Genomic DNA, 54,416 nt, shown 5'->3' on the forward strand with positions numbered 1-54,416 from the left:
AAACGCGTGCAGCGTGCGCTCTCGATATCGAGCAGCGAAAACACATCGGACAAAGGATCGATCATGGGACTTGGACGATCTCGACGAAATCATGGAGCTCACAGCATAGATTCTCCAGGCGGCACCTGCAATCCTCAGCGGCACAAAGGAGAACGAACATGTCAGATATCAAGGACAAGGTTATTGCCATCACGGGCGCAAGCAGCGGCATCGGCGAAGCCACGGCACTGATCCTGGCGGAGCGCGGCGCAAGGATCGTGCTCGGCGCCCGCCGCGCCGATCGCCTGAAAGCGCTGGCGCAACGCATCACCGACAAGGGCGGCGAGGCCGTCTGCCTCGCCATGGACGTCGAGAAGCGCGAGGATCTCACAGCCCTCGTCGCCCTTGCCTGCAACACCTATGGCAGGATCGACGTCCTCATCAACAATGCCGGCATCGGTCCGATCTCGCCTCTCGATGAGTTGCGGGTCGAGGATTGGGAGGAGATGATCGACGTCAACATCAAAGGTCCGCTCTATGGCATTGCCGCGGCCTTGCCGGTGTTCCGCCGGCAGGGTTTCGGCCACTTCGTCAACACGCTCTCGACCGCCGGCCTCATCATCAAGCCGACCATGGCCGTCTATGCCGGCACGAAGAACGCCATGCGCACCATCGCCGAAGGCTTGCGGCTGGAGGCCGGCGAAAATCTGCGCGTCACCAACATTTCCCCGGGAATGATCAGGACTGATTTCGCCGACTCCATGACAAACCAAGGGATCAAAGCCGCGATGGCAAAACGCATGGACGAGATGGCAATTTCACCCGATGCCATTGCCCGCGCCATCGCCTTTGCCATCGAGCAACCCGCCGATGTGGATATCAGCGACGTCGTGGTGCGGCCGACCGCGCAGGCGTGACGATGGCGAGCGGCAGCAGTCGGAAGCATCTCAAGCGCGTTCCGCGGGTGGCCATCGGCCACCCGCGTCTCGAATTGCCCCCGGAGACGTCAGAGCCGAGCCTCCAGCACCATGTTGAACGGGGTCTCCGTCGCGCGCCGAACCTTCGAAAAGCCACCCGCCTTGAGCACCTCGGTCAGCTTTGCCTGGCCGGCCTGCGCGCCGAGCGCGGCGCCCACCTCCTGGCCGAGCGAGGCCGGGACGCAGGTGTTGGCAGAGGCGGCATAGAAGACGCGGCCGACGGGGTTGAGGTTTTCGGCCAGGCTGTCGGCCGCCATCGGTTCGACCAGCATCAGCGTGCCCTCCGGCTTCAAGGCCCTGGCGATATGTCTGACGGCGCCGACCGGGTCGCCCATGTCGTGCAGCGCGTCGAAGATGGTGACGAGGTCGAAGCTGGAACCTTCGAAACTCTGCGCGCGGGCAGTTTCGAACCGGACATTGCTCATGCCCTTTGCGTGCCCGCTCGCATGCTCGATCGACGCGGCATGGAAGTCGATGCCGGTGAATTCCGACTTCGGGAAGGCCTTGGCCATCAGCAGGGTCGACGAGCCGAAGCCGCAGCCGATATCGGCAATCCGGGCGCCGCGCTCGAGCTTCTCGACGACACCTTCCAGCGACGGAAGCCAGCTCTCGACGAGATTGGCCTTGTAGCCCGGCCGGAAGAAGCGGTCGGTGCCGCAGAACATGCAGTTGCACCGGTCCGTCCACGAAACGCCGCCGCCGTGGCGGAAGGCATGGGTGAGCTTGGCGCGATCGGCATAGATGGCGTCGAGGGCGACAAAGCCGCCGATCATGTTGACCGGGCTGTCCTCGACGGCAAAGACCGCCGCCTGTTCCGGCGAAAGCGTAAACCTGCCGGTCGCCGCGTCATAGTCGACAAATCCCGACGCTGCCTGGGCGGCGAGCCATTCTCTGACGTAACGCTCTTTTGTATCGGTCGCTTCAGCGAGCTCGATCGACGAGATCGCTCCCCTCTCCGCCATCTTGCGATAAAGACCCAGCTCCTCGCCGATGATGACAAGGGCGGAATTCTGCGCCGCTCCGAGCTCATTCACCATGACGCCGAGCAGCGTCTGTAATTTCTCGATATTCAGTTCCATTGATGCGATACCCTCTCCATCAGGCAGCGGCATGCCACCCGTTTCGAAGCGCCTTTTACGTGTTGCTAATGGTTCGCAGCAGAGGCAGGATGGCCGCTATGAAGCCGATAGAGCCACATTCCGCCAATGTGAAGCGCCCTTTGCGGGTCAGCATCGTCGCATTTCCGGAGTGCGACCCCTCGATCATGTACGGCATCTTCGACACGCTGTGGATCGCCGGCGCCAACTGGAAGAGCAGCTCGAACGTGCCGACGAGCGAGGTGATGTTCGCGCCGCGCCTGGTCGCCGCCGAGCCCGGCCCGCTGAGGCTGATAACCGGCGTGACGATCATGCCGCAGGAAACGATCGACGACATCGAAGAGACTGACTATGTCCTCGTTCCGAACGTGCTTGTCGACACGCCAGAAACCATCAGGGCGCTCGACCGCCGGCTCTTGAACTGGATTGTCGAGATGCACCGGCGCGGCGCGCGCCTGCTGGCCGCCTGCGGCGGCTCGATCGTGCTTGCCGAGGCGGGGCTGCTGGAAGGGCAGTCGGCAACGACGCACTGGATGTATGCGCCGCTGTTTCGCAGCCAGTTTCCGAATGTGGAGCTTAAGGAAGAGCGCATCCTGGTCCAGGCTGGCGCTGGTCATTCCATCGTCTGCGCCGGCGGCGCATCATCCTGGCAGGACCTGACGCTCTTTCTCATCGCCCGGCATGCAGGAACGGCGGAAGCCATCCGCATATCGAAGATCTTCCTCTATCAATGGCATCGCGATGGCCAGCTTCCCTACGCTTCGATGATCGCCAATGCCGATCATGGCGACGCCGTGGTGAAGAAATGCCAGGAATATGCTCCCCTGCATTACCAGTCGGCGGATATCGTCGCCGAGCTGCTCAGGCTTTCCGGGCTGCCGAAGCGGTCCTTCGACCGCCGCTTCCGGAAAGCGACGGGTTATTCGCCGCTCGAATATGTCCAGTGGCTCCGCGTCGAGGAAGCCAAGCAGATGCTCGAGATGGAGGATGGGCCGATCGAGGAGATCGCGCTCGAAGTCGGCTATTCCGACCTCGCCTCCTTTCGACGCCTGTTCCGCAAGCTGGCGGGCCTGACGCCCGGCGAATACCGCCGCCGCTTCCGGCTGCCCGCCAATGTCGAGGCGGCGCTACAGGCAGTGGCGCCGGCAGCGCGGGCCTGAGCACGATGCCTCGCTCGACAAGATCGGGAAACGGACTCGACCGGCCTGCCTCCAGCAGGATGTCACCACTCGATGACGTCCTGCTGCGACTTAACCGGCCGTCTTATCGAGCACACTCCAGTTGAAGCCCTTCGCCCAGTCGGCATAGCTGTGCCAGCCGACATCGGGAAAATCGCGGCGTAGGGCTATGATATCGGCATCGTAGCCGGTGCGGTCGAACCATTCGAACATCAGCGCCGTATCCTCGCTCTGCTGCCGTATCGCCGCGATCGGCAATTCCCGGTAAGTGATTGGGCGGCCGAGCGCCTCGGTGAGGATCTTCGCCTGCTGCTCGCCCGACAATTCGTCGCCCGCAATGTCGAAACGCTTGCCGAACACCTGCTCACGCCTCTCGGCCAACGTTGCGACGAAAGCGCCGATGTCATCGATGGTGACCTGTTGCAGCACGCGGGCGGGCGGCAGCGCTGCGGCATAGACGCCCTGACGCAGCCCGTCGATCGCCCAGGGCGCCACGGTGTTCTCCATGAAGGCGACGGGTGCGCTGATCGTGTAAGGGATGCCGAGGCCTGCAATGTGCTTCTCGACGAGATACTTACTGTCGAAATGCGGAATGCCGGTCTTCTTGTCGGCATCGGCGACGGAGGAATAGATCAGGTGGCCGATGCCGGCGGCCTTTGCCGCATCGGCGGCGGCAATGCCCTGACGGGTTTCCGCGTCCGTTCCGGCCTCGTAGCTGTTGCCCATCAGGAACATCGCGTCGACACCCTCTGCCGCCGCCGCCACCGATGCCGCGTCGTCAAGATCGCCGGCGACGACCTGGACTCCTGCCGCGGTCAGCCGCTTTGCGCCGTCGCTCTCGGGCCGGCGGGTGATCGCCTTGACGCGGTGTCCCCGCGTCATCAACGCGCGTACAACCGCGCCGCCTTGCTGGCCGGTGGCGCCTGTGACCAGTACGCTTCGTGTGTTGCTCATCTGCCTGCTCCTTGATGTGACTAATGTAGCAAAGTTAGGGCCTGTCGCATTGAACCATAATGGCATATAATTGGAAAACATCATGCCATCTCAGGATACAATGCTCGATCTCAACGATATCATGATCTTCGCCCGCGTCGTCGAAGCGGGCAGCTTCACCGCCGCCGCGCGCTTGCTCGGCATGCCGAAGACGACGGTCAGCCGCCGCATCGCCGCACTGGAACGCGAACTCGGCGTGCGGCTGCTGCAGCGCACGACCCGCAGCCTCAACCTGACGGCTTCAGGGCGTCTCTACTACGAAGAAAGCAGCCAGGCGCTGCGCACGATCGAGGGAGCCAACCAGCGGCTTGCGGAAGCGCGTGCGGAGCCTGCCGGCACGATCCGCATTTCGGCACCAGTCGGCTTCGGCGGCCACTTCCTCCAGGATGCGATCTTCGAATTTCTTTCGACCTACCCGAAGACGAGGGTCGAACTGCGCCTGACCGACGACAGGCTGAACCTCGTCGAAAGCGGTATAGACCTCGCCTTCCGCACCGGCATCCTCGAAGATTCTACCTTGGTCGCCCGCAAACTCGGCTCGTTGCACCGCCTTCTCTGCGCAAGCCCGGATTATCTCGCCCGTTGCGGCCCGCCCGCTGCGCCTGAAGATCTCGTCCGCCACGACTGCGTCATCGCCGGCCAGGCCGCCCATGCGCAATGGTTGCTGGAAGGTCCGCACGGTCAGGAAACGGTCGCGGTTACGGGCCGCTTCGCCGCCAACGAGATGCAGGCGGTGATGGCCGCCGCGATCGCCGGCCATGGCATCGCCCAATTGCCGCACCGATTCGCCGAAGCCTGCATCAAGGACGGGCGGCTGCGCCGCGTTCTCGACGGCTATACGACCCCGGCCGGCGGCTTGCATGTCGTCTATCCCAGCAGCCGACACCTGCCGCCTTTGGTCAAGGCATTCATTGAACTGGCCGTCAGACGGCTGAACGCCACAGGAATCGGCGGGGGCGATGATTTCGCAATCGTCTCGCGCTAGAACAGGATGTCGTCCGAAAACCGCTCACACTTCGGCATCATGCTCTAGAAAATCCGCCCGCGCTCGCGCCGTCACACCTCTTTCAGCACCACCTTGCTGTCGAGGCTTCCGATCAATGTCGCGCTCGCCTGGTTGAGGCCCGCGACCTCCACGGCAATGCCGTGCGCTCCGAACCGATGCACGACCTTGTCGAGTGCGGCAACGGCGGTGATGTCCCAGAAATGCGCTCCGGACACGTCGATCAACACGGACTTGCCGACCGCGTCCTGAACGTCGAAGGCTTCGACGAAGACGTCGGCGGAGGCAAAGAACACCTGGCCGGACACGCGATAGGTCAGCCGCCCGGCGGCTTGGTCGGGCACCACGTCGACGCGCAGCAGGCGGGCAACCTTGAAGGTGAAGAACACACCACTGAGCAGCACGCCGACCGTCACCCCGAGCGCCAGATTGGCGGTGAAGACGGTGATGAGGACGGTTGCCACCATGACGGCGCTCGACATCCTGGGATGAGTGATGACAGCTCGAAGCGACGACCAGTCGAACGTGTCGATCGATACCATGACCATGATCGCCACCAGGGCGGCGACCGGAACCTCGGAGACCCACGGCTTCAGGAGCACCATCAGGATCAGCAGAAACGCGCCGGCAAACAGCGTCGAGAGCCGGCCGCGGCCGCCATATTTCACGTTGCTCACCGTCTGGCCGATCATGCCGCAGCCGGCGATGCCGCCGAACAGGCTGGCGGCGGCGTTGGCGAGGCCGAGACCGGTGCATTCGCGGTTCTTCGAACTCGGCGTATCCGTGAGATCATCGACGACGCTCGCCGTCATCATCGATTCCAGCAGCCCGACCATGGCGATAGCAAGCGCGGGGGCTGCAATGATCCGAAGCGTTTCCAGCGTCAGCGGCACTGCCGGCCAGCCGAATACCGGTAGCGAATCCGGCAGCTTGCCGAGATCGGCGACGGTCAGAACCGGAAGCCCGAGCGCTATCGAGGCGACGGTCAGGATCAGGATGCAGATCAGCGGCGACGGGATCGCGGTGGTGATCCGCGGCGTGAGGTAAATGATCGCGAGCCCGGTGATCAGCACGGCATATTCCATCCAGCCGGCGCCAATGATGTGCGGCATCTGCGCGGCAAAGATCAGGATGGCAAGCGCATTGACGAAGCCGGTGCGGACGGATTTCGACACGAAGCGCATCAGCACGCCAAGCCGCAGCAGGCCGAACACGATCTGCATCAGCCCCGCCAGCAGCCCGGCCGCGAAGAGATAGGGCAAGCCGTGGGCATGCACCAGCGGCGCCGCAACGAGCGCCACCGATCCGGCCGCCGCCGAAATCATCGCCGGGCGCCCGCCGGTAAAGGCAATGACGATGCTGATGACGAAAGAGGCGAACAGACCAACCTCGGGATCGACCCCCGCCACGAAGGAAAAGGCGATCACCTCGGGGATCAGGGCGAAGGTCGCCACCGCTCCGGCAAGCATTTCGCGCATGGGATTGGCGGACCAATCACGACGGATGGAGGAAAGCAGCATAGAATGGATTCTCGCAAAGCATGGCCGGACCCACTCTGTCGAGCGGTCGCGTAATGGCATGCAGGTTTTGCGTTGTCTGGCGGATCGGCGGCCAGAAGAGCCACCCGGGATCTCACCGGGTCCGTGGTGAATGCCTGCGGTATAGACGAGATCTCTACCGCAGTGCAACATTCAATTGCCAAGGACGAAGGCGAAAGCAGACGAGCACCCATTGGGATAAGTGAACGAGCCGTCAGCCTCTCATTGGACGGCATCTTGAAACTCATTCCTTCTCTTGGGCGCTGAGGAACCCGTACCTCCTCACTGCCAGAGAAAGTCCGGCCCCGTGCTCTGCGACGTCAGCTTGAGCGTCCCGTCCGGCTGGACGACATAGGTCTCGAACACGCGGTAACCGAAATCGCCGAGAAAGGTATTCTTGACCACCGTTCCCGGACGATAGGGCGAATGGAGGACCTTTCCTCCATAGGTGAGGCTGCCCGGAAGCGGCTGTGGATCCCCGGCGCTGGCGCAGGCCGAGAGAGCGAAAAGAACGGCAATGAGCGCGTATTTCATCCGGACTATCTCCTCGGTCAGGCGCAGCGGCCTGCGCGACGTCGATTTCCTTCTTATAACACGCAGCTTGATGCTGTTCAGAACGCAACCTTGCTGCTGTCGAAGTTTTTGCGTCGCTCCTCAGCCCGCGAGAGCGCGCTGGCGATCCTCTCGTCGGTGAAGGGCTTGGAGATCACATCGAGCGCGCCTTCGATACCGTGACCGACATTCTCGGGACTGCCGGTCACGAAGATGACGTCAACCCCATGGCGGTCAATCAGCCGCCGCGCGAGCTGGGCGCCGCTCAGCCCATCGGAGAGACTGAGATCGACGAGCGCGACATCGCTTCTTTTTGCGTGGGCGAGAGCCTGCTCCACCGTCGATACCGGCCCGATAGTCTGGTGTCCTGCCTCTTGCGCAATGCGTTCGAGCTCCAGAGCGATAAAATTCTCATCTTCGACGATCATGACCTTCATGAATAACCCTCCTAGACGGGATGTCAGTCGCACTGCCGGTAGCGGGTAAAACGCAACCGTCCCCGGAATGTTTCCACCTTGAGAAGAATATGTTGGCAACCGGCAAAGTATTAATTTGACTTCGGGATGTCAGGTGCTCCCTGGCCCTTCGGCCATGCGGACAGCCACTTTGCATACTCTTCGACGGACAAGGCCATCGTCCCCAAAGCGAAGGACCGCCTTTCGAAATCACCCGCGTGGAATGGTTGAGGTTCAAGGGCCATCCTGACCAGCGACATTACTCCGCCCGCGCAAACAACTCCCGGTCCCGGGCGCGGATGGGGTCGGTCCAGTCGCGTTCGAACCAGGGCGTGCCGCCGGGCTGAGGCGGGCGTTTGAGCTCCAGCGGCCGGGCCGGGCCGTCGCTCGCTTCGGAGGCGACGCGGAAGATGTAGTGGTCGTACATCCTGAGCGCCTCGATCATGTAGCTGGTCGCAACCGTCCGGTCGCGCACGACGACGAGGTTTTCGCCGTTCTCATCATCGGCGGGGTTCGAGAAATTGTAGGAGCCGAGATAGACCCGCGCCGTCGGTTTGTCGAAATCGAGCACGACGAATTTATGGTGCATGCGCGTGCCGCGCTGGTTGCCGTCGACGCCGGCAAGGCCCGAGGGTTCCGTCAGGAAGGGCGGCGGCACGTTGCCCGTCAAGGCGGCCGCCCGCACCACCCTGCGGCGATTGTCCGGCGTCAGCACATTGAGGCCGAGATTGCCGGCGCGGACCTCGGCATCGGCGATGCCCATGACATGCACCTCGGGGCGTTCGAGCGCGCGGCCGAGCGCCGGACCGATCGCTCCCCTGGTCATCTGGCCGAGGAAAGCGAGCGAGAACAGCACGCTGGACTGGGCGGTATCGATATCGGCGCCGATCTCGTCCAGCCGGCCATTGGCATCGCTGTGTGGCGAGAAAGCGACCTTGGCATCGACGCCATCGAGGCCGAGATCGATCCAGCCCGCGGAACTTGGCGAGTCACGGAAGTTTTCAGCGCGTTTGGCGGTGAAATAGCTCTCGAAGGCGGTGAAATAATCGTCGATCGCCTTGTCGCTGTGGACGGCAAGGCTGTTGTTCGACTGTACATAGAGCCCGCGCCAGCTGAGATTGGTCGAACCGTAGAGCACGGTCGAGATGCCGCCGCCGCGGACCGCGATCGACTTCTGGTGCTGCAGGTTTGCCATATGCTGGCGCTTGACGTTGGCAGCACCCGCCGAGGCGATCAGCCGCTCCGCCGCCCTCGTCTCCGGCGAATTCGGGCGGCCATGGCCCTTGGTGCGGTCGCTGTCGTCGATGATGATCTTGAGCTTCGGCCCCAGCGCCTCCAGCCGGGTGACCACCTCGGGCAGGTTGAGATCATAGGCGATGACGCGCACCTCGGCGCCGGCGTCGCGCGCTTTGTCAAGCAGCGCGAGGGTTTCGGCCCGCGCCTCGAAGCCCATCCAGGTAAGCGCCCGCTCGGCATCGGCATGAGTCGGCACGAAGTCCAGCCCCTCATCGCCGACAGGCGGCACCAACGTGATGATCGTCGGCGCGTCGGGGGCAAAATTGCGCACGAAGGCCTGCGACGAGACGAAGCCGCGGGTGAAGGCGACGTTGAGCTTGCCGGGAATGGTCTCGCGCATCAGCGCCAGCTCCGCCTCCTGCGCCTCGCCCGCCGTCAGCGCGCCCGCGGCATCCATGAACTTCGGCGTGACTCGATAGAGAAACTTGCCGGGCAGATCGGCATTGAAGGGAAAATGCACCCAGCGGAATTTCTGGATCGGCGCCTCTGTCGTGCGGATGCCGTCGTCTGGAACCGGCTGGCCGGGAAAGCCGATACGGTTGCGCACGTTCTTGAAGAAGTCAGTACCCGGCTCGCGATACTGGATGGCGAAACCGACGAAATCGATCGGCGGCCGGCCATTCTTCCAGTCCATGCCGAGCAGCGCCATGCCGTCGCCGCGATGGATGGTCAGCGCAAAAAGCGAAGCAGCATTCCTGCCGGTCACACGAAAATCCGTATCCATGCCCACCTCCCTGGAAATCGGGCGAAATCTAGCATGGTTCCGTGACAGTAAGGAGATATGTCAGCGAAATTTTGCGCGCAGAAGGTGCAGGGAGGCAGCGGCACGGAGCAAGCGCCAGCGGCGCCACGACCTGCCCAGCTGATGCGTCGTCATGAATTGAGATTTGCGGTTCGCCAGACTTTCAGACGGACCGCCGTACCCTCCTGCCGGGACGGGACGGAGGATACGGCCGGTCCGATCCTACGGTTTCTCGTTTGCACTCTCGGCCCTGAACGCCGCCTCGCCGGCGTCGGAGACCTCGACCCATTTCTTGTCGGGCTCGGCGTCCGGCATATAGCTGTCGTGCCAGTTCCACCACTTGTAGGTCGGGGTCTGAGGATAACCCTCGGGCGAATTCTCCCAGACTTCCTGGCGTCCGAGCGGCGTGATGTCGAGGTAGTTCCAGGTGCCGCCCATCTGCTCGTCGCCGCGGTTGTTGATGAAATAGGTGCGGAAGATTCGCTCGCCGTCGCGGTAGAACACATTGGTGCCGTGCCACTCGTCGACGCCGAAGTCCTTGTCGAAGCTGTCGGTGATCGTGACCCACGGCATCGTCCAGCCCATCCGCGCCTTCAGCCGTGCAATGTCGGCCTGCGGCGCGCGCGAGGCGAAGACCAGTGTCGTGTCGCGGGCGTTGAGATGGGCGACGTGGGCAACCTGATCGGCCACCATCGAGCAGCCCCGGCAGGCATGTTCGGGCCAGCCGAACACCCCGGGCTCATAGAAGGCGCGGTAGAGGATGAGCTGGTGTCTGTTGTCGAACAGGTCGAGCAGGCTGACTTCGCCCTGAGGCCCCTCAAACGCATAGGCCTTCTCGACAGCCATCCACGGCATGCGCCGGCGCTCGGCGGCCAGCGCGTCGCGGGCGCGGGTCTCAGCCTTTTCCTTGACGAGCAGTTGCTCGCGGGCCGCCTCCCAGGCCTGCGGCGACACGACCGGTGGTTTGCGCATGGCTTGTCCGCTTTTTCCATTCTCGGCTGAAGCAGTCATGGCTTTCAATCTCCTCATTGGGGCGATTTCTGGGGCTCAGAAGCCCGGTTCATCGCGCATTGGTCTGCGATACTTTCGCATCGGAAATCGAACAGGGGGAGTAACAAGTGTGACCGTATTCCATGAAACCGCCGGTCGCAGCCGTAGCGCGCGAGTGGTGTTGGCCGGGAGCGCGTCCATTAGCGCAATCTTGTTTACGAATTGCACACGTGCTAAAACGCGACAAAACGGCGCATACGAACCCTGATCAAACCGAGATCGTGCCCGTGAATATTTTTATCGCGACTGTTGCTACGCTTGTCATTGGCGTCCTGCCGGCATGGGCAGGTCCTTTGCATCAGGCGGCCAAGGACGGCGATATCGCCCGCGTCACACAGTTGCTGGACCAGGGCTCCGATCTGTCGGAGCTCGATGAAGCGGGCGAGCCGGTGCTGATTATCGCGTCATTGGCGGGCCGTGCCGATGTCGTCGTTCTTTTGCTGGATCGCGGCGCCGACATCGAAATTCGCAACAAGGGTGGGCTGACGGCACTGCATGCAGCAGCCTATGGAGGAAATCTGGAGGTGGTGAAACGGCTTGTCGCCGAGGGAGCTGATGTCAACGACAGGAAGAATTTCTATCAGATGTCGCCGCTGCATGGCGCCGCCGAAGAGGGCCGCACCGACGTGGTCGCTTTTCTGCTGACGAAGAGCGCGGATGTCGAAGCGACGGAAAGAAACGGGTACACGCCTCTCACTCAAGCCGGGTGGCGGGCGCATTGGGATACGGCCAAATTACTCATGGAAGCCGGTGCTGTTTGCCAGAAAGCCGAGCTTGTGGGCGAACCGCTCTACAAGGAATGCACCAAACGGCAATAGCATTTCGCCGGAGTAACAGACCGCGTCCGGGAACGGAGCTTGTTATGTCTTATCACGTGCAAAAATGCGGAACACGAATGGGCGTGGCTGTTGGCGCTGCGGTCATGCTGCTTTCCTTCCTTCAGCCGCCCTTCACTCAGGTTATGGCGGCGGAAGATCTCGTCAATACCGGCTATTTCGGCGATATCGCGATCAAGGGTTATGACCCGGTCGCCTATTTCACTGAAAACCAGGCCGTCGAAGGATCCGAGACATATTCCCACCACTGGCTTGGCGCGACCTGGTATTTCGCCAGCGCTAGAAATCGCGACCTCTTCAAGAGCGATCCATCCAAATATGCGCCGCAATATGGCGGCTATTGCGCTGACGGCGTGTCTTTCGGGACAGTGACCACCAATATCGATCCGAAAGCCTGGCGGATCATCGATGGCAAACTGTACCTGAGCTATGATCCCGGGGCAGCCGAAGGCATGGAGAAAAACCCGACCAAGGTGACCGACTCGAAGAAGCATTGGTCCGAAGTTCAGCAGACGTTGATTTCGGAGAAGATGCACACCGTCTGGCAGCAACCGGATACGAAATGAAGCCGCAACGCCCGACCCGTCAGGGTGTGGGTGAAAAGAACGTCAAGGCGCGCGGCGTGACATGGACGTATGGCCTGTCGCGCTGTTCACCTGACGTGTTGCGGTAGACATATCCGCACACCATCCGGTCCAGGAAATAGCCGTCGAATTTTTCGCAGAGACTGTCGCCTCGCACCTCGACGACACCGGTGATGTTGGTATTCGCGCTGCGATAGGCAGTGTTTCCAGCCCTGTCGAAATACTGGGTGAAATCCGTGCCGTTCTTGTGTTTGCCGGTCCAGCTCTTGCCGTCGACGAGATTGCGCAGGTCTGCCTCGCCCAGCCTGTCGGCTTGACTGCCTGTAAAACCGAAGGGCCATTCGGGAATGCCGGCCTTTCGCAATGCGGCCAGATGGCGCTGCAGATCGCCGTCCCGCCAGTAGTCATAGAGATAGCCGTAATAGGTGAGATTGCTTTCCGGGAAGAGCTCCAGCAGCTTTGCCGTCTCCGCTGCAGCCTTGGTTTCATTGCCCTGGTCGGCATAGGCCGCCGCCAGGTATTCGCGTGCCGGCTCGACCTTCGGCAGGCTGTCGAGCGTCGGCTCTATCAGCGAGATCGCGCGCTGATCATCACCCGCGGTATAAAAGACGATCCCCGCCAGCAGTTGAAAACTCGACGCCGGCGAAGGGTCGAGCCGCAAAGCCTTTTCCATCTCCGTGATCGCCTGCCCGCTGCTTCCGGTATGGACCAGGATGAGAGCGAGGTTGGCAGCGGCCTCCGCATCGTTCGGCTCCATCGCAACCGCCATGTTGGCGGAATTTATGGCCTCCGTCTCGCGTCCATCCACCCATTGCAGCAAAGCAAGCACCGTGTGCGCCCTGGCATTGTTGGGATCGAGCTTGAGGGCTTGCCCGGCGGCGTCATAGGCGATCTTACGGGCGACGGCAGCCGACCAGAGGTAATTATAGTCGTTGCGCCAGACATCGACGGCTACGCGCGCGATTCCCGCATGAGCATTGGCAAAGCCCGGATCGAGATCGATCGCTTTCTGGTAGAAGGACAGCGTCCGGCGATAGGTATCGACATCCCTCAAGATGAAGCCCTCCTGCTCGGCCCGCATGTAAAAATCGTAGGCTTCGAGATTTTCGGTCGGGATCCGGGCCAGTTGGTCGCGCTCGCGGGCGCTGAGCTTGACCGACAGGGCCGAGATGATCTTACCGATCACATCGTCCTGAACGGCAAAGAGGTCGGCATATTGGCGATCGTAGCGCTCGGCCCAAAGCGACAGGCCGGTGACCGCGTCGATCAGTTTGACATTGATCCGCAGCCGCGGTCCGGCGCGCTGCAAGGTTCCTTCGAGCACATATTTCACGCCGAGTTCGGCTGCCACGTCCTGGATCTTGCCGACGGAGCCCTGGATGGCGAAGACCGAGTGGCGGGCGATGACGAAAAGACCCGATACTTTGGACAATTCGGTGATCAGATCGTCCGTCAACCCCTCTGCGAGATGGTCGTGCTCGCTGTCGCCGCTGACATTGATGAAGGGCAGAACCGCGACAGAGGGCCTGTCCGGCAACGGATAGGCGAAACGTTCACCGAGCGCCGGCGGTTTTGCCGGCATCCATGGCTGCCACCAGAGTGCTGCGCCCGCAAGCGCGAGGACTACGGCCGCTACGATGCCGGCAACGAGGCGGCGTCTTGGCAGGCGCCTGCGGGTTTTGAGGGTTTTGCCGGCGGCAGTGGGGTCAAGCAGGATGCGATAGACCCGGATCGGTTCGGTGATGCTCTTCAATCGCTGTTCGCCGAGCGAAGCGAAACCGACCGGGACTTTCGATTTCACCTGGTCGTATGTCGTGCCCGATATGGCGACACCGCCCGGTTCCGCCTGCGCCTGAATTCGATCGGCGATATTGACACCGTCGCCCTGGATGTCTTCGCCCTCGACGATGATATCGCCGAGATTGATGCCGATCCGGAACTCGAGCCGATTCTCCGGCAGCGCCGCGGCACTCTGCGTGGCTTTCAGTTGTTGAACCTCCACCGCGCAGCGCAAGGCATCGACGACACTCTGAAATTCGACCAGCAGACCATCGCCCATGGTTTTGACCAGCCGGCCATGGTGACGCTCGATCGCCGGCTCGAAGACATCGTTCTGGTCCGCCTGAAAACGCGCACGGGTGCCCTCTTCGTCGATCTGGCTCAATCGACTGTAACCGACGACATCAGCGATCAGGATTGCTGCAAGACGGCGCTCCATCCCCGGTCTTTCCTGGAGAGCGAATGTATTACTAACAATATCCTACAGTATGTCCCAGCGCGATGCTATCGTCGGGCCGGGCGATATTCAACTTAGTGGCGACGTGTCCGATAAGGATGGGGCCGGACGAAATATTTCGAGCCATCGTCGCCCTCGACGGTCGGGAGAGTTGCCAAAAGCAGGCGAGTGTCGGAAGCTTGTTTTCAGCTATCAGGCGATGGATTGCGAGATATGACGACAGCCTCTTCCACGGAGCCAACCAGGCACGGCAGCGCCAGAATCTGTCGCGGCTGCTGGGACCAGATGCATATGCCGATCCCGATCGGCGGTCCGCTTGCCCTGCCCTTCCGCGCCCTCGGCATCACCCGCAGCAAGATGAACCCCGATATCTGCACGATCTGCGAACGTTCCTTCCAATATGTCAAGAAGCAGCGCCAGATCACCGTCGACGCCACCATCCTGTTTGCCGATATCAGGGGCTTCACGGATCTTTCGGAGCGCATCGAGGCGGTGCAGCTCAGCGAGATCGTCAGCCTGTTTCAGGATCGATGCGCGCAGGCGATCTGGGCGCATGACGGCATCGTCAACAAGCAGATGGGCGACGGCCTGATGGCGATCTTCAATTTTCCCATCGTCAGAAAGGATCACGCCGGCGCCGCGATCCTGGCCGCGCAGGAGATCCAGCAAAATTGCGCCGCCGCGCTGAACGGTCTGGCGCTCGAAGCATTGCCCGGCCGCACCCTCGGCGTTGGCGTCGGCATCCATTCCGGCGAGGTCCAGATCGGCGAATTCTCAAGCTTCCGCAGCGATTTCACCGCCATCGGCGGCGTCGTCAATCAGGCTGCAAGGCTTGAATCCCAGGCGGCAGCCGGCGAGATCCTGATCTCCTCCGAAACGGCGGCGAAGGCTGACGATCTCGCCGCAGGCGCCGAAACCCGCATGCTTGTGCTCAAGGGCATCGAGCAGCCGGTGCAGGCACGGGTGCTGGCCAAGCCCTGAACTGCCAGCGCGCTGCCAACCTCTTCCAAGCGTCTATACTGTCCTCAACATGGCAGCCGCCGTTTCTCACGCTGTGATTGCCGAACGTGTCAGATTGCAAGCCAATTAATCTTCCGGCAACGAACATTGCTTATCTCTATGCCATTCAAATCGTTGGGGTATCTCATGGGTAGTTTTTCTCTTTTTCACTGGCTGGTCGTCTTGATCCCGCTAACCTTGCCGTTGTTCTTCATTTTCAGAAACCCACCCGCCGGGCCGAACCGCTTCGGCGGCCTGCCGCAGGCAATGGGTTTCGGCCAAGCGATCAGCAGCTACTTCAAGAAATATGTGGATTTCACCGGCAGAGCCAGCCGATCGGAATTCTGGTTTTCGGCGGTCTTTGTCGCTCTCGTCAGCATCGCTTTGTACCTTGTTGATCGAACCGCAACATTGAACTTGATCTGGTCGCTGGCGACGTTTCTTCCCTCAATCGCCATGGCCGCTCGGCGTTTTCACGACATCAACCGAAGCGGATGGCACCAGCTTCTTGGGATTCTGTTTCCCATTGGAACGATTGCCGTCATCGTGTGGTATTGCAGAGCGCCGTCCGTGGATGACTCCAGAGCGTCCGTTTTCTGAGGATGGTGCGCCGGCGAGCGTGGGGATGGTTCTCACGGTTTGAGCAGGACGGCGGCCGGAAGGTGATCGCGAGGCTGCCAAGCGCCTCGCCTCTCTCTCAGTATTTCATGTTACGCAATTCGGGAAAATCATAGTAACGCAGCCGTTTGTCGTGGCAGCGATAGTCGTTCTTTTTCAGGTACAGTATCATGTTGTGTTGCAAGCCCAGGCCGATATAGGACCAGTTTGGGTAGGCACGTTCCGTCGTGCGCGTGCAATAAGCATATATCTGCTTTTCCGGATTAAGCAGAACCACGCTGGAAATCTCGGCCTTTACGAAGTTCCCCGGTTTAATGGTTCCCCGCAGAGCGTCGACGTACTCGCGTCGAACCGCGCTGGAAGGCGGCCGCTGGGAATCTAGAACGGACTGCGGCGCCGGAGTCTGGCAGCCAGCCAGTGCCAGCAGGACTGCGCAAGCAAGGAATTTGATTTTCATTCAGTTGGATCTCCCTCTATCAAAGTTGATGGACCGGGTTTCCCGAAGGCGATGGCTGAAAGCAGCAACCTCGCACCCTGTGCTACGAGGCTCCGCCCTGCGGGCTGCGCACCTCAGCATCAGGAAGGTCGCAGGATGCCGCGCCTCAACCACACCAAATGCCTGTCGCGCACCGCTCAACAAAGCCTTGAGCGGCGACGCGGCCGGCGCCCTCGCCCCTGCGTCAGGTCTTCATGCCGGTCAACTCAGGAAACGGGTAGTAGCGCAGCCGCTTGTCGCGGCAGCGATCATCATTCACCGTCGCGCCTAATATTTTGCCATCTGTGAAGGAGACGCCGAGGTAGGCCCAGTCTCCCCAGCCGCGCTTGGCCACCAAACGCACGCAGTAAGCATAGATCTTTTTCTCGGGCTCAAGCAGAACCACACTGGAAATGCGAGCCCATACGACTTCTCCTGCTTCGTGCCGATAACTTCTCTTGAACACGATATTGATGAAGTTCTGCCGGACGTCATTCGAGGGAGGACGCTGGGAATCCGCAACGGATTGCGACACGGGGGCGTTGCAGCCGGCCAGCATCAGCAGAGCGGCACAAGCAAAGACTTTCATTCTCATTCAGTTGAATCCCCAAAGAATCGGAACGCGGTAACGCTGCGTATTTCCTACAAACACAGCGGGAATAATATTTGCAATACATCAACGGAATATTGTGATGCTGGGGAATACCGGGCCGCGTGAAGACTGAATGTAGCCGGCGTCGCTCCTCCTATACTGGAGGGTTCACAACCGCGGCTTCGGCCCCGTCTTCATCATCGTGGAGCGACACGCCGGCTTCCAGCGCGGCCAGAATGAAAGCCTGCCGCACCGTCTCGGCCGGCATCCGTCCGGCAAGCCAGGCGCGGCAGAAATCGATCGCCCTCTGCTGGTGGACGCCGCCATTGACCGGCCAGTCAGAGACGAGTGCATAAAGCGCATCCTGCGGTGAGCGCAGAACCAGCCGCTCGCCGGTATCAAGGTCGATCGATATGGGGGTTTCCCAGAAGGCAGAATGGTCGCTAATGGCAGTTGCACCTGAAGCTGAAGTCACAGGAAACTAACTGCGGAAGGCCGATTTCGGTTCCGATACGAGGGTGCGGACGATCGCTGCGCTGCATTTCACGAATGTCGTCGGTCTTTGGGCGAAGAAACGACGGGTGGCGAATGGATATTGAAAGCGGGATCGCCGGCCAATGCCTCACTTTTGGCCGGGCCGATCTCGATGGTTGCCGCCCCGGCTGTCAGCTGGGCAGCTTGCAGCCCTTGCTCATTCCAGCGGACTGCATGGCCGAAACCTTGCCTTTGGACGCGGCAATTTCCCCTTCCTTGTCTCCCCCGGCGACGCTGCCGATGGGGACGCCGACGAGGAAGACACCGAAAGCATCGCCATTCGCTGCACTGATCTGCTGCTTGGAAAGGTCGTCGAGCTTGGCCTTCTCTTTCTTATGTTCCACGGCGAGCGCCGCGCAACTGAGGTTCGTATAGGCCGCCATCGGAATATCGACCTGGACGATGGCGTCAGGACGTTTGGCGCAGCCGGCCACTGCCGCGGCCGCCGCGAATGCAATGATTATCTTGTTCATGAATGGTCCCCAATTCCCGCAGCAGCTGTAACATCGGCGCGCGCAATGCGGGAGGCAGCAGAGCCTTCAACCACAGACTTTTATTTATCGACACTTTCCATTTCGGCTTGGCATTGCTGGCGATGCCCCCCATTGATATCCGGAGTTTGCATGATAGCCGGCACGCCTACCGCCCCGTTAGTTTCCGCGCTTGACCTCCGCGCACGGCCTCTACCTAAAAGTCCGACTGCTATGCAAAGGAGGCTCCGGTGTCGGTACCCATTGAGGACTACGCGCTCATCGGCGATTGCGAAACCGCCGCACTCGTCTCGAAGAACGGCTCGATCGACTGGCTCTGTTTTCCGCGCTTCGATTCCCCCGCCTGTTTTGCCGCCCTGCTCGGCGCTGAGGATAACGGCTTCTGGTCGCTGTCACCGTCAGGTGAAAATGTCCGCGTCACGCGCCGCTACCGCAACGACACGCTCATTCTCGAAACCGAGTTTCAGACCGAGACCGGCACCGCCGTTCTCATCGACTTCATGCCGCTTCGCGATGGCACCAGCGATCTGATGCGCATCGTCGAGGGCAAGAGCGGCACTGTCGCCTTCGATATGGAGCTCAACCTTCGCTTCGATTACGGCCGAACCGTTCCCTGGGTCACGCATGGCGAGGATGGCGGCATCACCGCCATTGCCGGCCCGGACAGGCTAACCCTGAATTGCGCCGTCCCGCTTGAAGGCCGCGGCCTGAGCACGGTCGGCTCCTTCCAGCTTGCCGCTGGCGAGAGCCAGATCTTCACCCTGACCTGGTCCCCCTCGCATATGCCGCAGCCGGCTCAGCGGCAGGTGGAATATGCGCTGCCGGACACGGAGGAATTCTGGTTATCCTTTGCCGCGAAATGCCCGAAAGTGGGCCGGTGGACAGAACAGGTCAAACGCTCGCTCATCACGCTCAAGGCACTGACCTACATGCCGACGGGCGGCATCGTCGCCGCGGCGACAACCTCCCTGCCGGAAAAGATCGGCGGGCCGCGCAACTGGGACTACCGCTATTGCTGGCTGCGCGACGCGACGCTGACCTTGCTCGCCCTGATGAAACTCGGCTATTACGAGGAAGCCAGTGCCTGGCGCAACTGGCTGCTGCGCGCGGTCGCCGGCGCCCCAGCGCAGATGCAGATCATGTATGGCGTCGCCGGCGAGCGCAATCTGCTGGAATGGCAGGTTCCCTGGCTGAGTGGCTACGAGGGCTCGACACCCGTACGCATCGGCAATGCCGCTGCCGAACAGGTGCAGCTCGATGTCTATGGCGAGGTGGCCGACGCCCTGCTGCAGGCCCGCAAGGGCGGGCTTCCGCCGCATCACCGCGGACGCGAACTGGCGGCGGCCATTCTGCCCTTTCTCGAAAAAATCTGGATGGAGCCCGATGAAGGCATCTGGGAGGTGCGCGGCCAGCGCCAGCATTTCACCTATTCGAAGGTCATGGCCTGGGTGGCCTTCGACCGCGCCGTCCAGATTGCCGAGGCAGACGGCGAGCCCGAGGCCGCCGCACGTTGGCGCACGCTCGCAGATCACATCCATGCCGAGGTTTGCGAGAAGGCTTTCGATCCCGAACTCGGCTGTTTCGTGCAGGCCTACGGCTCCAAGGCGCTTGATGCCAGCCTGCTGCATCTCGGCATGGTCGGCTTCATCCCGCCTGATGATCCGCGCTATGTCGCGACAGTCGAGGCGATCGAGCGCAAGCTGCTGCGCGATGGCCTGCTGCTGCGCTACGAGACGCAGGAGGTGGACGACGGCCTGCCGCCAGGCGAAGGCGCGTTCCTCGCCTGCAGCTTCTGGCTCGTCGACGCCCTCGGCATGATCGGCCGCCGCGATGATGCGCTGCGCCTGTTCGAGCGGCTGCTTTCTATCTGCAACGATGTCGGGCTTCTGGCGGAAGAATATGATTCCGCCGCCCGCCGCATGCTCGGCAACTTCCCGCAGGCCTTCAGCCATGTCGGGTTGATCAACAGTGCGTTGAACCTCGCGCGGCTCGAGGGGCCGGCGGACCAGCGTTCGGCTTGATGATATGCTCGGCTTGGTTATTGGGAGACCGGCGGGAGAACACCCGCCGCTGCCCAAGGCGAGGTTAGCGCCCTTAAGAGACACCACCCAGAGTTCAGCTCAGAACCGACTTGCGAAACTGGATGTAGCCCGAGCGCTCGGCGACTTTTTCATAAAGCGCGATCGCCGTGGCGTTATCCTCCTGCGTTTGCCAATACACGCGCGACGATCCAGCCGCAGCCGCTTGTTCACACACATGGGCGATCAGCGCCCGGCCATAACCTTTCCCGCGAACCGTCGGCGCGACAAATAAATCCTGTAGATAACAGGAATTGCTGAGACTCCAGGTCGAGGGATGGAAGATATAATGCACGAAGCCCACCGCTTCGCCGCCAGCCAGGGCTAGCGCACAGTGCATCGGTTCCCCTTCTTTCAACAGACGAGTCCAGGTGCGATCATGGACCCCGGCATCGAGTGTACTGCCATCGAAATTCTGATATTCCGTCCACAACGCTCGCCATTGCGCTTGGTCGTCGTCTTGCAACATGCGGATCATTGCGCTCCTCGCTCCCCTCATCATGCACCGATACGTTGCAGCGAGGCATGGCGCAAGCGCACTCTTGGCAGCCCGATCATCGACGGGAGAAGAGGGAGCAAGCCGCGATCTCAGTTATCCCACAGGATAGCGTTTCTCCGGCTTTTCCCGTTTTGGCGATCGTCCAAATTGTTAGCGTTGCGGCGGTATTCCCAATCTGTTTAACAATTTCTGTGTTGAACATTCGAGACAGGGACCAGCCTTCATGACCTATGGTCAGCGTTTAATTTGCAGCGTAGCTTTTGCCTTGACGGCGCTCTCAAGCGGCGCAGCTTGCGCGCAAACGCCGGACGATTTGCACGATTTCAAATTGGGTAGCTCGTTTGCCGATGCCCAGCGGAATGCGAACGAAAAAGGTTGGAAATTGAAGGAGCTTTCTTCCTTCCATCCCGATCTTTCTTCTTTCCTTCCGGGTCAATGGGTTGTGGAAGGGTCGAATCTCGGTCTTTTCGTATGCGACGACAAAATCGCCTCCATCCAACAGCACCGCGATGGCGGAGTTGATGACTTCGCATTGATCGTGCTAGGCTTTCGAACAAAATATGGCGAGCCGGCAACGACCATTGTGACATTCCCGTTTGGGGCGACGTGGATATCGAATATCGATGCCAGATTCGTTTCACCCTCGGGGGAAAGCGTCAACGTCCAGCTCAGCAGTACTGCCGGAAAGCTCGGCATTCATCTCAACTTCTTCAATGCGAATATGAGTTGCTCGACGGAAACCAAGCCTTGAGGGTGCACGACCGCTATTGGCGCAAAGGTGCACTGCCGGTAGGCAGGGGAGCAAGGCGCTGCCACATACCTCTTCTCCCCAGCGGGGAGAAGTGCCGGAGCGATAGCGAGGCGATGAGGGGGTGAGCGGCAGGGCCGCGAATGTCCTGAGCGCAAGCGAAGGGCAATAATGAGTGGCGTGCCGTGCGGCCCCCTCATCCGACCCTTCGGACCACATTCTCCCCGCTGGGGAGAAGAGGGAGCAAGCCGCCACCTCCGTTATCCATAGATAGCGTTTCTCACAGCTTCCTAGTTTGGCGCGCTGCCCGCCCGTGCCCAAAACTATTCACGCTTTCGAACGCACAATTCGTTTCCCTTTTGTACTCTTTCCCTCTTCACTTTCGCGCTGACTCTCTCCATATTCGCGCCATGGCCAAATCTCCGAAGAAATCCCCCGCCCCTGACGGTTTCGAGGAAGCCCCTCAATCGTCTTTTGAGGGAGCCCCCCTCTCAGGCTCGGTTGCCGATTGGGTGAAGCAGCTTGAGGCCGATGCCGAAACCTCGGGCGTCGAGACCCAGCGCCAGATCGCCTCTAAGGCCGGCAAGCACCGCAAGAAGGTGGAAATCGCCGCCAGGACGAAAACCAGCGACGGCGGCGTCAGCGCCTCGAAATCGGCCCGCGGCACCTCGATGGGCGGCTCGACCGATCCGAAGACGCGTGCAGCGGCTGGCCTCAATCCCGTTTCCGGCATGGATACCACACTGGAGGAGGCTTCGTCGCTGCAGGCCGGCACCGCCGTCACAGCGACCGTCGAGGCGCTGTCGGCGCTGATCGAGAGCGGCAATCCGCTTCACAAGAACGGCAAGATCTGGACGCCGCACCGCCCTGCCCGGCCGGACAAATCCGAAGGCGGCATCGCCATTCGCATGCAGTCGGATTACGAGCCGGCTGGCGACCAGCCGACCGCCATCCGCGATCTCGTCGAGGGGCTGGAGAATGGCGACCGCAGCCAGGTGCTGCTCGGGGTCACCGGCTCCGGCAAGACCTTCACCATGGCCAAGGTGATCGAGGCGACGCAGCGCCCGGCCGTCATCCTGGCGCCGAACAAGACGCTGGCCGCCCAGCTCTATTCCGAATTCAAGAACTTCTTCCCCGACAATGCGGTGGAATATTTCGTTTCCTACTACGATTATTACCAACCGGAAGCCTATGTGCCGCGCTCCGACACCTATATCGAGAAGGAAAGCTCGATCAACGAGCAGATCGACCGCATGCGCCACTCGGCGACGCGCTCGCTGCTCGAACGCGACGACTGCATCATCGTCGCCTCAGTCTCCTGCATCTACGGTATCGGCTCGGTCGAGACCTATACGGCGATGACCTTCCAGATGTCGGTCGGCGACCGGCTCGACCAGCGCCAGTTGCTGGCCGACCTCGTCGCCCAGCAATATAAACGCCGCGACATGGATTTCACCCGCGGTTCTTTCCGCGTGCGCGGCGACACGATCGAGCTCTTCCCCGCCCACTTGGAAGATGCCGCCTGGCGCATCTCGATGTTCGGTGACGAGATCGATGCCATCACCGAGTTCGACCCGCTCACCGGCCAGAAGGTCGGCGACCTGAAATCGGTGAAGATCTACGCCAATTCGCACTATGTCACCCCGCGCCCGACGCTGAACGGCGCCATCAAGTCGATCAAGGAGGAGCTCAGGCTCCGCCTCGCCGAGCTGGAAAAGGCCGGCCGCCTGCTGGAAGCCCAGCGCCTGGAGCAGCGCACCCGCTACGATATCGAAATGCTCGAAGCGACCGGCTCCTGCCAGGGCATCGAGAACTATTCGCGCTACCTCACCGGCCGCGACCCCGGCGATCCGCCGCCGACGCTGTTCGAATATATCCCCGACAACGCCCTCGTCTTCATCGACGAAAGCCACGTCACCGTGCCGCAGATCGGCGGCATGTACCGGGGCGACTTCAGGCGCAAGGCGACGCTGGCCGAATACGGCTTCCGCCTGCCCTCCTGCATGGACAACCGGCCGCTACGCTTCGAGGAATGGGACGCCATGCGCCCCGACACCATCGCGGTTTCGGCCACGCCCGGCGGCTGGGAGATGGAACAATCAGGCGGCGTCTTCGCCGAACAGGTGATCCGCCCGACCGGCCTGATCGACCCGCCGGTCGAGGTCCGCTCGGCCCGCAGCCAGGTCGACGACGTGCTCGGCGAGATCCGCGAGACCGCCGCCAAGGGCTATCGCACCCTCTGCACCGTGCTGACCAAGCGCATGGCCGAGGACCTGACCGAATATCTGCATGAGCAGGGCGTGCGCGTCCGCTACATGCACTCCGATATCGACACGCTGGAGCGCATCGAGATCCTCCGCGATCTCCGCCTCGGCGCCTTCGACGTGCTGGTCGGCATCAACCTTCTGCGCGAAGGCCTCGACATTCCCGAATGCGGCTTCGTCGCCATCCTCGACGCCGACAAGGAAGGCTTCCTGCGCTCGGAGACTTCGCTGATCCAGACGATCGGCCGCGCAGCGCGTAACGTCGACGGCAAGGTCATCCTCTATGCCGACCAGGTCACCGGCTCGATGAAGCGGGCGATGGAGGAAACCAGCCGCCGCCGCGAAAAGCAGATGATCTATAACCAGGAACACGGTATCACGCCGGAATCGGTCAAGGCCAGGATCAACGACATCCTCGACAGCGTCTACGAACGCGACCACGTCCGCGCCGATATCTCGGGCGTCTCTGGCAAAGGCTTCGCCGATGGCGGCAACCTCGTCGGCAACAACCTGCAGACCCATCTCAACGCCCTCGAAAAGAGCATGCGCGACGCCGCCGCCGACCTCGACTTCGAAAAAGCCGCCCGCCTCCGCGACGAAATCAAACGCCTCAAAGCCGTGGAACTCGCCGCCATGGACGACCCGATGGCCCGCGAGGAAGCGAAGGCGATGGAAGGCGTCAGACGGAACGCCAAAGCGACCCGCGAGTCCCTTCTCCCAGCCGGCGAGAAGGTGCCCGGCAGGGCGGATGAGGGGCCCACCCCCTCCTACTTCGCCAAACCCTCGATCGACGACATGGGCCCAGGCACCGACACCACCACCCCCCTCTTCCGCAAACCCGCTCTGGATGAGATGGGCCGCGACATTGCCGAGCCCACAAAGAAGACCCTCTTCCGCAAGAACGACCTCGATGAAATGACGGTCGGCCGAACCGAAAAGCCGGTCACCGGCGCACTGCCGGAAAAGCCGGATGCCGCCAAAAGCACGAAGCGGTTTTCACCGCTGCTCGAAGGCCAGCCGGAGCGTGATGACGTGCGGCCGGTCGTGCGTGGGAAGACGGGCGTGGGGAGCTATGAGGACCCGGGCGAGCAGAAGCGCAAGGGGCGGACGAAGGGGAAGACTGGGCGGCCGGGGCGGTAACGACAAACCGGCCAACCAGGCGGCCTGGTTTAAGATGGTTTGTGTGTCGCTGGGTCAGCCGCGCCTTTCGTAATCGGCGCGGTTGACGAATCTCGGATGCTAACACCATGGGTGCGTGTCTAGGCAATCGCTTTGGAGACACCATGGGCGATTTTATGGATCAGCCTTTCTGGCTTGCAGCGTGTCCACAGACGGAATTCCCCATGCCAGAAATTTGCATCGACCCCTTCCCCTCCGCCGCCGAACTGAACGCGCTCTTTTCCGCCGCCTGGGGCAGCCCGCACAACCGCGATTTCACCCCCATCCTCTCCCGCAGCCTCGCCCATATCGGCGCCTATCAGGACGACCGGCTCGTCGGCTTCGTCAATGTCGCCTGGGATGGCGGCATCCATGCCTTCATCCTCGACACCTCGGTTCACCCTGACATGCGCCGGCAGGGGATCGCGACGCGGCTGGTCAGGGAAGCGACGCGGGTTGCGGGGGAGCGCGGCGCCGAGTGGCTGCATGTCGATTTCGAACCGCATCTGACCAGCTTCTACCGCGCCTGTGGATTCAGGCCGACGAAGGCAGGACTCATCAAGCTCGTGTAGTTCTTCCGCGCGGGAAGTCTGAACAAGTCGAAGCCAAACACCAACCTGCGATAGTGACGCGAATGGTCGCGCGGCGCAGCGCTACCGACAAACCCGCTGAAAACACAATTTTCGCGAGAGCATCCCGCCCGAAAATGAAAGATAATACTATTTACGAAACCAAACCATGACTTTGAGTTCTCAAATTAAAATTCGTTTCCCCAGTATTTCATCCTTAGTTTTTCATTAAAAAAGCAATGAAAAGACACAATTTTGCATTGAAAACTTAATCAGGGATTGGCATAGATCCCCGAGGGGTTGTCGTCCGCCGAGCAATAAAACAGTTTTTTCGGGGATGTCTCATATTGCCGAGTACAACGCATCTTTTGGGGAAAGATATATATGGCCTTGAATATTCTGGACACGAACGGCGCCACAGCTACCAAGACCGGCGCTGAGTTCGAAGCTTACGATGTTATCCGCGACTCTGAAACCAGCCCTTCCGCACCTGTCTCTCTCACTGTTTCCGATTCCTCGGCGGCAGATCTGGCCGACGAGTTGGGCTTGGTATCGGCGAACGTGACGGTATCGAGCGGCGGCAGCACGGTCACGACGGGCGCCGGCAACGACAACATCTCAGGCGGCGAAGGCGCGGACACGCTGAGCGGCGGCGGCGGCGACGATACGATCTACGGCAACGCCGGCAACGACAAACTGATCGGCGGTGACGGCAACGACAGGATCACTGATGGTGGTTTTGGCTTTGTGCTCGGACCTGATGGCAGCCTCCAGTCAGAAATCGTCGACATTGACGGCGGCGACGGCGACGATTTGATAACCATTGAGAGATTCGCTCCACTGATATCGGGAACGATCGATGGCGGTGCCGGGATCGATACGTTGCGTGCCTCGGCGCTCCGGGGCCTGACGATCAAGAACGTCGAAGTGCTTGAATTGGCAGATTTTCGGGTTAGCGGTTCGAGTGCACAGTTCGAAAGCTTTGATAAGATCGCCAGATCGACCGATCCAGTCTTCAATTTTGACCCCTCACTGGTAGTGACGGATAGCGCCCACCTCGATCTTTCCGACGAACTGGGAGATCTCGGGACCCTTGTCCGCGGCTTCTCCGGCATTGACGTCAAAACCGGCGACGGCAATGATGAGTTTGCGGGCAGCGACGTCAACGACATTTTCGACGGCAGCGGCGGCAGCGACCTCATCAATGGCAACGACGGCAATGACAAATTGACCGGCGGCGACGGCAACGACACCATCAATGGCGGCGCCGGCATCGACACGGCGGCATTCGCCGGCAATTTTGCCGAATATTCCTTCGAGATCGACAATGGCAGCCGTGTCGTGACGAGCGCGCTGGAAGGCACGGATAGGCTGACAGACGTCGAATTCGCGCGCTTTGCCGATGGCGTTTACGACTTCGCGACGGAAACCTTCACGCTCAACAGCACCGAGCCGGGTACTCCGCTGAATATCCTGGACACAAACGGCGCCACAATTACCAAGACCGGCGCTGAGTTCGAAGCTTACGACGTCATCCGCGACTCCGAAATCAATCCTCTCGTCGCGGTCAATCTGGTCGTCTCGGATTCCGGGGCGGTGGACCTTGCCGACGAACTGGGCTCCGGCTCCGCAAATGTGACGGGCTCAAGTGGCGATAATGCGATCACGACAGGCGCAGGCAACGATAACATCAATGGCGGTGACGGCGCAGACACGCTGAACGGCGGCGCCGGAAACGATCTGATCCAGGGCGGAAATGGCAATGACACGCTGAATGGCGGTGACGGCAACGACCACATATCCGGCGACCTTGGAAACGACGTTATCAGAGGCGGCGCGGGTAACGATACGATCTCCGATGGTGAGCTTTTTGGCCTTGCCTCTGAAGTGGTTGATATCGATGCAGGCGACGGTAACGATGCCATAACTCTTGAGACATTCGCCCCAATGAATTCCGGAACGATCGATGGCGGCGCCGGGATCGATACGCTGCAGATAAGCTCGCTCCAGGGCCTGACGATCAAGAACGTCGAGATTCTTGAAACGGCCGGATGGTCGGTTGCCGGATCGAGCGCGCAGCTCGAAAGCTTCGACAAGATCGTTTGGTCGACCGATCCCTTCGGCGATTTTCGCGCCTCAGTGGCACTGACGGACAGCGCCCACCTCGATCTCTCCGACGAGCTGGGAGATCTCGGATCATTCATCGACGGCCACGCCTTCGGCATTGACGTCAAGACCGGCAGCGGCGACGACGAGTTCACAGGCACCGACGGCAACGATATTTTCGACGGCAACGGCGGCAACGATATCCTCAATGGCAATGCCGGCAATGACAAATTGACCGGTGGCGCCGGCGACGACACCATCAATGGCGGCGACGGCATCGATACGGCAATATTCTCCGGCAATTTCGCCAATTATTCCTTCGCATTGAATAATGGCGATCACATCCTGACGAGCGCCGGGGAAGGGACGGATACGCTGACAGACGTCGAATTGGCGCGCTTTGCCGACGGCGTCTACGATTTCGCCACGGAAACTTTTACGCCTAAGGGCAATGCCGCGCCGACCAATATCCAGCTTTCGAAGACCGCCCTCTCAGAGGACACGCCGATCTGGACCACGGTTGGCCTGCTCAGCGCCAAGGACGCCGATGGCGACGCGCTCACCTATACGCTGATCGACGGAGCGAACGATCACTTCCGGATAAAGGGCGACCGCATCGTCACTTCGAAGGCGCTGGACTACGAGACGGACAAGTCGCACACGATCAAGGTGGCCGTCTCCGATGGCACGGTCACGGTCGAAAAGGAAATCACGATCAATGTCCTCGACGTCAACGAAGCCCCCGTCAACAAGGCGCCGACCAATCTCGCCTTCTCGCGCAGCTCGGTCTCCGAGAATATCGTGATCGGGACCTCGGTCGGCCTTCTCTTGGCGCGCGATCCGGAAGGCGGCACGGTAAAATGGCGGCTGACGGACGATGCTGACGGCATCTTCAAGCTCGTAGGCAACAAGATCCAGACGAAGGCGGCGATCGACTACGAAAGCACCCACAGCCTGACCTTCACCGCCGAAGCCTACGACGCGGCCGGAAACGTCACCAGCCACGATTTCACGCTCGCCGTGAAGGACGTCTTCGAGCCGTCGTTTGCGCTGTCGCATGAGGCATTGATCTAGCCGCGACAGAATTGCCGGGCACCGAGGTGGGACTTGCAGTCGTGCAAGCCCCAGCGATGGGTGGCCGCGCGAAATCAGGCACGCATCAGTCAAATCGCTCGTCGATATGCTCCACCTGAGCGGAAATCACATTGTCGATAACGACATGCGACAGCAGCGTCGGGCCGACGGCCCATAACTCGCGCATGTGGTCCGTATCCTCGTGCCGGCGATGCGCTTCCTCGCTGGTGAAGGCCTCGGCCAACAGGATCTTGTCGGGCTGCTCGGGCATCGGTACCAGCTCGATATAGAGACAATCCGGGTCGAGCCGGCTCTGTTCGAGATGGTTCTGAGCCGCGGCCAGATAGGCATGGCGCTTTCCAGGCTTGGTCATGAAGAATCCGACGATGCATTTCATCTCACCCTCCCCAGCTTGCTTTGGAAGTCTCGCCCGGGCGCCTGTCACAAGCAAGTGCGGAGCACTGTCATTGGAATACGGCCGATGGCCGCGCCAAACCTGATAACCCTTCCAAAAATGCCGCTCCACCTCCGCACCTGATTCCGCTATGGTTCACCGCTCATCCGAGGAGAGCCCGCATGCGCCTGCCCACATTCATCCTCGCCCTCGCCGTGTCGGCAGTCGCAGCCTTGCCGGCATTGGCGCAGACCTACAAGACGCCGCAGGCGCTGCTCAAGGCGCTCTATAGCTACGACACCGACAACAGCGACGCCGAGGCGCCCTCGCCCTATTCGACTTTCTTCTCCGACCACCTGAATGAGCTCCTTCAGACCGATCTTGACAACACACCGGAGGGCGATGTCGGCGCGATCGACTTCGATCCCGTCATCGCGGGTCAGGACGGCGCCGCCAGCGACGTCAGGATCGGCCAACCGATCCTGCTGGATGACAAAGCCGAGGTGGAAGTGGAATTCGAAAACGGCGAAGAGGTGACACTCTTCTACACCCTGGTGCGCGAACACGGCGGCTGGAAGGTCGACGACATCGCGAACCAGAAGGGGGATAATCCGTGGAGCTTGAGCGCGTTGCTGGGTGATGCGCGTTAGGTAGGCGGCCCAACCACCCGCCGTCGCGGTTCCCTGCGTTTGCCACCGATTTCACTGGATCAATTGCTCCGTTCCTCCCCCACCATGAAGACTGATCGGTGTGCCCTGCCGCCCGACCGGCCCCGAACAAATCCCTGCCCGACTATCGAATCCGCCTGTCATCCCGTTTCGGCACGGAATCCCGATATGGCACAGCCGTGCAAGAATCCGTTAACCCACCGTCAAGTATCTGAATCTTCGGCATTTCCCGGTATCGATGCGGGCGTGCCACAATAATCCCGCTTGCTTTTTGCCCGAAATGCTGGCACGAATTGACTTACTCGGGCATTTGCATGCCGGTGACTGGACTGATGTGGTAATCCCTTCCGTTTGGAAGGCGGCGCGGGACTACCCGCCTACGTAGACGTTCTTTCCCCGTACGTGACTTCTCCGACTGACCCTTCGTCCCAATCGATCGGGGCGAAAGCTAAAGCCGTCCGCTTCCTCTCGGGGGCGCGGATACTACACAGACTAAGGGAAAAGGACGATCCCAATGGCCACCAAGGGCACCGTAAAATTCTTCAACCAGGACAAGGGTTTTGGTTTCATCACGCCGGACGGCGGCGCAAAGGACGTTTTCGTCCATATCTCTGCGCTGCAGGCTTCTGGCATCCAGTCGCTGCGCGAAGGCCAGCAGGTTACCTTCGACACCGAGCCGGACCGCATGGGCAAGGGCCCGAAGGCCGTCAACATCTCGGCTTCGTAAGTCAGACATCGCTTCGGCGGCATGAACGGCGCTCCGCAAGGGGCGCCGTTTCTGTTTGTGGTGATCGGCGGTCATTTGTCGATCGCATTGGCAAGTGTTATATGCGCGCTTTATGGATGCCCGCCCGATGCGGCGGTGACGGCGCCCGCGCTGCGGCCCCGGTAACAAGGAACAATGGAACGTCGATGACGCAGAAGAGGCCGATTTTTGCGGTCGCCCCGATGATCGATTGGACGGATCGGCATTGCCGCTATTTCCACCGGCAGATCAGCCGCGAGGCGCTGCTCTATACCGAGATGGTGGTGGCCGATGCGATCATCCACGGCCCGCGCGACCGGCTGCTCGGTCATGACGCCGCCGAGCATCCGCTGGCGCTGCAACTCGGCGGATCGGACCCGGCAAAGCTTGCCGAGGCGGTGAAAATCGCCGAACCCTACGGTTATGACGAGATCAACCTCAACGTCGGCTGCCCCTCCGACCGTGTGCAGTCGGGCACCTTCGGCGCCTGCCTGATGTTGACGCCGGAAACGGTGGGCGAATGCATCGCGGCAATGAAGAGGGTTGCGACCGCGCCGGTAACGGTGAAATGCCGGATCGGCGTCGACGAGCAGGAGCCGGAACAGGCGCTGCCCGAGCTGATCAGCCGCGTTCTCGATGCCGGCGCCGACGCGATCTGGATCCATGCCCGCAAGGCATGGCTGAAGGGTCTGAGCCCCAAAGAAAACCGCGAGATCCCGCCGCTCGACTACGAGATCGTCTATCGGATGAAGCAGCGCTGGCCCGATGTCTTCATCGGCATCAACGGCGGTATCCGCACGCTCGACGAAGCCGCCGTCCATCTCGAACATGTCGACGGCGTCATGCTTGGCCGCGCCGCCTACCAGAATGCCGCGATCCTTGCCGACATCGACCAGCGCTTCTTTGGTGCGCCTGCGGCCGAACCGGATTGGGCGGCGCTCTGTAACCGGATGATGGCCTATGCCGAGCGCCACATCGCCGGCGGCGGCCGGCTACAGCACGTGGCCCGCCACATGGTCGGTCTCTTCACCGGCTTGCCCGGCGCCCGCCGCTACCGTCAGATCCTCTCAACCGATGCGGCAAAAACCGGCGCCGGGCCGGAAGTGTTGGCGGCGGCCTTTGCGGCAGTGGATTTCTCGGGGACGGATCAGGAAGCAGTCAGCGCCTGACGTGAGGTGATGCCTAGTCATGGCGCTGAGGTGAAGCGTCAGGACCGGGCCATCGGCAGCAAGATCTTCTTCTCGACCCGGCCCGCCACTGAGAACACCAGGATCTCCGTATCCCTGCCGATCCTGCTGCCATCCATCAATCGGGCGATATCATCGACGCCGCCAACCGGGCTGCCGTCGATGGCGAGAATATAATCGCCCTCCTGCAGCCCTCCCTTCGCCGCCGGCCCATCGGCTTCGACGCGGCGGATGCGCACGGAGGTCGTCTGCACCGTGCCGGCCGCAAGTGCCACCCGGCGGGGCAGCACGATCGTGTCGCCTGCTATGCCGATGAAAGCGCGCCGGACCTGGCCGTAGCGCAGAATCTCCGAAACCACGAAATTGGCCGTATTCGACGCCACGGCAAAGGCGATGCTCTGCGCGCCCTGGATGACGGCGGTGTTGACGCCAATGACCTCCCCGCCCGAAGACACCAGCGGCCCGCCGGAGTTGCCGGGATTGAGCGCCGCATCGGTCTGGATGACATCTTCCATCGGCCGGCCGCTGGCCGCCCGCATCGACCGGCCGAGCGCCGAGACGATACCGGCGGTAACAGTCCATTCGAAGCCGAGCGGGTTTCCGATCGCGATTGCGATATGCCCCCTGCGCAAGTGTTGAGAGTCTCCGAGCTTCGCCCAGGCGCCGGTGCTTGTATTGGCGCGAATGAGGGCGATATCCGTATCGACATCGCGACCCAACACCCGGCCCTCAGTGACGAAGCCGTCAGGCGTGGTGATGCGAACGACCTTGGCGTCATCGACGACATGGTTGTTGGTGATGATCAGGCCATCAGGCGAGACGGCGAAGCCGGACCCGTGCCCCTGCCGGCCTCCCACCCTCTCGATCCGGCTGACCGCCGGCCCGACGATGTCGACTGCTGCTGCGATCGATTGCGAATAGGCATCGATCAGCGCGCCATCATTCTGAGGCGCTATGTCCTTATCCATGTAACCCATTATTTGATCCCCAGGCGGCAATAACGGCCGTCCCGCCGCCGGCGAAGCCGTCGCGGTTGCGACGGTCCGCCATGGCGCTGTTGTATGAGGATTAGATGGTTGGGCGATGAACCGCGTTCAAGTGAGCGCCGACAGCGGCATGCACGCGGCGGCAGAACGGGAACACACCTACCCCGGACAGATATATTGAACTACCCGGACGGATATATTGAACGAATATTAAAAAAATGGCTCATTACAGACGTTCGTCTCGCCCATGACGAACTAGCCTGAGGTGGCCGACAGCCGAGATACAGTGGATTAAAAGAATGTTCGCAGCGCGAAGCAGCCAGGTGAGGATCACCCAGCCCCCTCGCGTCATGCGAAATAGGCGGGTGCTACACCCATCTCGCGGAGACGTACAAACTTCTGTCATATCAACAGAATAGAAAGAGGCATTCAATAAGCACTTCAACATATACCGAGCCGGTTGATCAAGTGCGACCTTCTTGCCCCCAGCCTCCGGGGCAACGGCGCTCGTGGTCTCGCCAATTCTGCCGGCAACGGCGCAAACTTCTGACCGCATTAATCCAACCAACCCCAACCAACGGAGCCAAAACATGAGCACGGTTACCACCAAGGACGGCGTCGAGATCTTCTACAAGGATTGGGGGTCGAAGAGCGCCCAGCCGATCATGTTCCATCACGGCTGGCCGCTCTCCTCCGACGACTGGGATGCCCAGATGCTGTTCTTCCTTGAGAAGGGCTACCGGGTCGTCGCCCATGACCGGCGTGGCCATGGCCGCTCGACCCAGGTGGGCGACGGTCACGACATGGATCACTACGCCGCCGATGCCGCAGCCGTCGTCGAGCATCTCGATCTCAGGAACACCGTCCATGTCGGCCACTCCACCGGCGGCGGCGAAGCGACCCACTATGTCGCCCGCCATGGCCAGCCGCAGGGCCGCGTCGCCAAGCTCGTGATCATCGGCGCCGTGCCGCCGATCATGGTGAAAACCGAAGCCAATCCCGGTGGCCTGCCGATCGAAGTCTTCGACGACCTGCGCAAGCAGCTCGCCGCCAACCGCTCGCAATTCTATCGCGATCTGCCGGCCGGCCCGTTCTACAGCTTCAACCGGCCGGGCGCGAAAGTGTCGGAGCCGATCATCAACAATTGGTGGCGCCAGGGCATGATCGGCGGCGCCAAAGCGCATTACGACGGCATCAAGGCCTTTTCGGAAACCGACTTTACAGAAGATCTGAAGATCATCACCGTGCCGACCTTCGTCATGCACGGCGATGACGACCAGATCGTGCCGATCGCCGACTCGGCCCTGCTCTCGTCCAAGCTGCTGCAGAACGCCACGCTGAAGGTCTACGAGAAATTCCCGCATGGCATGTGCACCACCCACGCCGACATCATTAACCCCGACATCCTCGCCTTCATCAAAGGCTGATCCGTGATGTTGCCGGGCGCCGATCAGGCGCCCGGTTGCCACGATGGCTTGCCATCCTGCACGCCGGCATTCTGGCCACGTCGATCGATTGACGGCCAGTGACTCATTTTCCCATGAAACCGTTTTCGCCGATTTGCGTTTAGCGGCCATGAAAAGAGAACGTGAACCCTCATCAAAGGCTTACCGGCAGGATCGTTTCGAAAACACCGAGCGCGCCGCCAAGGAAACCATCGAGGCGGAGCAGCGGGCCCGCCGGGAAAAAACCAAGCGGCTGAAAGAGCTGCGCCTGTCCCAGCAAGACGCCAAAGGCCCCGCAACCAAGTAGATCTCACGCCCACACTATCCGGTCGACCAGCCTATCGGTCTCATATCCATGCCCTGCCGCCCTCACTCGCATCTTCCCGTGCGTGCCCCGAATTGTTTTTGAATTTCGGACCTTCGCCCATCTTGCAGAGCAAAGATCGCGAAATTATCTTTTTTTCACGAAAGCGATTCACGGCATCCAAAAAGGGCAGATTGCGATGTCAGACAAGCTGTTCAGCACGCGTGACGAACCGCTCGCCTCCGAGGACCTCGATGTGTGCAGGCGTGTCCACGAAGCTCTCTGTAGCGGGCTAAAGATCGACAGATCAGGCAAGGAGGCCGACCGTCTGGGCGCCCTCATCATCGAGCTTTACCGCCAGGGTGTGCACGACGAAAGCCAGCTCCGATTGCTGGCCGGCGGAAGGCGAGCCTGATAGCGCGAGACGTGGAGCTAGCTGCGAGTCCGACACCGCCTTTTCCCGGGCGCGGACCGAGGTCGCCTGCACGTCGGGACCAGTGCGCGGTGATCTAGGAGCGGAACCCATTTGCCGATATCTCCGGCCGTCTTGGTGCATCTGCGTGTCGGTATTGGCCGTCCGTCACCAGCATCGCCTCATTCCACCAGGACATCACCCATGAGGGCCGATTTGCCGATGCCTTGGCCGGATGCGACCGCAATCTGCAGCGGCTGAAACCGCGTTGCGGGATCGCTCAGATGATCGCGAATGACCGTAAAAATATCCCGCTGCCACACCCGCGGCCCCGAATGCGCCTCCAGCGCGCCCACGCCCCAGTCCCAGGCGCTCAGGTCCAGCCCAGCGGATCGAACTGGCAATCGCTCGCCAGCTCGATCATCCCCTCATTCGGATCGGCAGCCCCGCGCCAGCCTCTCGCTCAGCGCCTCCAGCCCCTTGATCTCCAACCTGTCGTTATAGAGCGAGTGATGCCGCGCCAGCATATCCAGCGCCCGCAACCGGTCCGCCCGCTCGATCCTCGCCACATGCGCCACCTCCCCCTTGCCCTTGGCTGAGGTGCCGATCTCCAGCCCCACAACGCTTGCCGCCGTCCGCTCATTCCACTCCGAAGGCGCCTTCAGCGCCCCCTCGTCATCGAACACGTCACGGACATCACCAAACGCGATGTCGGCAATGGCGACAAGCACCCACTCGGCGGAAGTCTCCATCTCGGCAAGACGTGGCGCTAAGGCTCTCTCAATCTCCGCCCGCATCTCCGCCCGCGCAGCCTCATTCGCCATCAAGCGGTTGCCATTGGCACGCGACTTTCCGCTATACCCCGTCCGCACCGCCGCGTGCTTCGCATTCAAATCCTTCAGATATTCCGCCACGAACAGGCGCTGCCTCGGCGTCAGTTCTGCCATTGGTGATCGTGCCCTCGATGAGAGGGCGATGGTAGCGGGAGATGGTGGCAGGGTGAAAACGCAGCGGGGAAGGCCCTACGAAGCCAGACCTCTGTCCCTGTTGTAAATCTCCCCCGGAGTCGGCTCTCTGGTCACAATCGTGCCGTCGGAAAGCCGGCGACGCATGACATCGCCGTGCCAATGCCATTCTCCGGATACGCCAGCGAAAAACAGCGCACGAAGCGCCTCGACCACGCGGCTCCACCCCGATGGCTTTGGACGTCGGAAACTGATCGTTGTCATTTTGTCTTTGCTCTCCTTCAAAATTATTCTCTGCCGATCGCGCACGTCACGTTTCTCTCTTCCCGGAGGGTGCCCGATCATCATGGATTGGAATGATCCAGCCGCGCCAATATGCGCAATGCCTCAATTCGATCCGGCTCCCAGAAGGTCAGCCTGAGCCGGCCTGCATCCGAATCCAGGGAAAACGCCTCGCGGGCTAGCCCGACCTCGGCCAGCCTCATGCGTATGGAGTCGAGATCGGTCATGCCACCCAGCGGCTCCATGATGATGTATTGCGTCGATTGCGCCATGTGGAAGCCCCTTATCTCAGAGTATTTTCCGGCACACGAAAGCAGAAACAGCAAAACGGCTCAAGGAAAGTCTTAATATCTGGTTACCAAACGAAGTTAATACTTTGTTACTCATGAGGTTGATCGCCGTTTTAATATCGAACACCAGAAACCGCTCTATGATTTCAAGAGAGATTGCTGTCGCGCTTTCGACGCACATGCCGCCCCCGAACGAGCCGTCCGACATTGAGCTTCGATAAGAGAAAGTTCGTCTGCGCCGCGTCGTCGGTGCGATCTTCTCAGACATTTCCGCCCATGGCGGTGGCGAAGCTGTGCCGCGTTTTAGGACCGGTCGGTTCCTGCCGTCCGGTAGTGGTGCACAGGCCTATTATGTTAGCACAAACGCACATACGCCGCCTCATTCCATCCCAAAATGAAACCTATTCCCTTCCGCTGCGTTATCCCCCCGATACATCCGTTTACCCAAGGTGAGTGAAATGAACAGATTCGCCATTATTGCCCTGTCGATAACGACGGCCTTCTCCGGAATGCCGGCCTCGGCAGGTCCGGCTTTTGTGCCGAGCCCGGTGCAATCGGCGCAGCCGACGTCTCAAAGCACCGATGCACGCATCATGACCATTGGCTGCAACAACTTCACCAACTGCCCGGGTCAGTTCGGCAATAATCGCAGGTGGTATCGCAACCGCCATAACTATCGCGACCGGAACTATTACCGCGACGACCGCTATGGCTGGGATCGGCGCTACGATCGCCGGTACCGCCGAAATGACGGCGCAATCATTGGCGGCCTGGCGGCCGGCGCCATCATCGGTGGCATCATCGCTTCGCAGCCGCGCGCACGTGCCTATAGTTCTGGTTCGCATGCGGAGTATTGCTATAGCCGCTACCGGTCATACCGCGCTTATGACAATACCTACCAGCCGAACTACGGCCCACGCCGCCAGTGCCGCTAGCCGGCCCGTCCATAAGAGCAAGCCTCGCATGAAGATGCGAGGCTTTTTGATACCCGAAAACCCGTTACGCGGCTTTACCAGCGACACCGTAGACTGTCACGCCGTCCGGCAAATCGCCTTGCCCCCTATCGACCAGCTCTATATGTATGAAAGCACGGTACGTTAGCAGATACGCACCTACATAACCCCTCCCCATCCCAAAATGAAACCTATTCCCTTCCCCCGCGTTATCCCCCGATAAATCCGTTGACCCAAGGTGAGTGAAATGAACAAATTCGGCATCATTGCCCTGTCGATAGCGACGGCCTTCTCGGGAGTGCCGGCCTCGGCAGCCCCGGCCTTCGTGCCAAGCCCGATGCTATCGGCCCAGTCGGCGCCTCAAAATACCGATGCCCGGATCATGTCCGTCGCCTGCAACCCATACTCCATCGTCTGCTCGCGCGACGGCGATAACCGCAGGTCCTACCGCAACCGCGATCGCGACAACGACCGTGACCGCGACCGCCGAAGCTACCGCGAGCGCCGCTACGACCGTGACGACCGCTATGGCGGGGATCGCCGCTACGATCGCCGGTATCGCCGATATGACAACCGATATGACAATAACGGTGCCATCATCGGCGGCCTGGCAGCCGGCGCCCTCCTCGGCGGCATCATCGCTTCGCAGCCGCGCGCACGTGCCTATGGTTCTTCGCATGCGGAATACTGCTATAGCCGCTACCGGTCGTACCGCGCCTATGACAATACCTATCAGCCGAACTACGGCCCGCGCCGCCAGTGCCGCTAATCCGGTCCATCCATCAGAGCAAGCCTCGCATGAAGATGCGGGGCTTTTTTGATGGCCGAAAGCCCGTTGCACGGCTTCCAATCGCCGGTCGGCTGTGCTTGTCTGCGCGGTCAAGATTGGTCGACCCGCTTAGTTGGGCGACGTGAACCTAGGGGCGAAATGACATCGGTAGAAACAGCAAAGCCTGCTGCCGCCGGATCTGGAAAACCTGTCGGGCTTCGAAGCGGCACTCGCCGCCGGCTGGTCTCCCAATCCGCGCCGCGCGGGCGATGAAGCCTATGTTTACGGTGAGCTTCAGTGGCTGCGCCAGGACAGATCAAGGTTTCTCGACGATCTCATTCCTGATGGCCGACGGCACGCCGGGTCCGGATCGCCGCATCTCACCACCCGTCTGTTCTGGATCTGGGATGGCGAATTCTGCGGCAGCATCAGCCTGCGCTTTCAGGCCGGCACCGAGGAGTTGCCGCCCGAGGTGTCGGGCCATGTGGGATATTCCGTCGTGCCGTGGAAACAGCGCAATGGCCACGCGACCGCCGCGCTGGGCCTTCTGATGGCAGTGGCATCGAAGGAAGGTCTCGACCGCGTGGTCGTCCTCTGCCACGAGGACAACGACGCCTCGCGGCGCGTGATCGAGCGCAATGGCGGCGAATTGTTCATGCGCGGCCCGCATCCCTCCGACAGGCCCGATCGGATCAAACTGTATTTCTGGCTGAAGCCCGGAGCCGCCGGCTGACGTGAAGCGCGACGGATTTCTAGACGGACGGAGCACAAGCCTTACCCGCCTTTGCTCCGTCCGTCCCGTCAGCCTGGGGCGGGCTGAGTGCTGATCGCGGCGGCTTGTCGGGCGCCGGCGCCGGATTCTCTCAGTAGGTCGCGGCCGGTTTTGGCTTCTTCTCGGTCCATTGCGGCGGTGCGCCGTATTTGGCGGCCACGGCCCCCATCAGTCCGGGCGGCCGGCCGAAGGCGTCGCAGGCGGCGTATTTCGGTTTGCCGCCGAGCCAGGATTTCATCCGCTGCCCTGAGGGCAGCGAGATATCCATTCCCTTCGGCTCCTTGCCTTTGATCAGCATGCGGGAAAACTCGCTGCTGAATTTCGAAGCCAGGCTATAGGCATCGCCGACTTCGGAAACGCGGGGGTTGTTCTGCAGCGAGTTTGCCCCGCGCGACCAGACGATTGCCGCCCGCTGCACACCACCGCTGTCGACGGCCTCCGCCTCGACCGCCAGTCCGCCAAGGCCGGCCGGCAGCCGGGGCACGCTGACGGGCAGTACGAAACCGGTGCCGACGGTCACGACGGTCGAAACACCCGCCATCGCCTTGTTGGTCGGCACAATGTCGGTGACGACCGAGCGGATCGTCAGATCCGCCGGCTGGCCGGCAGAGACCAGCTGGTATTTGTCACTGAGCGAAATGCAGAGCGCCCGGTCCAGAGCGTTCGCCACCATCACGCGGTCGGCGTTCGATTTGACGCGGGTCGCGGCGTTGAAAGCGAAGGTCGTCGGCACGATGCTGACCGTCTTTGCCGGACTAAGGCGCGTCCCATCGACATAGACGCGCGATTTCGACAGCTTGCCCTTCGGCGCGCCGAGATTGCCGTAGGAGGAGAGCGTGCCGGCCTCCTTTAGCGGCACCGAGCTGCACCCGGCCGCGGCCATGGCGAGCGCCACCGGCAGAGCGAGGGACAAGCCTCTCGACGCCACGGGGAAGGAAAATAGGAATGGATTGCTGCGCACGCTGTCTGGCCTCCGTCGCCGATAGCGCATAACCCCGAAAATCGAGATCGATTTTCGGAAAGGATTATGCGCAGGTTTAAAACGCTAGAGCGTCCTTGGCGCGTCCTGTCGGACGCGCGGCGCTCTAGTGTCGGGCGAAAGTGGCGGTCGAGAATTGCCGCAACATTACAGATCGCTTCCCTGAGCCTTTGCTGGTCAGAACCAGGGCGGATGCTGCTCAAGCAAGCCTGACCTATGCGAGTTCGATCACCACCCGCGTCCCGACGGCGCCGCTCTCGATGCTGACCTCGCCGCCATGGTTTACAGCGACCTGTTTGACGAGGCTGAGGCCGAGACCGGCGCCCCTGCTCTTCGGGGTGACGCGATAAAACGGCTCGAACACCAGCTCCCGATGTTCGGCCGGAATGCCAGGCCCTTCGTCGGCGACCGTGATCCGGCCGCCGCCGGAAGGTGAGCCCGACACAGAAACCGTGATCATGCCGCTGTTGCCTCCGTGGTCGATGGCATTGCGCACAAGGTTGCTCACCGCCCTCGGTAGCGCCGACGGGCTGCCCTTGCGTTTCAGGCTCTTGACCTCGCTCTGAAACGAAATCTGATAGCCGGCGGCAATCGCCAGCGGCGCCTGATCGGCAACCGTCATTCGGGCGATCTCGACGAGATCAACCATTTCGTCGAGATCGGCCGCCTGATCGTTGCGCTCGAAATCGAGCAGTTGCTCGGCCGCTTGCGCGAGTCGCGCCACGTCATCGAGCAGCCGCTGCCGCTCGCGCCCGTCGGGCATGCCGTCGATCCGCGTCTGCATGATAGCGATCGGGGTCCGAAGCTCGTGCGCCGCGTCGAGCAGGAAGCGCTGGCGTTTCTTAAACTCGTTCTCAAGCCGCTCAAGCGTTCCGTTAAAAGCAATCACCAATGGTGCGATTTCCGTGGGAATACCATCCACCGGCAATCGGGCTCCTTGCCGGCGGGGTTCGATTTCCGATGCCTTGCTCGCTATATCCTTCACGCCGGCCAGAGCGCGCGCTACGACGCGGGGGATCGTTAGAAAAACCCCGGGCAAAGCGATGGCCAAAAGTGGTGTGTAAATGAGGTAGGTTTTGCCGAGTATTGCCAGGAATGCGGAGCTTCTGCTGGCGTTTCCGCCGTACATCACTCTGTACTCGCCTTCTGCAGTATCGACACGGTCGATGGAGGCGACCTCGGTCGTACCAGACGCCCCTCGTATGTCGGCGTCTTTGATGAGGTAGACGTACCGGGCTAGGTCCGCATAGGGCGCCGGTATTACGCCGTAGGAGGCCGTTTCTCCACTGGGTGTTGCGACGAAAAACCAGAGCCTGTTGTTCTCAGCCTTGAACGACCTGAGACGCGGGCTATCAGCTATGGCGATCCTGCCCTGTGAGTCACGCGTAAGAGCTTCCTCAAGGGCTGCAGTCAGCTGAACCTGCATTCCTTCATTGGGCGAGAGGATGCTGGTGGCGTAGATGCAAAGCCCGATGATGACAGTCGCAACAACAGCCACGAAAAGGATACTGAGCTGCCAGCTGAGCGTCCACCAGAGTGAAAGGTTCGACTTGGTCGCCTCGCGCATCATTCTTCCTTCATGAGATAGCCGACGCCGCGGATATTATGGATCGCTACGCCGGCGCTGGCATCGATCAGCCGCTTGCGCAACCGTGAAATATGCGCGTCGAGCGCATTCGACTGGATTTCCTCCTCGTAGTTATAAACCGCCGCCTCCAGCGTCGAGCGCAGCACCGTCTTCTCTTTGCGCCTTGCGAGCGCCGCCAGCACCAGAAGTTCGCGCCGGGGCAGATCGAGCGGCACGGCATCGACGGTGACGCTCAGATGCAGCGGGTCGATCACCATCCGCCCGGCCGTGATCTTGAGTTCGGCCAGTTCAGGCGATCGCCGCAGCACGGCCCTGAGCCGCGCCATCAGCTCCTCGACCAGGAACGGCTTTCCGAGATAGTCGTCCGCCCCGAGGTCGAGGCCCTCGATCCGCTCCTTCGGCTCGTTCAGCGCCGTCATCACGATGATCGGCGTATCCTTCCCCGTCCGCCTGAGCTCGGGAATGAAGCTCAGCCCCTCTCCGTCGGGCAGGCGCCGGTCGAGCAGGATCGCATCGTAGAGGTTCTGCCGCGTCAGCTCGACCGCATCGACCAGATGCACCGTGTGGTCGGTGACGATCCCATGTTTGCCGAGTGCAGCCGAGAGCGCCTCGGCCAACTCCCTCTCATCCTCTATCAACAGTATCCGCATCGCCCGTCCATTGTCTCGCTCTCCCCTCTGTCCGCCACAAGGGTTGCGGCAGCATTGCGGAGCTTGCAAGGCAGCCGGTCATGCTGCCGCAATTGTTGAGGTCCAGCACAACGAATATCCGCAGCAGCTGGAGATCAAGATGATCCGACATATCCTTCGTCTCCTGACGAGACACTTCCTCTCCGCCTTCATCCTTGCCGCGCTGCTCGCAGCCCCGCTCGTCATTCTGCACACGCTTCACGAAAAGACGGCATTCGAGAACGGCCTGCTGATGGACGTCCGATGATGCAGCGAGCGAACCTCAGGCGGTCTTGCTGTCTGCCATGCAATAGGCCGAGAATGCCTGAAGATAGGCCTGCACCTTGGAACGGTTCTCCGATGCCTCAATGGTGTTGAACACCTCGGCCGGCTCCAGTTTCATCAGAGGAAGTCTGAGGAAAATATCGCCCGCGAACCGGTCGGTGATGGTCGCAAGAACGGTGCGAAGACCGGCCAGCATCTCGTCGCCGCGATGGGATGCGTGCAGCAGGGCGACCGGCTTATGGACGATCTCATCTCCCGATACGAGCCAGTCGATCGCATTCTTGAGCCCGCCGGGGATGGATCGCACATATTCCGGGCTGGCAATGATCACCCCATCGCTCTGAGCGATCACATCGATGAAATTCCGCACCGCCTCCGGCAGATACTCTCCCTCGAGATCGGGCGAGAATACCGGCAACCGCCCCACGCCGTCGAAGATCGAAATCTCGATCTCATTTGGCGCAACGGCGCGGACAGCCTGCAGCATGGCCGTATTGGTGGAATTGCGCCGGGCGCTGCCGGATATTGCGAGAATCTTCATGACCCTAACAGGAATCGATCGATCATGGCTGTCAATGCAAAAGGCTACGCCAGGCGCGATTGAGTAGCGCCAAAAAAGCGACTTTTGCTTGAACTGGCCGAGCCCCGCGTTAGCCTAGATGCTGCTGCCGAATCGGCTGGAATTACCCGTTGAGGAAATACACATGTCGGCTTTGATCGAGGCGCGGGGCGTCAGCAAACGCTTCCGGCAGCACAAGAGATTTCCGGGCCTGATGGGCGCGCTGAAGACGCTGGTGACCAACGAATATACGGAGGTTCTGGCTGTTTCCGACATCGGTTTCGACATCGCGGCAGGTGAAGCCGTTGGCTATCTCGGTCCGAATGGCGCCGGGAAATCGACGATGATCAAGATGATGACCGGCATCCTGGTGCCTAGCGACGGCACGCTCTCGGTCCTCGGCCGGACACCACATCTGAAGCGCATGGACAATGCCCGCGAGATCGGCGTCGTTTTCGGCCAGCGCAGCCAGCTGTGGTGGGACCTGCCGCTGGTCGACAGTTTTACCTTGCACCAGCGCATCTATGATATCCCCGTTGCCCGCTATACGGATAATCTCCGGCGCTTCAGCGAGTTGCTTGATTTGACGCCCTTTCTCGACCGCGCGGTGCGCCAGCTCAGCCTCGGTCAGCGCATGCGTGCTGAGATCGTGATGTCGCTGCTGCACGATCCCAAGATCCTCTTTCTGGACGAACCGACCATCGGGCTAGATGTAGTCGCCAAGGATGCCGTGCGGCGTTTTCTCGCCGAGATCAACCGCGAGCGCGGCGTCACCATCATCCTCACCACCCATGACCTGCAGGACATCGAGACCATCTGCCCGCGGCTGATCATGGTCGATCATAGCAGGCTCATCTTCGACGGTGAGTTGAAAAGCCTGCGCGCGGCATTGGGCTCGGCTCGGCGGCTGACACTCGAATTTGCCAACGACCCTGGACCGCTGCCATTGCGCACCGCGGCTCTCGTCAGCGACGAGGGCCTGCGCAAGAACTATCTCATCGAGCGTGAAGACATCTCGCTGGTCGCAATCCTGTCGGAGGTCGGCAGCGGGCGCGGCCTCAAGGATGTGGCGCTGCACGAGCCCGACATCGAAGAGGTCATCCGCACCTTCTACCAGCGGCGCAATGCCAAGGCTCTGGCATCATGAGCGCCTATTTCGCCTTCGCGCGCAGTTCCTTCCATTCGCAGCTCGCCTACCGCAACGAAGTATGGGCCAATATCTTCGGCAAACTCGTGCAGGTCTTTGCGCGCGTCGCCATCTGGCAGGCGGCCTATGCCGGCATCGGCGGCATCGTGGTCGACGGCGTCTCCCTGCAGCAGATGGTGACCTATGCGCTGCTCGGCGGCGCGGTGATGGGTGCAACCCGCCCTGAAAGGATCATCGGTGAGATCGGCCGGTCGCTCAAGACAGGCGATATCGCGGTCTGGCTGCTCAAGCCCTTGTCCTATCCGCTCTATCTCTTCGCCAACGAATGCGGCAGCTTCGGCTATCGCCTGATGACCCAGGTCATTCCGACCATCGCCTTCACCGCATTGTTTTACGGCATGCTGCCGCCGGCGACCCTGTTCGATGGCTTGATGTTCATCGCCTTCTGGGCGCTGTCCTTTACGCTGCTGTTCCTGATGTCGGCGCTCTTCGGCCTCGTCGCCTTCTGGCTGATGACGAGCTTCTCGCTGGACTGGATTCTGGGCGCCCTGCTGCAATTGTTCTCCGGCCTACTGATACCGTTCTGGTTCTTCCCCGAACCGCTGGCCACGATTGCCCGCCACCTGCCCTTCGCCTGGGTGGTCTATTATCCCAATGCGGTCTATCTCGGCAGGCTTTCCACGGCCGATGTCTGGCTCCATTTCGGCCTGGGCCTTGCCTGGGCCGCGTTGTTCCTTGCCGGCGTCCTCTGGCTGTGGCGCTGTGCCTCCGGTCGCATCACCGTGCAGGGAGGTTGATCATGCTCATGCATCACCTGCGGGTCCTTCCGCTGCTGGTCCGGATGCATGTCCGCTCCCAGATGGAATATCGCGGCGCTTTCTGGCTCGACCGTCTTGCGCAGATCCTTTCCTATGGCAGCGTCTTTGCCACCATCGGCATCCTGCTTGCCCGCTTCGATACGCTTGGCGGCTGGACATGGCCGGAGCTGGCGCTGCTGTTCAGCTTCCAGCTGCTCGCTTATTCGCTCGGCGCCGCGATGAGCTTCGTGCAATTGCGCGACCTTGAAGAACTGGTGCGTCTGGGCACTTTCGACACACTGCTGGTCAAACCTTTCAGCCCCTGGGCCTATCTGGTCTTTTCCGGCCTCAACATAGGCTATGCCGGCCACGTCATCCTCGCGGTGGCGCTGATGGGCTGGGCCGTTCTGTCCGTCGACTTCGCCTGGTCGGTCTGGTCCGCCTCGTTCTTCGTTGCCGCGCTCCTCAGCGCGACGCTGCTGACCGCGGCCCTCATCACCATGATCGGCGCCACGGCGCTGATCTGGGTGCGCTCCAACCACCTGTTCTCGATCTTCTTCGGCTTTTGGGAATTGACGCGCTACCCGCTCAACATTTTCCCCGGCGGCATCCAGACCATCCTGATCACCGCGGTCCCGCTCGCCCTCACCAGCTCGGTCCCCGTCGGCGCCCTGCTCGGCAAGCCCATCCCGATCCTCGGGGACTGGGCCGGGCCTGTGGCTCTCGCAGCCGGCCCGATCTGGGTGTTGATATCAATCGCCTACTGGCGGTATGCCACCGGCAAGTACCAGGGTGCCGGCGGCTGATCGGGGGACCGACCTTCCTCGATATCAGGATGCCTGCGACAACGATCTCGCGCGGACCTCGAAGAACGCCGCCGTCAGCTTGGCCAGTACGGGTGAGGTGCATGTACCGTTGGCCCCGCCGATCGGGTCGACGATGTGGATCTGCCGGAGATCCTCCATGAACTCGTCCCACAGCGGCGGCCCGCCTTCTTCGAGAAGCTGCGCACGGATGCTCAACTCCTCGCTCACAGGCAGATGCCGCCGTCCCCAGGCGCCGATCATGGCAAAGACGGGCACGAGCTGGATCGCTGGCTCCATGAGGCTGTAGATCGCTTTCTGGCTGTGGCTCGGGTCATCCCGCTTGCTGATGAACCCCAGCGAGAGCAGACGCTTCAGCCTGGCGGCCAGAATGTTGGAGGCAATCCCCTCCTCCGAATGGGTCAGAAGATCGCGGAAATGGCGGCGGTTGCCGAACATGATGTCCCTGATGATGATGAGGCTCCACCGGTCGCCCAGCACTTCCATCGTCAGGTTGATCGGGCAGCCCGACCGCAGTTCAATATCCACGAATTCTCTCCTTAAACTGGTTGCAATATAGGATCACTTATGCGACAACGCAACTAGTTTCGGTATGCAATCAGGTGGAGGAGAGCAGCATGTCCAAGGTGCGTGTCGCAGCATTTTCCCTTTCCGTGGATGGTTTTGGCGCGGGGCCGGAGCAAAGCATGAACGATCCGCTGGGCAAGCGGGGAACGGAGATGTTCGAATGGTTTTTCCGTACCCGCACCTTCCGCGCGATGATCGGAAAGGACGGCGGTTCTGAAGGCGTCGACGAGGGTTATGCGGCCCGCGGCATGGCGAATTTCGGCGCCTTCATTCTCGGACGCAACATGTTCGGCCCTATCCGCGGCGATTGGCCGGATGATGCCTGGAAGGGCTGGTGGGGACAGAACCCGCCCTATCACGCGCCGACCTATATCCTGACGCATTATCCCCGCGAACCTATCATCATGGAGGGCGGCACGACGTTTCACTTCGTCACCGGCGGCGTCGAGGAGGCGCTTGACAAGGCGAAGGCTGCGGCTGGCGGCAAGGATGTGAAAATTGGCGGCGGCGTCAGCACCGTCCGTCAGTATCTGCAGGCCGACCTGATCGACGAACTGCATTTCGCCGTCTCGCCGGTCGTCCTCGGCAAGGGCGAGGCGATGTTTGCAGGCATCGACATCCCGGCCCTCGGCTTCCGCGTCGCCGAGCATGTCGCAACCGAACACACCACGCATATCGTGCTGGCGAAATAAACGAGTCCCCGCCGGGATCCCTTCACGCCAGCACATGCCGCAGGATGCCCGCGGCGGCAATGGCGATGATGACGGTCGGAAGCACGGGCAGCCTGGTTGCCGCCAGCATCGTCACCCCAAGTGCCAATCCGCCGGCCGACCGGTCACGAAATCTACCCGAGTGCCCTTGACATTATGTTGGCTCGATGCCGACCAGTAGGCCCGAATAGCCGCGCCGGGCCGTCACTGAAGCGTGTCAAAATAGCACTGGTGTTGTCGCGGAATGAGCGTAAGGTCCCACAGCCCACGCAACGGATCAGCGGCAAAACCGCTTGAGATCATACGTGCTTTTGATGCTTCTCGGGTGTACGAAGATGCTCCTGTCGCTCATTTCACTCGACGACGACGATATAGCCATCGTCACCGATGCCGTTCGGCAATGGTGTTGCGAGAAGAAGCTTGACATCGACAGCGTCCAAGGACACCGCGCCATCACCGTCGCCGTCGATCTCGTTCAGATGAACACCGGCCGCGACAGACTGTTTTCCGAGCTGTCGAAGCAGTTGGACGACCGCTAGAATCCGACATCCATCCATCGAAGCCGAGGCGTCCTCCAACGACCGATGTTGAGGATGCCGCGCTTTCCCTTGCCGCGCCGTTGCATCACCGCCGAGGAGCATCCGCGCCTGAGAGAGCCTCATCCTGAAGGCTCAAAGGGCGAGGCGGGCATTCCGGCGGGAGATGTCATGCCCCGCCCCGGCCAGACCCGAGCCGTTCGAGGTAGGCGCAAAACATGTCGGCCATAGCGTCGGAATAGGCGTCGATCTCGGCAAGGCTCCGCGGAGACTCCGAGAACTGCTTGCCCACTGTGCCGAGCGTCGTGGTGATCAGGTCACCGACCAGCACCCGCATCCCCTCCGGCGCAGAAGGCAGCACTTCCTGCATGAACAGTTCGACGATGCGGTCTCCCGATGCCCTCGCCGCCTGCGCCTCCGGTGCATCGCGATAAAGGGGCGCGGCATCATGGAGCGCCACGCGCATCGCCGCTTCCTCGCACTCCGAGCGGAGGAAGGCATGGACGAGGCGGCGCAGCCTTTCGAGCGGCGGCCTTTGCACGTCGGCGAGGATGCCGCCGAGCATGTCCGTCGTCTGCCGCCATTCGTCGCTCTGCAGCCGGAAGAGGATCGCCGCCTTGTTGGGGAAATATTGGTAGAGCGATCCGATGCTGACGCCCGCCCTTTCGGCCACCCGCGCCGTCGTGAAACGCTGGGCGCCTTCCCGCGCCAAAACCTGAGCAGCGGCATCCAGGATCGCCGCCACGAGCTCCGCCGAGCGAGCCTGCATGGGCTGTTTTCGTGAGGAAATTCGGGCTCTTGGACGATCGGTCATGACAGCGCTCCGCAATGCGAATAGCAGATGCGACGAATTACTCGTATTTTTCGCTCCACACAAGAACCTGTCACCAAGGAGATTTTACATGACGACATTGACCACCGCGCCGCTGGCGCCCCTGCTCAACGGCCTGTTCGAAGAGGCCGCCACGGCGACGAGCCCGGCAATGTCGGGCCTGTCAGGCGACGAGCGGATGCGCCTGATCGGCAGCAAGACCGAATATCTCGACCTTTACGGACGCTTGAAGGATCTTTGGCTTCCCGTCTCCAGGGAGGCCGGCGCCCTGCTCTACATGCTGGCGCGAAGCAGCAGCGCACGAACGATCGTCGAATTCGGTACATCCTTCGGCATCTCGACCCTCCATCTGGCGGCCGCGCTGCGCGACAATGGCGGTGGCCGGCTGATCACCAGCGAGTTCGAGCCGTCGAAGCTGGCTCGCGCCCGCGCCAACCTGACGGCCGGCGGCCTCATCGATCTCGTCGAGATCCGCGAAGGCGACGCCCTTAAGACTCTGAGTAAGGATCTCCCGGAAACGATCGACCTGCTGTTCCTCGACGGCGCCAAGGCGCTCTATCGCGATATCCTGGAACTGGTGGAAGACCGCCTGAGGCCTGGCGCCCTCATCATCGCCGACAATGCCGACCTCTGCCCGGAATACCTCGCCCGCGTACGCTCGCCTGCAGCCGGCTACCTCTCGACACCATTCGAAGAGGATATCGAACTGTCGATGCGGACTTGAAGCCAAGTTCGTTGCCCGGCCGAGCGCGCGTGCCGGCCGGGCAATGGCCTGTTTCATTGTCGGAGCTTCACCGCTGTACAGCGCCGTAGCGCAGCCCGTCGACCAGCAGGGAAACCATACGCCGGGCATGTTCTGACCCTTGGGCGTAGGCGTGCATGCTGAGGCTTGCGGCCGCATTCAAAAGATCCTCGGCGGCGATATCGGTGCGGACCTCGCCGGCGGCAGCGGCGGCGTCGAGAAGCGAGCGAAGAGCCGGCTGCAGCCGCTGCTGGAAGTAGGCGGGCAAGGCATCGAAGGCTGGGTTGCCGGAGTGCAGGGCCGCCGCAAGCCCGCGCTTTGCCGCGATGAAATCGACGAAACGCTGCATCCATCTGGCCAGCGCTTCGCCCGGCGTATGTTCGGCGGCAAGGATCGGCGCAGCGTCAGCGCAGGCGTCGATTTCGCGGCGGAAGACGGCAACGACGAGGTCGGAACGCTCGGGAAAATGCCGGTAAACGGTGCCGATGCCGACGCCGGCCTTCTCCGCGATCTCACGCACCGGGGCATCAACGCCGGAGGTCGCAAACACCGTCAATGCCGCCTGAAGCAGCCCGTCGAGATTGCGCTTGGCGTCCGCGCGCACACGCCTGTCCGCCCTTTCCCCGGGCTTCAGGCCGTCCTCCTGTTCTTTTCTGTCGTCGCTCATCATTCACTCACTTGCAAAACGGAACATTGTTCCGTATATAAACGGAATACGGTTCCGTTTATGCAAGTTAACACAGCGCGACGATGTTGGCCACATCGATGCGCACGAAGTTCGTCTCCCAATAAAAGGAACAGACCATGCAATACCGCACGCTTGGAAGAACCGGCATCAAGGTCAGCCCCTATTGCCTCGGCGCGATGATGTTTGGCGCCGCCGGCAATCCTGACCACGAGGATTCGATCCGGATCATCCACAAGGCTCTCGATGCCGGCATCAACTTCATCGATACCGCAGATATCTACAGCCGCGGAGAATCCGAGGAGATCGTCGGCAAGGCGCTCAAGGGCCGGCGCGACGACGTCGTGCTTGCCACCAAGGCACATCTGCCGATGGGCGACGACCCGAACCGACAGGGCAATTCGCGCCGCTGGTTGGTCCGGGCGGTCGAGGATTCGCTCCGTCGCCTGCAGACCGACCATATCGATCTCTACCTGATCCACCGGCCGGCACCCGATACCGACATCGAGGAGACGCTGTCGGCCCTCACCGACATGATGCGGGCGGGCAAGGTGCGTGCCGTGGGATCGTCGACCTTCCCCGTCTCGGAAATTATCGAGGCGCAATGGGTTTCCGAGCGCCGCGGGTTGGCACGTTTCCGCACCGAGCAGCCGCCCTATTCAATCCTCAACCGCAGCATCGAACGCGAGGTGCTGCCCGCCTGCGAGCGTTACGGAATGGGCGCGATGGTGTGGAGCCCGCTGGCGATGGGCATGCTCACCGGCAAATACCGCAAGGGCGCCCCGCAACCCGACAGCGCCCGCGCCAAACGCTTCCCCAGGCAGATGAACGACGAGCGCCGGCTGGACGCGGTCGAACGGCTCATCCCGCTCGCCCAGCAGGCAGGGCTCTCGCTGGCGCACATGGCGATGGCCTTCACCATCGCCCATCCCGCCGTCACCTCGGCGATCATCGGCCCGCGCACGATGGAGCACTTCGACGATCTGCTTGCCGGCGCCGGGGTGAGCCTGACGGACGAAATCCTCGACCGGATCGACGCGATCGTCCCCCCCGGCACCGACACCGGCCCTTTGGAGGCGGCCTATAACCCACCTGCGGTAACGCAGCCGAACCTGCGCCGCCGCCCGATAACGGACCGCTTCGCCGCCTGACCGGCAGGGGGTGAGGCCCGGTCCTGTGAAGCAGGAGCGATCGATCCAGTGAACCGATCGCAGGGCCGAACGCCCTGAGCCATGCGAAGGGCCGGGCAGCGGCGACCCCCTTACCTCCCTCATTCCCGTGCTCGTCACAGGAAGAGAGCTTAAAGGCGTTTCTCAAAGAACGTGTCCGGGTATGGATCGTCATTGAAACGGTCGATCTCACTCCAGCCAGTTCCGCGATAAAGCTGTGTTGCCTCGGGTAGCGCGCTATTCGTATCCAGACGCAGGAGCTTGATGGATAACTCGCGGGCGATGTTCTCGGCGGCCGTCATAAGGCGCCTTGCGAGCCCAAGGCCGCGCGCGGATGGGGCGACCCAGAGCCTTTTGATCTCCGCGACCTCGCCGCCATTGCCCTTCAGCCCGACACAGCCGATCGGCAGGCCATCCGACATGGCCACCAGGAACGCACCGCGCGGGCGGATCATATCCCTGGCGTCAGGATCGCGAGAAAGCGATACATCGAAACCCTTCTCGAAGCGGCGTGCGAGTTCGCCATAGTATTCGCGGAGACAATAGCTGGCGTCCTCGTGCTGCGGGTCTTTCTGCTCGAGCACGATCTGCTCACGCCTCAGCGAAGAAGCGACGATATCCATGGCGCGCAGCAGTTCGTCCTGGCGGCTATGGCGCGCCAGAAACGATTTCGCCTGCGCATTGGAAAGCGCTTCATAAGCCTGAAACTCGGAGCGGCCGGTTTCGGTCAACCTGGCAATGCGGCGGCGCGCGTCCTGAGGGTTCGGTAGCGTCTCGATGAGACCCTCCTCTTCCAGACTGCGCAGCAGACGGCTCATCAGCCCCGAGTCGAGAACGAGATAATCGCGGATCACCGCAACATCCGTTTGTCCCCGGCCGATCGAATTGAGAACGCGGGCTGCGCCCAGCGGACGGCCGCGTCCGAGGAAAGACGTATCGAGAGCACCGACTTCGGAGGTGACGGCACGGTTGAAGCGACGGACACGAGCGACTGGATCGTAGGTCATATTACCTGACTTTAGTCAGATAATTGATCCTGTCAATTCGGAGCACTCAAAGGAAGGGCATAAATGAGCCGCGCACTTCCCCGCCATCCGCCTCGCGCAGCAGCGTCGCCTCGCCTATGGGAACGACAACGTCCGCAAGGCCTTCCCGTGTTCCGTTTTGCCCTTCACGCCCTGATCGTTCTCATCCTGACGCTGCTGACGCAGATCGGCGGCATCGCCTATCTCGTGGCGCTGGCCGCATCGCGCGGCTGGGGCTTCTGGCGGCTTCCGGCAAAGTTTGCAATCTTTCTGCTTTGCTATGCCGGCGCCACCTTTACCGCGAGCCTCGCCGCGCCGATCTTCGGGCGGGTTCCCCTCTCCTGCGTCGCCGACGCTGCAGACAGGCTCGTGGTCCGCTCCCCGATCTATTGCCTGCTGAACCGCAACTACGTCACCCCAGACGTGCGCGATCTCGCAAAGGCGCTTGCCGCCCACATGGACAAGGAATTCCCCGGAACCGTCACCGTCGCGCTGGATGCGAATTTCCCCTTAGTGAACGGCTTTCCGCTGCTGCCGCATCTGTCGCATGCCGATGGCAAAAAGCTAGACTTCGCCTATTATTACAAGGATGCCGACGGTGCCTTCCTGAATGGCGCCACCCGCTCCCCGATCGGCTATTTCGCCTTCGAGCAACCCGCCCCCGGCGACGAACTGCCATGCGAAGGGCGCAACGACTGGCTCACCACCCGCTGGAACTTCGATGCGCTGCAGCCTCTGTTTCCTGCCTATCGGATCGAGGAGCAGCGCACATCGGCTGCGATCGGCTGGCTGACGAGCGAAGGCGTTGCGCGCTTCGGCCTGCAGAAGATCTTCATCGAGCCGCATCTGAAGAACGCGCTCGGCATCACCGACAGCCATATCCGCTTTCAAGGCTGCCGCGCCGCACGCCACGACGACCATATTCATATCCAGGTCGAGTGATCCTCTCGCCCCGCCCAGTCCTTCGCCCTCCTCGGCACCCTCCTCGGCGCCTTCACCATCGCCATCGGCGTCGGCCCGCAAACCACGCTCGACTCACCCATGCCGTGATGATGCTGCTCCTGGTCACAGGCCTGGTCTGGCTGGCAAGGAACCGGAAGGCCTCTCCCCGGGATAAGGATCGAGCCACGACGCCTATCTCAACGGCAGCTCGAAGCTTCGCTTCAGCGTCTCCATCGGCACGTCGGTTTTGACGCTGAGGACGCTCGGAATGCGGGTCAGGTGATCGGCCTGAAAACGCCAGTAGCTATGCAGATCGGCGCTGACGATCCGAAGCACGGCATCACATTCTCCTGTCGTCAGGTAGCATTCCATCACCTCGGGAAACCGCCTGACGGCTTCGGCGAAGCGGAGCGTGACCTCGGCATCCTGGGTCTTGAACCAGACGCGGGCAAAAACCGTCAGCCCCGCCCCGACCTTTGCAGGGTCCAGCACGGCAACGTAGCGATCGATGATCCCGGCCTCTTCCAGGAGCCGGACGCGACGCAGGCACGGCGAAGGCGACAGCCCTACCTCCCTCGCCAGATCGACATTCGAAATACGCCCGTCACGCTGAAGTACGCGCAGGATATGGCGGTCGATCGCGTCCGGGATGACTGGCATTTCATAGCTCCAATTCATGCTGAAATAGCATGATATGCCAAACTTTTGCAATTTTACGGATGTTTCGCAAGCTCATTGCGCAGAGCTTGGCCTATCGTTCCAGCATCGAGATGGAGATGGGTAAATGACGAAGATAGAGAAAATTGTGCTTTCTTATTCGGGTGGGCTGGATACCTCGATCATCCTCAAATGGTTGCAGGAAACCTACGGATGTGAGGTGGTGACGTTCACCGCCGATCTCGGCCAGGGCGAGGAGCTCGAGCCGGCGCGCGCCAAGGCGGAGATGTCAGGGGTCAAGGACATCCGTATCGTCGATCTGCGCGAGGAGTTCGTCCGCGATTTCGTCTTTCCAATGCTGCGGGCGAACGCGCTCTATGAGGGGCAATATCTGCTGGGCACTTCCATCGCACGGCCGCTGATTGCCAGGCATCTGGTTGGCCTAGCCCGGGAGGTCGGCGCCGATGCCGTTGCCCACGGCGCGACCGGCAAGGGCAATGATCAGATCCGGTTCGAACTGGCGGTCAATGCGCTCGACCCGTCGATCAAGGTCATCGCGCCCTGGCGCCAATGGAACATCCGCTCCCGCATGCAGCTTCTGGAATATGCCGAGAAGCATCGGATCCCGGTGCCGAGCGACAAGCGCGGTGAGGCGCCGTTCTCGATCGACGCCAACCTGCTGCACACCTCGACCGAAGGCAAGAGTCTCGAAAATCCGGCGGAGGTCGCGCCCGATCATGTCTATCAGCGCACGGTCGATCCCGTCGACGCGCCCGACACGCCTGAGATCATCACCGTTGGTTTCGAGAGG

Annotated in this window: 61 protein-coding genes and 1 other annotated feature (2 of these 62 only partly in view); of the genes, 31 read left to right on the forward strand and 30 right to left on the reverse strand. The window is 61.4% G+C overall.

The window, feature by feature from the left end; genetic code table 11:
* Positions 1-65, reverse strand: the start of a protein-coding gene (locus GR198_RS13465; RefSeq protein WP_029870613.1) for an AraC family transcriptional regulator. The gene continues 847 nt to the left of window position 1, outside the view; the window shows 65 of its 912 coding nt (coding positions 1-65); the start codon lies at positions 63-65; its stop codon lies beyond the left edge, outside the window.
* 93 nt (positions 66-158) lie between these two features.
* Here GR198_RS13465 and GR198_RS13470 point away from each other — a divergent pair, with 93 nt between their 5' ends.
* Positions 159-896, forward strand: a complete 738-nt coding sequence (locus GR198_RS13470; RefSeq protein ID WP_164069123.1) for an SDR family oxidoreductase — start codon at positions 159-161, stop codon at positions 894-896.
* Positions 897-985: 89 nt separating this feature from the next.
* On the opposite strand, the gene GR198_RS13475 is transcribed toward GR198_RS13470, so the two are convergent.
* On the reverse strand, positions 986-2,035 hold the full coding sequence (locus GR198_RS13475; RefSeq protein ID WP_029870611.1) for a class I SAM-dependent methyltransferase: 1,050 nt from the start codon (positions 2,033-2,035) through the stop codon (positions 986-988).
* Between the two features lie 98 nt (positions 2,036-2,133).
* On the opposite strand from GR198_RS13475, the gene GR198_RS13480 reads away from it, so the two are divergent.
* The gene (locus GR198_RS13480; protein ID WP_029870610.1) at positions 2,134-3,213 is read left to right on the forward strand and encodes a GlxA family transcriptional regulator; all 1,080 of its coding nucleotides are present in this window, start codon (positions 2,134-2,136) and stop codon (positions 3,211-3,213) included.
* Between the two features lie 90 nt (positions 3,214-3,303).
* On the opposite strand, the gene GR198_RS13485 is transcribed toward GR198_RS13480, so the two are convergent.
* Positions 3,304-4,185 carry an NmrA/HSCARG family protein gene (locus GR198_RS13485; RefSeq protein ID WP_029870609.1) on the reverse strand — a complete coding sequence of 294 codons (882 nt, stop codon included), beginning with the start codon at positions 4,183-4,185 and terminating at the stop codon, positions 3,304-3,306.
* Positions 4,186-4,285: 100 nt separating this feature from the next.
* Here GR198_RS13485 and GR198_RS13490 point away from each other — a divergent pair, with 100 nt between their 5' ends.
* Positions 4,286-5,209 (forward strand): LysR family transcriptional regulator, encoded by a 924-nt coding sequence (locus GR198_RS13490; RefSeq protein WP_029870608.1) that lies wholly within the window; start codon positions 4,286-4,288, stop codon positions 5,207-5,209.
* A gap of 71 nt (positions 5,210-5,280) precedes the next feature.
* Here GR198_RS13490 and GR198_RS13495 read toward each other — a convergent pair whose 3' ends face one another.
* From GR198_RS13495 to GR198_RS13515, 5 genes are all read right to left on the reverse strand, one after another.
* A complete protein-coding gene (locus tag GR198_RS13495; RefSeq protein ID WP_029870607.1) occupies positions 5,281-6,747 on the reverse strand; it encodes a SulP family inorganic anion transporter in 1,467 nt (488 codons plus the stop codon).
* 70 nt (positions 6,748-6,817) lie between these two features.
* Positions 6,818-6,873 (reverse strand) — a sequence feature (sul1 is cis-regulatory element that is thought to sense ions involved in sulfur or methionine metabolism; They are found in Alphaproteobacteria).
* Between the two features lie 174 nt (positions 6,874-7,047).
* The gene (locus GR198_RS13500) at positions 7,048-7,299 is read right to left on the reverse strand and encodes a hypothetical protein (RefSeq protein WP_029870606.1); all 252 of its coding nucleotides are present in this window, start codon (positions 7,297-7,299) and stop codon (positions 7,048-7,050) included.
* Positions 7,300-7,376: 77 nt separating this feature from the next.
* Positions 7,377-7,754, reverse strand: a complete 378-nt coding sequence (locus tag GR198_RS13505; RefSeq protein WP_029870605.1) for a response regulator — start codon at positions 7,752-7,754, stop codon at positions 7,377-7,379.
* A 277-nt stretch (positions 7,755-8,031) separates the two neighbouring features.
* The gene (locus GR198_RS13510) at positions 8,032-9,792 is read right to left on the reverse strand and encodes a phospholipase D-like domain-containing protein (protein WP_029870604.1); all 1,761 of its coding nucleotides are present in this window, start codon (positions 9,790-9,792) and stop codon (positions 8,032-8,034) included.
* 240 nt (positions 9,793-10,032) lie between these two features.
* Positions 10,033-10,821, reverse strand: a complete 789-nt coding sequence (locus GR198_RS13515; RefSeq protein WP_029870603.1) for a DUF899 domain-containing protein — start codon at positions 10,819-10,821, stop codon at positions 10,033-10,035.
* 209 nt (positions 10,822-11,030) lie between these two features.
* Here GR198_RS13515 and GR198_RS13520 point away from each other — a divergent pair, with 209 nt between their 5' ends.
* Both GR198_RS13520 and GR198_RS13525 read left to right on the forward strand, forming a co-directional pair.
* Positions 11,031-11,678: an ankyrin repeat domain-containing protein gene (locus GR198_RS13520; protein ID WP_029870602.1), complete on the forward strand. Its 648-nt coding sequence runs from the start codon at positions 11,031-11,033 to the stop codon at positions 11,676-11,678.
* Between the two features lie 77 nt (positions 11,679-11,755).
* Complete coding sequence (locus GR198_RS13525; RefSeq protein ID WP_029870601.1) at positions 11,756-12,262, forward strand: YHS domain-containing (seleno)protein; 507 nt, start codon at positions 11,756-11,758, stop codon at positions 12,260-12,262.
* 19 nt (positions 12,263-12,281) lie between these two features.
* Here GR198_RS13525 and GR198_RS13530 read toward each other — a convergent pair whose 3' ends face one another.
* A complete protein-coding gene (locus GR198_RS13530; protein ID WP_029870600.1) occupies positions 12,282-14,498 on the reverse strand; it encodes an adenylate/guanylate cyclase domain-containing protein in 2,217 nt (738 codons plus the stop codon).
* Positions 14,499-14,729: 231 nt separating this feature from the next.
* On the opposite strand from GR198_RS13530, the gene GR198_RS13535 reads away from it, so the two are divergent.
* Together GR198_RS13535 and GR198_RS13540 are read left to right on the forward strand one after the other, a co-directional pair.
* Positions 14,730-15,497, forward strand: a complete 768-nt coding sequence (locus GR198_RS13535) for an adenylate/guanylate cyclase domain-containing protein (RefSeq protein WP_029870599.1) — start codon at positions 14,730-14,732, stop codon at positions 15,495-15,497.
* 165 nt (positions 15,498-15,662) lie between these two features.
* Positions 15,663-16,115, forward strand: coding sequence for a DUF805 domain-containing protein (locus GR198_RS13540; RefSeq protein ID WP_029870598.1), 453 nt, complete (start codon positions 15,663-15,665; stop codon positions 16,113-16,115).
* Between the two features lie 97 nt (positions 16,116-16,212).
* Here GR198_RS13540 and GR198_RS13545 read toward each other — a convergent pair whose 3' ends face one another.
* From GR198_RS13545 to GR198_RS13560, 4 genes are all read right to left on the reverse strand, one after another.
* Positions 16,213-16,590 (reverse strand): hypothetical protein, encoded by a 378-nt coding sequence (locus GR198_RS13545; RefSeq protein WP_029870597.1) that lies wholly within the window; start codon positions 16,588-16,590, stop codon positions 16,213-16,215.
* 223 nt (positions 16,591-16,813) lie between these two features.
* Complete coding sequence (locus tag GR198_RS13550; protein ID WP_029870596.1) at positions 16,814-17,203, reverse strand: hypothetical protein; 390 nt, start codon at positions 17,201-17,203, stop codon at positions 16,814-16,816.
* A gap of 151 nt (positions 17,204-17,354) precedes the next feature.
* Entirely contained in the window at positions 17,355-17,675 is a 321-nt protein-coding gene (locus GR198_RS13555) for a DUF982 domain-containing protein (protein ID WP_172643790.1), read from the reverse strand.
* A 190-nt stretch (positions 17,676-17,865) separates the two neighbouring features.
* Positions 17,866-18,207: a hypothetical protein gene (locus GR198_RS13560; protein ID WP_029870595.1), complete on the reverse strand. Its 342-nt coding sequence runs from the start codon at positions 18,205-18,207 to the stop codon at positions 17,866-17,868.
* Positions 18,208-18,455: 248 nt separating this feature from the next.
* On the opposite strand from GR198_RS13560, the gene GR198_RS13565 reads away from it, so the two are divergent.
* Entirely contained in the window at positions 18,456-20,246 is a 1,791-nt protein-coding gene (locus GR198_RS13565) for a glycoside hydrolase family 15 protein (RefSeq protein ID WP_164069124.1), read from the forward strand.
* Positions 20,247-20,340: 94 nt separating this feature from the next.
* On the opposite strand, the gene GR198_RS13570 is transcribed toward GR198_RS13565, so the two are convergent.
* Positions 20,341-20,781 carry a GNAT family N-acetyltransferase gene (locus GR198_RS13570; RefSeq protein WP_029870593.1) on the reverse strand — a complete coding sequence of 147 codons (441 nt, stop codon included), beginning with the start codon at positions 20,779-20,781 and terminating at the stop codon, positions 20,341-20,343.
* A 244-nt stretch (positions 20,782-21,025) separates the two neighbouring features.
* On the opposite strand from GR198_RS13570, the gene GR198_RS13575 reads away from it, so the two are divergent.
* From GR198_RS13575 to GR198_RS13590, 4 genes are all read left to right on the forward strand, one after another.
* A complete protein-coding gene (locus GR198_RS13575) occupies positions 21,026-21,553 on the forward strand; it encodes a hypothetical protein (protein ID WP_029870592.1) in 528 nt (175 codons plus the stop codon).
* 407 nt (positions 21,554-21,960) lie between these two features.
* On the forward strand, positions 21,961-24,954 hold the full coding sequence (gene uvrB, locus GR198_RS13580; protein ID WP_029870591.1) for an excinuclease ABC subunit UvrB: 2,994 nt from the start codon (positions 21,961-21,963) through the stop codon (positions 24,952-24,954).
* Positions 24,955-25,157: 203 nt separating this feature from the next.
* Positions 25,158-25,544 carry a GNAT family N-acetyltransferase gene (locus GR198_RS13585; RefSeq protein ID WP_026157400.1) on the forward strand — a complete coding sequence of 129 codons (387 nt, stop codon included), beginning with the start codon at positions 25,158-25,160 and terminating at the stop codon, positions 25,542-25,544.
* Positions 25,545-25,925: 381 nt separating this feature from the next.
* Positions 25,926-28,721, forward strand: a complete 2,796-nt coding sequence (locus tag GR198_RS13590) for a metal-binding protein (protein ID WP_029870590.1) — start codon at positions 25,926-25,928, stop codon at positions 28,719-28,721.
* 85 nt (positions 28,722-28,806) lie between these two features.
* Here the strand turns inward: GR198_RS13590 and GR198_RS13595 are convergent, their stop codons facing one another.
* Positions 28,807-29,118, reverse strand: coding sequence for a putative quinol monooxygenase (locus GR198_RS13595; protein ID WP_029870589.1), 312 nt, complete (start codon positions 29,116-29,118; stop codon positions 28,807-28,809).
* A gap of 179 nt (positions 29,119-29,297) precedes the next feature.
* On the opposite strand from GR198_RS13595, the gene GR198_RS13600 reads away from it, so the two are divergent.
* The 3 genes from GR198_RS13600 to dusA all read left to right on the forward strand — a co-directional run bounded on the left by GR198_RS13600 (position 29,298) and on the right by dusA (position 31,697).
* The gene (locus GR198_RS13600) at positions 29,298-29,765 is read left to right on the forward strand and encodes a DUF3828 domain-containing protein (RefSeq protein ID WP_029870588.1); all 468 of its coding nucleotides are present in this window, start codon (positions 29,298-29,300) and stop codon (positions 29,763-29,765) included.
* Positions 29,766-30,297: 532 nt separating this feature from the next.
* Positions 30,298-30,510: a cold-shock protein gene (locus GR198_RS13605; RefSeq protein ID WP_003540801.1), complete on the forward strand. Its 213-nt coding sequence runs from the start codon at positions 30,298-30,300 to the stop codon at positions 30,508-30,510.
* A 185-nt stretch (positions 30,511-30,695) separates the two neighbouring features.
* Complete coding sequence (gene dusA, locus GR198_RS13610; protein WP_029870587.1) at positions 30,696-31,697, forward strand: tRNA dihydrouridine(20/20a) synthase DusA; 1,002 nt, start codon at positions 30,696-30,698, stop codon at positions 31,695-31,697.
* Positions 31,698-31,735: 38 nt separating this feature from the next.
* Here the strand turns inward: dusA and GR198_RS13615 are convergent, their stop codons facing one another.
* Positions 31,736-32,692, reverse strand: coding sequence for a S1C family serine protease (locus GR198_RS13615; RefSeq protein ID WP_164069125.1), 957 nt, complete (start codon positions 32,690-32,692; stop codon positions 31,736-31,738).
* 599 nt (positions 32,693-33,291) lie between these two features.
* Here GR198_RS13615 and GR198_RS13620 point away from each other — a divergent pair.
* The 3 genes from GR198_RS13620 (at position 33,292) to GR198_RS35790 (ending at position 34,865) form a co-directional block, all read left to right on the forward strand.
* Positions 33,292-34,128: an alpha/beta fold hydrolase gene (locus GR198_RS13620; protein ID WP_029870585.1), complete on the forward strand. Its 837-nt coding sequence runs from the start codon at positions 33,292-33,294 to the stop codon at positions 34,126-34,128.
* Positions 34,129-34,171: 43 nt separating this feature from the next.
* Positions 34,172-34,453 carry a hypothetical protein gene (locus GR198_RS13625; RefSeq protein ID WP_029870584.1) on the forward strand — a complete coding sequence of 94 codons (282 nt, stop codon included), beginning with the start codon at positions 34,172-34,174 and terminating at the stop codon, positions 34,451-34,453.
* A 196-nt stretch (positions 34,454-34,649) separates the two neighbouring features.
* On the forward strand, positions 34,650-34,865 hold the full coding sequence (locus tag GR198_RS35790) for a hypothetical protein (RefSeq protein ID WP_029870583.1): 216 nt from the start codon (positions 34,650-34,652) through the stop codon (positions 34,863-34,865).
* On the opposite strand, the gene GR198_RS13635 is transcribed toward GR198_RS35790, so the two are convergent.
* From GR198_RS13635 to GR198_RS13655, 5 genes are all read right to left on the reverse strand, one after another.
* The gene (locus GR198_RS13635; RefSeq protein WP_164022413.1) at positions 34,758-34,976 is read right to left on the reverse strand and encodes a hypothetical protein; all 219 of its coding nucleotides are present in this window, start codon (positions 34,974-34,976) and stop codon (positions 34,758-34,760) included. The two genes, GR198_RS35790 and GR198_RS13635, sit on opposite strands and share 108 nt — an antisense overlap.
* Before the next feature lie 68 nt (positions 34,977-35,044).
* Positions 35,045-35,218 (reverse strand): hypothetical protein, encoded by a 174-nt coding sequence (locus tag GR198_RS13640; protein WP_155248888.1) that lies wholly within the window; start codon positions 35,216-35,218, stop codon positions 35,045-35,047.
* 72 nt (positions 35,219-35,290) lie between these two features.
* A complete protein-coding gene (locus GR198_RS13645; protein WP_245279614.1) occupies positions 35,291-35,809 on the reverse strand; it encodes a terminase small subunit in 519 nt (172 codons plus the stop codon).
* 362 nt (positions 35,810-36,171) lie between these two features.
* On the reverse strand, positions 36,172-36,381 hold the full coding sequence (locus tag GR198_RS13650) for a hypothetical protein (protein WP_029870581.1): 210 nt from the start codon (positions 36,379-36,381) through the stop codon (positions 36,172-36,174).
* A gap of 16 nt (positions 36,382-36,397) precedes the next feature.
* Positions 36,398-36,667, reverse strand: a complete 270-nt coding sequence (locus GR198_RS13655) for a hypothetical protein (RefSeq protein ID WP_164022511.1) — start codon at positions 36,665-36,667, stop codon at positions 36,398-36,400.
* Between the two features lie 190 nt (positions 36,668-36,857).
* On the opposite strand from GR198_RS13655, the gene GR198_RS13660 reads away from it, so the two are divergent.
* The 3 genes from GR198_RS13660 to GR198_RS36240 all read left to right on the forward strand — a co-directional run bounded on the left by GR198_RS13660 (position 36,858) and on the right by GR198_RS36240 (position 38,854).
* Positions 36,858-37,334 (forward strand): BA14K family protein, encoded by a 477-nt coding sequence (locus GR198_RS13660; RefSeq protein ID WP_164069126.1) that lies wholly within the window; start codon positions 36,858-36,860, stop codon positions 37,332-37,334.
* A 265-nt stretch (positions 37,335-37,599) separates the two neighbouring features.
* Positions 37,600-38,121, forward strand: coding sequence for a BA14K family protein (locus GR198_RS13665; protein ID WP_029870578.1), 522 nt, complete (start codon positions 37,600-37,602; stop codon positions 38,119-38,121).
* 184 nt (positions 38,122-38,305) lie between these two features.
* Positions 38,306-38,854 (forward strand): GNAT family N-acetyltransferase, encoded by a 549-nt coding sequence (locus GR198_RS36240; RefSeq protein WP_164069206.1) that lies wholly within the window; start codon positions 38,306-38,308, stop codon positions 38,852-38,854.
* Positions 38,855-38,984: 130 nt separating this feature from the next.
* Here the strand turns inward: GR198_RS36240 and GR198_RS13675 are convergent, their stop codons facing one another.
* The 3 genes from GR198_RS13675 to GR198_RS13685 all read right to left on the reverse strand — a co-directional run bounded on the left by GR198_RS13675 (position 38,985) and on the right by GR198_RS13685 (position 42,110).
* A complete protein-coding gene (locus GR198_RS13675; RefSeq protein ID WP_017988733.1) occupies positions 38,985-39,884 on the reverse strand; it encodes a DUF3313 domain-containing protein in 900 nt (299 codons plus the stop codon).
* 202 nt (positions 39,885-40,086) lie between these two features.
* On the reverse strand, positions 40,087-41,439 hold the full coding sequence (locus GR198_RS13680; RefSeq protein WP_164051781.1) for a sensor histidine kinase: 1,353 nt from the start codon (positions 41,437-41,439) through the stop codon (positions 40,087-40,089).
* On the reverse strand, positions 41,439-42,110 hold the full coding sequence (locus tag GR198_RS13685) for a response regulator transcription factor (protein ID WP_029870576.1): 672 nt from the start codon (positions 42,108-42,110) through the stop codon (positions 41,439-41,441). Before GR198_RS13685 ends, GR198_RS13680 begins: the two co-directional genes overlap by 1 nt.
* Positions 42,111-42,249: 139 nt before the next feature.
* On the opposite strand from GR198_RS13685, the gene GR198_RS35380 reads away from it, so the two are divergent.
* Complete coding sequence (locus tag GR198_RS35380; protein WP_165940264.1) at positions 42,250-42,396, forward strand: hypothetical protein; 147 nt, start codon at positions 42,250-42,252, stop codon at positions 42,394-42,396.
* 15 nt (positions 42,397-42,411) lie between these two features.
* Here the strand turns inward: GR198_RS35380 and GR198_RS13690 are convergent, their stop codons facing one another.
* Positions 42,412-42,954 carry an NADPH-dependent FMN reductase gene (locus GR198_RS13690; protein WP_029870575.1) on the reverse strand — a complete coding sequence of 181 codons (543 nt, stop codon included), beginning with the start codon at positions 42,952-42,954 and terminating at the stop codon, positions 42,412-42,414.
* A gap of 163 nt (positions 42,955-43,117) precedes the next feature.
* On the opposite strand from GR198_RS13690, the gene GR198_RS13695 reads away from it, so the two are divergent.
* From GR198_RS13695 to GR198_RS13705, 3 genes are read left to right on the forward strand one after another with little or no spacing between them, the layout of a single operon-like run.
* Positions 43,118-44,119 (forward strand): ABC transporter ATP-binding protein, encoded by a 1,002-nt coding sequence (locus tag GR198_RS13695; protein ID WP_164069127.1) that lies wholly within the window; start codon positions 43,118-43,120, stop codon positions 44,117-44,119.
* Positions 44,116-44,916 carry an ABC transporter permease gene (locus GR198_RS13700; protein WP_029870573.1) on the forward strand — a complete coding sequence of 267 codons (801 nt, stop codon included), beginning with the start codon at positions 44,116-44,118 and terminating at the stop codon, positions 44,914-44,916. The genes GR198_RS13695 and GR198_RS13700 overlap by 4 nt, the downstream gene beginning before the upstream one ends.
* Positions 44,917-44,918: 2 nt before the next feature.
* Positions 44,919-45,722 (forward strand): ABC transporter permease, encoded by an 804-nt coding sequence (locus GR198_RS13705; protein WP_029870572.1) that lies wholly within the window; start codon positions 44,919-44,921, stop codon positions 45,720-45,722.
* A 24-nt stretch (positions 45,723-45,746) separates the two neighbouring features.
* On the opposite strand, the gene GR198_RS13710 is transcribed toward GR198_RS13705, so the two are convergent.
* Entirely contained in the window at positions 45,747-46,268 is a 522-nt protein-coding gene (locus GR198_RS13710) for a winged helix-turn-helix transcriptional regulator (protein ID WP_029870571.1), read from the reverse strand.
* Positions 46,269-46,357: 89 nt separating this feature from the next.
* Here GR198_RS13710 and GR198_RS13715 point away from each other — a divergent pair, with 89 nt between their 5' ends.
* Together GR198_RS13715 and GR198_RS13720 are read left to right on the forward strand one after the other, a co-directional pair.
* Positions 46,358-46,999, forward strand: a complete 642-nt coding sequence (locus tag GR198_RS13715; RefSeq protein ID WP_029870570.1) for a dihydrofolate reductase family protein — start codon at positions 46,358-46,360, stop codon at positions 46,997-46,999.
* 353 nt (positions 47,000-47,352) lie between these two features.
* On the forward strand, positions 47,353-47,556 hold the full coding sequence (locus GR198_RS13720) for a hypothetical protein (protein WP_029870569.1): 204 nt from the start codon (positions 47,353-47,355) through the stop codon (positions 47,554-47,556).
* Positions 47,557-47,722: 166 nt separating this feature from the next.
* Here GR198_RS13720 and GR198_RS13725 read toward each other — a convergent pair whose 3' ends face one another.
* On the reverse strand, positions 47,723-48,367 hold the full coding sequence (locus GR198_RS13725; protein ID WP_164069128.1) for a TetR family transcriptional regulator: 645 nt from the start codon (positions 48,365-48,367) through the stop codon (positions 47,723-47,725).
* 88 nt (positions 48,368-48,455) lie between these two features.
* On the opposite strand from GR198_RS13725, the gene GR198_RS13730 reads away from it, so the two are divergent.
* Positions 48,456-49,109, forward strand: a complete 654-nt coding sequence (locus tag GR198_RS13730; protein WP_029870567.1) for an O-methyltransferase — start codon at positions 48,456-48,458, stop codon at positions 49,107-49,109.
* A gap of 67 nt (positions 49,110-49,176) precedes the next feature.
* On the opposite strand, the gene GR198_RS13735 is transcribed toward GR198_RS13730, so the two are convergent.
* Positions 49,177-49,797, reverse strand: a complete 621-nt coding sequence (locus GR198_RS13735; protein WP_029870566.1) for a TetR/AcrR family transcriptional regulator — start codon at positions 49,795-49,797, stop codon at positions 49,177-49,179.
* Between the two features lie 134 nt (positions 49,798-49,931).
* On the opposite strand from GR198_RS13735, the gene GR198_RS13740 reads away from it, so the two are divergent.
* Positions 49,932-50,963 carry an aldo/keto reductase gene (locus tag GR198_RS13740; protein ID WP_164022501.1) on the forward strand — a complete coding sequence of 344 codons (1,032 nt, stop codon included), beginning with the start codon at positions 49,932-49,934 and terminating at the stop codon, positions 50,961-50,963.
* Between the two features lie 149 nt (positions 50,964-51,112).
* Here the strand turns inward: GR198_RS13740 and GR198_RS13745 are convergent, their stop codons facing one another.
* A complete protein-coding gene (locus GR198_RS13745; protein ID WP_029870564.1) occupies positions 51,113-51,988 on the reverse strand; it encodes a bifunctional helix-turn-helix transcriptional regulator/GNAT family N-acetyltransferase in 876 nt (291 codons plus the stop codon).
* A 63-nt stretch (positions 51,989-52,051) separates the two neighbouring features.
* On the opposite strand from GR198_RS13745, the gene GR198_RS13750 reads away from it, so the two are divergent.
* Positions 52,052-52,948: a hypothetical protein gene (locus tag GR198_RS13750; protein ID WP_204337109.1), complete on the forward strand. Its 897-nt coding sequence runs from the start codon at positions 52,052-52,054 to the stop codon at positions 52,946-52,948.
* Positions 52,949-53,140: 192 nt separating this feature from the next.
* Here GR198_RS13750 and GR198_RS13755 read toward each other — a convergent pair whose 3' ends face one another.
* Complete coding sequence (locus GR198_RS13755; protein WP_029870562.1) at positions 53,141-53,608, reverse strand: Lrp/AsnC family transcriptional regulator; 468 nt, start codon at positions 53,606-53,608, stop codon at positions 53,141-53,143.
* A 124-nt stretch (positions 53,609-53,732) separates the two neighbouring features.
* Here GR198_RS13755 and GR198_RS13760 point away from each other — a divergent pair, with 124 nt between their 5' ends.
* On the forward strand, positions 53,733-54,416 hold the 5' portion of the coding sequence (locus GR198_RS13760) for an argininosuccinate synthase (protein WP_029870561.1). It continues 528 nt past the right edge of the window; the window shows 684 of its 1,212 coding nt (coding positions 1-684); it begins with the start codon at positions 53,733-53,735; its stop codon lies beyond the right edge, outside the window.

The organism is Rhizobium leguminosarum (assembly GCF_010668065.1).
Lineage (GTDB): Bacteria > Pseudomonadota > Alphaproteobacteria > Rhizobiales > Rhizobiaceae > Rhizobium > Rhizobium leguminosarum_S.

Bases quoted from the DNA above. Each gene is read 5' to 3' on its own strand.
- GR198_RS13470 (WP_164069123.1), top strand. From the start codon at position 159: ATGTCAGATATCAAGGACAAGGTTATTGCCATCACGGGCGCAAGCAGC.
- GR198_RS13475 (WP_029870611.1), bottom strand. From the start codon at position 2,035: ATGGAACTGAATATCGAGAAATTACAGACGCTGCTCGGCGTCATGGTG.
- GR198_RS13480 (WP_029870610.1), top strand. From the start codon at position 2,134: ATGAAGCCGATAGAGCCACATTCCGCCAATGTGAAGCGCCCTTTGCGG.
- GR198_RS13485 (WP_029870609.1), bottom strand. From the start codon at position 4,185: ATGAGCAACACACGAAGCGTACTGGTCACAGGCGCCACCGGCCAGCAA.
- GR198_RS13490 (WP_029870608.1), top strand. From the start codon at position 4,286: ATGCTCGATCTCAACGATATCATGATCTTCGCCCGCGTCGTCGAAGCG.
- GR198_RS13495 (WP_029870607.1), bottom strand. From the start codon at position 6,747: ATGCTGCTTTCCTCCATCCGTCGTGATTGGTCCGCCAATCCCATGCGC.
- GR198_RS13500 (WP_029870606.1), bottom strand. From the start codon at position 7,299: ATGAAATACGCGCTCATTGCCGTTCTTTTCGCTCTCTCGGCCTGCGCC.
- GR198_RS13505 (WP_029870605.1), bottom strand. From the start codon at position 7,754: ATGAAGGTCATGATCGTCGAAGATGAGAATTTTATCGCTCTGGAGCTC.
- GR198_RS13510 (WP_029870604.1), bottom strand. From the start codon at position 9,792: ATGGATACGGATTTTCGTGTGACCGGCAGGAATGCTGCTTCGCTTTTT.
- GR198_RS13515 (WP_029870603.1), bottom strand. From the start codon at position 10,821: ATGACTGCTTCAGCCGAGAATGGAAAAAGCGGACAAGCCATGCGCAAA.
- GR198_RS13525 (WP_029870601.1), top strand. From the start codon at position 11,756: ATGGGCGTGGCTGTTGGCGCTGCGGTCATGCTGCTTTCCTTCCTTCAG.
- GR198_RS13530 (WP_029870600.1), bottom strand. From the start codon at position 14,498: ATGGAGCGCCGTCTTGCAGCAATCCTGATCGCTGATGTCGTCGGTTAC.
- GR198_RS13535 (WP_029870599.1), top strand. From the start codon at position 14,730: ATGACGACAGCCTCTTCCACGGAGCCAACCAGGCACGGCAGCGCCAGA.
- GR198_RS13540 (WP_029870598.1), top strand. From the start codon at position 15,663: ATGGGTAGTTTTTCTCTTTTTCACTGGCTGGTCGTCTTGATCCCGCTA.
- GR198_RS13545 (WP_029870597.1), bottom strand. From the start codon at position 16,590: ATGAAAATCAAATTCCTTGCTTGCGCAGTCCTGCTGGCACTGGCTGGC.
- GR198_RS13550 (WP_029870596.1), bottom strand. From the start codon at position 17,203: ATGAGAATGAAAGTCTTTGCTTGTGCCGCTCTGCTGATGCTGGCCGGC.
- GR198_RS13560 (WP_029870595.1), bottom strand. From the start codon at position 18,207: ATGAACAAGATAATCATTGCATTCGCGGCGGCCGCGGCAGTGGCCGGC.
- GR198_RS13570 (WP_029870593.1), bottom strand. From the start codon at position 20,781: ATGATCCGCATGTTGCAAGACGACGACCAAGCGCAATGGCGAGCGTTG.
- GR198_RS13575 (WP_029870592.1), top strand. From the start codon at position 21,026: ATGACCTATGGTCAGCGTTTAATTTGCAGCGTAGCTTTTGCCTTGACG.
- uvrB (WP_029870591.1), top strand. From the start codon at position 21,961: ATGGCCAAATCTCCGAAGAAATCCCCCGCCCCTGACGGTTTCGAGGAA.
- GR198_RS13585 (WP_026157400.1), top strand. From the start codon at position 25,158: ATGCCAGAAATTTGCATCGACCCCTTCCCCTCCGCCGCCGAACTGAAC.
- GR198_RS13590 (WP_029870590.1), top strand. From the start codon at position 25,926: ATGGCCTTGAATATTCTGGACACGAACGGCGCCACAGCTACCAAGACC.
- GR198_RS13595 (WP_029870589.1), bottom strand. From the start codon at position 29,118: ATGAAATGCATCGTCGGATTCTTCATGACCAAGCCTGGAAAGCGCCAT.
- GR198_RS13600 (WP_029870588.1), top strand. From the start codon at position 29,298: ATGCGCCTGCCCACATTCATCCTCGCCCTCGCCGTGTCGGCAGTCGCA.
- GR198_RS13605 (WP_003540801.1), top strand. From the start codon at position 30,298: ATGGCCACCAAGGGCACCGTAAAATTCTTCAACCAGGACAAGGGTTTT.
- dusA (WP_029870587.1), top strand. From the start codon at position 30,696: ATGACGCAGAAGAGGCCGATTTTTGCGGTCGCCCCGATGATCGATTGG.
- GR198_RS13615 (WP_164069125.1), bottom strand. From the start codon at position 32,692: ATGGGTTACATGGATAAGGACATAGCGCCTCAGAATGATGGCGCGCTG.
- GR198_RS13620 (WP_029870585.1), top strand. From the start codon at position 33,292: ATGAGCACGGTTACCACCAAGGACGGCGTCGAGATCTTCTACAAGGAT.
- GR198_RS13625 (WP_029870584.1), top strand. From the start codon at position 34,172: ATGGCTTGCCATCCTGCACGCCGGCATTCTGGCCACGTCGATCGATTG.
- GR198_RS35790 (WP_029870583.1), top strand. From the start codon at position 34,650: ATGTCAGACAAGCTGTTCAGCACGCGTGACGAACCGCTCGCCTCCGAG.
- GR198_RS13635 (WP_164022413.1), bottom strand. From the start codon at position 34,976: ATGGGTTCCGCTCCTAGATCACCGCGCACTGGTCCCGACGTGCAGGCG.
- GR198_RS13645 (WP_245279614.1), bottom strand. From the start codon at position 35,809: ATGGCAGAACTGACGCCGAGGCAGCGCCTGTTCGTGGCGGAATATCTG.
- GR198_RS13650 (WP_029870581.1), bottom strand. From the start codon at position 36,381: ATGGCGCAATCGACGCAATACATCATCATGGAGCCGCTGGGTGGCATG.
- GR198_RS13655 (WP_164022511.1), bottom strand. From the start codon at position 36,667: ATGTCTGAGAAGATCGCACCGACGACGCGGCGCAGACGAACTTTCTCT.
- GR198_RS13660 (WP_164069126.1), top strand. From the start codon at position 36,858: ATGAACAGATTCGCCATTATTGCCCTGTCGATAACGACGGCCTTCTCC.
- GR198_RS13665 (WP_029870578.1), top strand. From the start codon at position 37,600: ATGAACAAATTCGGCATCATTGCCCTGTCGATAGCGACGGCCTTCTCG.
- GR198_RS13675 (WP_017988733.1), bottom strand. From the start codon at position 39,884: ATGCGCTATCGGCGACGGAGGCCAGACAGCGTGCGCAGCAATCCATTC.
- GR198_RS13680 (WP_164051781.1), bottom strand. From the start codon at position 41,439: ATGCGCGAGGCGACCAAGTCGAACCTTTCACTCTGGTGGACGCTCAGC.
- GR198_RS13685 (WP_029870576.1), bottom strand. From the start codon at position 42,110: ATGCGGATACTGTTGATAGAGGATGAGAGGGAGTTGGCCGAGGCGCTC.
- GR198_RS35380 (WP_165940264.1), top strand. From the start codon at position 42,250: ATGATCCGACATATCCTTCGTCTCCTGACGAGACACTTCCTCTCCGCC.
- GR198_RS13690 (WP_029870575.1), bottom strand. From the start codon at position 42,954: ATGAAGATTCTCGCAATATCCGGCAGCGCCCGGCGCAATTCCACCAAT.
- GR198_RS13695 (WP_164069127.1), top strand. From the start codon at position 43,118: ATGTCGGCTTTGATCGAGGCGCGGGGCGTCAGCAAACGCTTCCGGCAG.
- GR198_RS13700 (WP_029870573.1), top strand. From the start codon at position 44,116: ATGAGCGCCTATTTCGCCTTCGCGCGCAGTTCCTTCCATTCGCAGCTC.
- GR198_RS13705 (WP_029870572.1), top strand. From the start codon at position 44,919: ATGCTCATGCATCACCTGCGGGTCCTTCCGCTGCTGGTCCGGATGCAT.
- GR198_RS13715 (WP_029870570.1), top strand. From the start codon at position 46,358: ATGTCCAAGGTGCGTGTCGCAGCATTTTCCCTTTCCGTGGATGGTTTT.
- GR198_RS13720 (WP_029870569.1), top strand. From the start codon at position 47,353: ATGCTCCTGTCGCTCATTTCACTCGACGACGACGATATAGCCATCGTC.
- GR198_RS13725 (WP_164069128.1), bottom strand. From the start codon at position 48,367: ATGACCGATCGTCCAAGAGCCCGAATTTCCTCACGAAAACAGCCCATG.
- GR198_RS13730 (WP_029870567.1), top strand. From the start codon at position 48,456: ATGACGACATTGACCACCGCGCCGCTGGCGCCCCTGCTCAACGGCCTG.
- GR198_RS13735 (WP_029870566.1), bottom strand. From the start codon at position 49,797: ATGATGAGCGACGACAGAAAAGAACAGGAGGACGGCCTGAAGCCCGGG.
- GR198_RS13740 (WP_164022501.1), top strand. From the start codon at position 49,932: ATGCAATACCGCACGCTTGGAAGAACCGGCATCAAGGTCAGCCCCTAT.
- GR198_RS13745 (WP_029870564.1), bottom strand. From the start codon at position 51,988: ATGACCTACGATCCAGTCGCTCGTGTCCGTCGCTTCAACCGTGCCGTC.
- GR198_RS13750 (WP_204337109.1), top strand. From the start codon at position 52,052: ATGAGCCGCGCACTTCCCCGCCATCCGCCTCGCGCAGCAGCGTCGCCT.
- GR198_RS13755 (WP_029870562.1), bottom strand. From the start codon at position 53,608: ATGCCAGTCATCCCGGACGCGATCGACCGCCATATCCTGCGCGTACTT.